The sequence below is a fragment of the Spirosoma luteum DSM 19990 genome, from assembly GCF_000374065.1.
Lineage (GTDB): Bacteria > Bacteroidota > Bacteroidia > Cytophagales > Spirosomataceae > Spirosoma > Spirosoma luteum.
On record NZ_KB893246.1, the window covers coordinates 403700 to 461370 of the forward strand.

General features: G+C 48.8%; 44 protein-coding genes (2 of these 44 running past the window's edge). 25 read left to right on the forward strand and 19 right to left on the reverse strand.

The window, feature by feature from the left end; all coding sequences use genetic code 11:
* The 4 genes from uvrA to B156_RS0106270 all read left to right on the forward strand — a co-directional run.
* On the forward strand, positions 1-2679 hold the 3' portion of the coding sequence (gene uvrA, locus B156_RS0106255; RefSeq protein WP_018618804.1) for an excinuclease ABC subunit UvrA. The gene continues 243 nt to the left of window position 1, outside the view; the window shows 2679 of its 2922 coding nt (coding positions 244-2922); its start codon lies off the left edge, out of view; its stop codon occupies positions 2677-2679.
* Between the two features lie 111 nt (positions 2680-2790).
* Positions 2791-5169 carry a DUF11 domain-containing protein gene (locus tag B156_RS0106260; protein ID WP_026260640.1) on the forward strand — a complete coding sequence of 793 codons (2379 nt, stop codon included), beginning with the start codon at positions 2791-2793 and terminating at the stop codon, positions 5167-5169.
* 144 nt (positions 5170-5313) lie between these two features.
* Positions 5314-8118, forward strand: coding sequence for a DUF1553 domain-containing protein (locus B156_RS0106265; protein ID WP_018618806.1), 2805 nt, complete (start codon positions 5314-5316; stop codon positions 8116-8118).
* Between the two features lie 12 nt (positions 8119-8130).
* Positions 8131-9633, forward strand: coding sequence for a DUF1501 domain-containing protein (locus B156_RS0106270; protein ID WP_018618807.1), 1503 nt, complete (start codon positions 8131-8133; stop codon positions 9631-9633).
* Here B156_RS0106270 and B156_RS0106275 read toward each other — a convergent pair.
* Positions 9630-11468, reverse strand: a complete 1839-nt coding sequence (locus tag B156_RS0106275; RefSeq protein WP_018618808.1) for a SulP family inorganic anion transporter — start codon at positions 11466-11468, stop codon at positions 9630-9632. The genes B156_RS0106270 and B156_RS0106275 overlap by 4 nt on opposite strands.
* A 259-nt stretch (positions 11469-11727) precedes the next feature.
* Here B156_RS0106275 and B156_RS0106280 point away from each other — a divergent pair, with 259 nt between their 5' ends.
* Positions 11728-12120, forward strand: a complete 393-nt coding sequence (locus tag B156_RS0106280) for a DMT family transporter (protein ID WP_018618809.1) — start codon at positions 11728-11730, stop codon at positions 12118-12120.
* 11 nt (positions 12121-12131) lie between these two features.
* Here the strand turns inward: B156_RS0106280 and gatC are convergent, their stop codons facing one another.
* From gatC to purH, 3 genes are all read right to left on the reverse strand, one after another.
* Positions 12132-12419 (reverse strand): Asp-tRNA(Asn)/Glu-tRNA(Gln) amidotransferase subunit GatC, encoded by a 288-nt coding sequence (gene gatC, locus B156_RS0106285; RefSeq protein ID WP_018618810.1) that lies wholly within the window; start codon positions 12417-12419, stop codon positions 12132-12134.
* Between the two features lie 20 nt (positions 12420-12439).
* Positions 12440-13165, reverse strand: a complete 726-nt coding sequence (locus B156_RS28855) for a lysophospholipid acyltransferase family protein (RefSeq protein WP_040585164.1) — start codon at positions 13163-13165, stop codon at positions 12440-12442.
* Between the two features lie 105 nt (positions 13166-13270).
* Positions 13271-14845 carry a bifunctional phosphoribosylaminoimidazolecarboxamide formyltransferase/IMP cyclohydrolase gene (gene purH, locus B156_RS0106295; RefSeq protein WP_018618812.1) on the reverse strand — a complete coding sequence of 525 codons (1575 nt, stop codon included), beginning with the start codon at positions 14843-14845 and terminating at the stop codon, positions 13271-13273.
* Positions 14846-15026: 181 nt separating this feature from the next.
* Here purH and B156_RS0106300 point away from each other — a divergent pair, with 181 nt between their 5' ends.
* On the forward strand, positions 15027-16565 hold the full coding sequence (locus tag B156_RS0106300) for a polysaccharide biosynthesis C-terminal domain-containing protein (protein ID WP_018618813.1): 1539 nt from the start codon (positions 15027-15029) through the stop codon (positions 16563-16565).
* Between the two features lie 69 nt (positions 16566-16634).
* Positions 16635-20186, forward strand: coding sequence for a CRTAC1 family protein (locus B156_RS0106305; protein WP_018618814.1), 3552 nt, complete (start codon positions 16635-16637; stop codon positions 20184-20186).
* Between the two features lie 2 nt (positions 20187-20188).
* Here B156_RS0106305 and B156_RS0106310 read toward each other — a convergent pair whose 3' ends face one another.
* The 4 genes from B156_RS0106310 to B156_RS0106325 all read right to left on the reverse strand — a co-directional run bounded on the left by B156_RS0106310 (position 20189) and on the right by B156_RS0106325 (position 25518).
* Entirely contained in the window at positions 20189-21091 is a 903-nt protein-coding gene (locus B156_RS0106310; RefSeq protein ID WP_018618815.1) for a DUF4249 domain-containing protein, read from the reverse strand.
* Between the two features lie 9 nt (positions 21092-21100).
* On the reverse strand, positions 21101-23578 hold the full coding sequence (locus tag B156_RS0106315; RefSeq protein WP_018618816.1) for a TonB-dependent receptor: 2478 nt from the start codon (positions 23576-23578) through the stop codon (positions 21101-21103).
* A gap of 168 nt (positions 23579-23746) precedes the next feature.
* Positions 23747-24622, reverse strand: coding sequence for a PPK2 family polyphosphate kinase (locus B156_RS0106320; protein WP_018618817.1), 876 nt, complete (start codon positions 24620-24622; stop codon positions 23747-23749).
* A gap of 14 nt (positions 24623-24636) precedes the next feature.
* Positions 24637-25518, reverse strand: coding sequence for a PPK2 family polyphosphate kinase (locus B156_RS0106325; RefSeq protein WP_018618818.1), 882 nt, complete (start codon positions 25516-25518; stop codon positions 24637-24639).
* Between the two features lie 117 nt (positions 25519-25635).
* Between B156_RS0106325 and msrA the strand changes: the two genes are divergently transcribed.
* Together msrA and B156_RS0106340 are read left to right on the forward strand one after the other, a co-directional pair.
* The gene (gene msrA, locus B156_RS0106330) at positions 25636-26202 is read left to right on the forward strand and encodes a peptide-methionine (S)-S-oxide reductase MsrA (RefSeq protein WP_018618819.1); all 567 of its coding nucleotides are present in this window, start codon (positions 25636-25638) and stop codon (positions 26200-26202) included.
* 286 nt (positions 26203-26488) lie between these two features.
* The gene (locus B156_RS0106340; protein ID WP_018618821.1) at positions 26489-27028 is read left to right on the forward strand and encodes a hypothetical protein; all 540 of its coding nucleotides are present in this window, start codon (positions 26489-26491) and stop codon (positions 27026-27028) included.
* 70 nt (positions 27029-27098) lie between these two features.
* Here the strand turns inward: B156_RS0106340 and B156_RS0106345 are convergent, their stop codons facing one another.
* The 4 genes from B156_RS0106345 to B156_RS0106365 all read right to left on the reverse strand — a co-directional run bounded on the left by B156_RS0106345 (position 27099) and on the right by B156_RS0106365 (position 32291).
* Positions 27099-29243: a prolyl oligopeptidase family serine peptidase gene (locus B156_RS0106345; protein ID WP_018618822.1), complete on the reverse strand. Its 2145-nt coding sequence runs from the start codon at positions 29241-29243 to the stop codon at positions 27099-27101.
* Between the two features lie 542 nt (positions 29244-29785).
* On the reverse strand, positions 29786-30313 hold the full coding sequence (locus B156_RS0106355; RefSeq protein ID WP_018618823.1) for a 3'-5' exonuclease: 528 nt from the start codon (positions 30311-30313) through the stop codon (positions 29786-29788).
* 71 nt (positions 30314-30384) lie between these two features.
* Positions 30385-31902, reverse strand: coding sequence for a S41 family peptidase (locus B156_RS0106360; RefSeq protein WP_018618824.1), 1518 nt, complete (start codon positions 31900-31902; stop codon positions 30385-30387).
* 179 nt (positions 31903-32081) lie between these two features.
* Positions 32082-32291, reverse strand: a complete 210-nt coding sequence (locus B156_RS0106365; RefSeq protein WP_018618825.1) for a hypothetical protein — start codon at positions 32289-32291, stop codon at positions 32082-32084.
* A gap of 214 nt (positions 32292-32505) precedes the next feature.
* Here B156_RS0106365 and B156_RS0106370 point away from each other — a divergent pair, with 214 nt between their 5' ends.
* From B156_RS0106370 to B156_RS0106415, 10 genes are all read left to right on the forward strand, one after another.
* On the forward strand, positions 32506-33039 hold the full coding sequence (locus B156_RS0106370) for a YceD family protein (protein ID WP_018618826.1): 534 nt from the start codon (positions 32506-32508) through the stop codon (positions 33037-33039).
* A gap of 118 nt (positions 33040-33157) precedes the next feature.
* Positions 33158-33352 (forward strand): 50S ribosomal protein L32, encoded by a 195-nt coding sequence (rpmF, locus tag B156_RS0106375; RefSeq protein ID WP_018618827.1) that lies wholly within the window; start codon positions 33158-33160, stop codon positions 33350-33352.
* Between the two features lie 146 nt (positions 33353-33498).
* Complete coding sequence (plsX, locus tag B156_RS0106380) at positions 33499-34440, forward strand: phosphate acyltransferase PlsX (RefSeq protein WP_018618828.1); 942 nt, start codon at positions 33499-33501, stop codon at positions 34438-34440.
* A gap of 69 nt (positions 34441-34509) precedes the next feature.
* A complete protein-coding gene (locus B156_RS0106385) occupies positions 34510-35493 on the forward strand; it encodes a beta-ketoacyl-ACP synthase III (RefSeq protein WP_018618829.1) in 984 nt (327 codons plus the stop codon).
* 82 nt (positions 35494-35575) lie between these two features.
* Positions 35576-36139: an elongation factor P gene (gene efp / locus B156_RS0106390; RefSeq protein WP_018618830.1), complete on the forward strand. Its 564-nt coding sequence runs from the start codon at positions 35576-35578 to the stop codon at positions 36137-36139.
* A 108-nt stretch (positions 36140-36247) separates the two neighbouring features.
* A complete protein-coding gene (gene accB, locus B156_RS0106395) occupies positions 36248-36727 on the forward strand; it encodes an acetyl-CoA carboxylase biotin carboxyl carrier protein (protein WP_018618831.1) in 480 nt (159 codons plus the stop codon).
* A gap of 86 nt (positions 36728-36813) precedes the next feature.
* Positions 36814-38157, forward strand: coding sequence for an acetyl-CoA carboxylase biotin carboxylase subunit (gene accC / locus B156_RS0106400; protein WP_018618832.1), 1344 nt, complete (start codon positions 36814-36816; stop codon positions 38155-38157).
* 94 nt (positions 38158-38251) lie between these two features.
* Positions 38252-39898, forward strand: coding sequence for a sodium/sugar symporter (locus tag B156_RS0106405; protein WP_018618833.1), 1647 nt, complete (start codon positions 38252-38254; stop codon positions 39896-39898).
* A gap of 90 nt (positions 39899-39988) precedes the next feature.
* The gene (locus tag B156_RS0106410) at positions 39989-40843 is read left to right on the forward strand and encodes an inositol oxygenase family protein (RefSeq protein ID WP_018618834.1); all 855 of its coding nucleotides are present in this window, start codon (positions 39989-39991) and stop codon (positions 40841-40843) included.
* Positions 40844-40927: 84 nt separating this feature from the next.
* Positions 40928-42316: a high affinity choline transporter 1 gene (locus B156_RS0106415; protein WP_018618835.1), complete on the forward strand. Its 1389-nt coding sequence runs from the start codon at positions 40928-40930 to the stop codon at positions 42314-42316.
* Here the strand turns inward: B156_RS0106415 and B156_RS0106420 are convergent.
* The 7 genes from B156_RS0106420 to msrB all read right to left on the reverse strand — a co-directional run bounded on the left by B156_RS0106420 (position 42285) and on the right by msrB (position 50693).
* A complete protein-coding gene (locus B156_RS0106420; RefSeq protein WP_018618836.1) occupies positions 42285-42731 on the reverse strand; it encodes a DinB family protein in 447 nt (148 codons plus the stop codon). The two genes, B156_RS0106415 and B156_RS0106420, sit on opposite strands and share 32 nt — an antisense overlap.
* Positions 42732-42777: 46 nt before the next feature.
* A complete protein-coding gene (locus B156_RS0106425; protein ID WP_026260643.1) occupies positions 42778-43230 on the reverse strand; it encodes an NUDIX domain-containing protein in 453 nt (150 codons plus the stop codon).
* A gap of 338 nt (positions 43231-43568) precedes the next feature.
* On the reverse strand, positions 43569-44765 hold the full coding sequence (gene lhgO / locus B156_RS0106435) for an L-2-hydroxyglutarate oxidase (protein WP_018618839.1): 1197 nt from the start codon (positions 44763-44765) through the stop codon (positions 43569-43571).
* A gap of 25 nt (positions 44766-44790) precedes the next feature.
* Positions 44791-46050, reverse strand: a complete 1260-nt coding sequence (locus B156_RS0106440) for an anthranilate phosphoribosyltransferase (protein ID WP_018618840.1) — start codon at positions 46048-46050, stop codon at positions 44791-44793.
* Positions 46051-46182: 132 nt separating this feature from the next.
* Positions 46183-47451: a D-alanyl-D-alanine carboxypeptidase/D-alanyl-D-alanine-endopeptidase gene (locus tag B156_RS0106445; protein WP_018618841.1), complete on the reverse strand. Its 1269-nt coding sequence runs from the start codon at positions 47449-47451 to the stop codon at positions 46183-46185.
* A 21-nt stretch (positions 47452-47472) separates the two neighbouring features.
* Positions 47473-50067, reverse strand: coding sequence for a T9SS type A sorting domain-containing protein (locus B156_RS0106450; RefSeq protein WP_018618842.1), 2595 nt, complete (start codon positions 50065-50067; stop codon positions 47473-47475).
* A gap of 227 nt (positions 50068-50294) precedes the next feature.
* Positions 50295-50693 (reverse strand): peptide-methionine (R)-S-oxide reductase MsrB, encoded by a 399-nt coding sequence (gene msrB / locus B156_RS0106455; protein ID WP_018618843.1) that lies wholly within the window; start codon positions 50691-50693, stop codon positions 50295-50297.
* Positions 50694-50850: 157 nt separating this feature from the next.
* On the opposite strand from msrB, the gene B156_RS0106460 reads away from it, so the two are divergent.
* The 6 genes from B156_RS0106460 to trpC form a co-directional block, all read left to right on the forward strand.
* Positions 50851-52764, forward strand: a complete 1914-nt coding sequence (locus B156_RS0106460) for a RecQ family ATP-dependent DNA helicase (protein ID WP_026260644.1) — start codon at positions 50851-50853, stop codon at positions 52762-52764.
* 120 nt (positions 52765-52884) lie between these two features.
* Positions 52885-53349, forward strand: a complete 465-nt coding sequence (locus B156_RS0106465; protein WP_018618845.1) for a DUF2141 domain-containing protein — start codon at positions 52885-52887, stop codon at positions 53347-53349.
* 279 nt (positions 53350-53628) lie between these two features.
* Positions 53629-55086 carry an anthranilate synthase component I family protein gene (locus B156_RS0106470; RefSeq protein ID WP_018618846.1) on the forward strand — a complete coding sequence of 486 codons (1458 nt, stop codon included), beginning with the start codon at positions 53629-53631 and terminating at the stop codon, positions 55084-55086.
* A 67-nt stretch (positions 55087-55153) separates the two neighbouring features.
* On the forward strand, positions 55154-55720 hold the full coding sequence (locus B156_RS0106475; RefSeq protein ID WP_018618847.1) for an anthranilate synthase component II: 567 nt from the start codon (positions 55154-55156) through the stop codon (positions 55718-55720).
* A gap of 94 nt (positions 55721-55814) precedes the next feature.
* Complete coding sequence (gene trpD / locus B156_RS0106480) at positions 55815-56801, forward strand: anthranilate phosphoribosyltransferase (protein WP_026260645.1); 987 nt, start codon at positions 55815-55817, stop codon at positions 56799-56801.
* Between the two features lie 88 nt (positions 56802-56889).
* On the forward strand, positions 56890-57671 hold the 5' portion of the coding sequence (gene trpC / locus B156_RS0106485) for an indole-3-glycerol phosphate synthase TrpC (protein WP_018618849.1). The gene runs 43 nt beyond the window's last position; only the first 782 of its 825 coding nucleotides appear in the window; the start codon lies at positions 56890-56892; its stop codon lies beyond the right edge, outside the window.

Here is a 57671-nt window from a genome sequence, read left to right on the forward strand (position 1 = left end):
GCCCGGCAGTTTTTGGGGCGCATGGAGAAGCCAGAGGTTGAATACATTAAAGGCGTATCGCCAGCCATTGCCATTGAGCAGAAAGTATCAACCCGCAATCCACGTTCTACGGTTGGTACCTCTACCGAAATTTACGACTACCTGAAATTGCTTTTTGGTCGGGTAGGAATCACCTACTCTCCCGTTTCAGGCCACGAAGTACGTAAGGATACCATTACCGATGTGGTCAACTTTATGTATGGTTTTGAGGCTGGGCAACGGGTAATGATTATGGCTCCTCTGCTTGTTCGGGAAGGGCGGACGCTGGCGTATGAGCTGAATATATTACTTCAGAAAGGCTACACGCGTATTGTGGCCGATGGTGGTCCCACGGGCAGGCAGGTACTTCAGATTGAAGACGTACTGGCGAACGGTGCCCAGATTGACAAAACGGGCGTTCATACCGATTCTCCCTACTCGCTGGAAATCCTTGTGGACCGGGGTACGGTGTTGTACGACGAAAACGGGCAGCCGGATGAAGACAACCAGTATCGTTTTTCCGACTCTGTACAAACAGCTTTTAGCGAAGGCGAGGGCTCCTGCCGAATTGATATTGTGGGCAAGGAGTCACGTATTTTCTCGGATCGGTTTGAGATGGATGGTATTGTTTTTGAAGAACCAAGTGTCAATCTGTTCACCTTCAACAATCCATACGGGGCCTGCCGCCGGTGCGATGGGTTTGGCAAAGTACTGGGCATTGACCCGGATTTGGTCATTCCCGACAAGAACTTATCCGTTTTTGAGGGTGCCATTGCGCCCTGGCGCAGCGAGAAAATGAGCGAGGAGTTTCTGAAGCCGCTGCTTAAAAACGGCATTCGGTTCGATTTCCCCATTCATCGCCCATACAAAGACCTGACCACTGCGGAACGGAACTTACTCTGGACTGGCAATAAATATTTCGACGGGTTGAATTCATTTTTCAACTTCGTCGAAAGTCAGACGTTCAAGGTGCAGTACCGGGTGATGCTCTCCCGCTACCGGGGCAAAACCACTTGCCCCGAGTGCCGGGGGTCGAGGCTTCGGAAGGATGCAGGCTACGTAAAAGTAGGCGGCAAGTCTATCACCGACCTGGTTCTGCTACCGATTACGCAGGTCACGGCTTTCTTCCACGATTTGGCATTACCCACTCAATTACAGCAGATTGCTAACCGTATAGTAGTAGAAATCAGAAATCGGCTGGATTATATGGAGCGGGTAGGGCTTGGTTACCTAACCCTCAACCGACTCACAAACTCACTATCGGGTGGTGAATATCAGCGCATTAAACTGGCGACATCGCTTGGTTCAGCCCTGGTTGGCTCAATGTATATTCTGGATGAACCCAGTATTGGTCTGCACCCGCGCGATACCAAACAGTTAGTGAGTGTACTGGAGTCGCTGCGCGACATGGGCAATACCGTTATTGTGGTTGAACACGAAGAAGAGGTTATGCGCTCCGCCGACCAGCTCATTGACATTGGACCCGATGCCGGTTCTTTGGGTGGCCACCTTGTTTTCCAGGGTACCTGGTCCGACATTGAAAAACTGGAAGGAGACCCTTCATCTGCCTATCAAACACTCTACCCATCGCATACCCTCGATTTTTTGACTGGAAGAGAAACGGTACCAGTGCCAGCTTTTCGGCGAAAGGGGACTAATTTCATTGAACTGAAAGGGGCGCGGGAAAATAACCTGAAAGATGTCGATGTCCGGTTTCCACTCAATACCCTGACTGTGGTGACGGGCGTTTCGGGTTCGGGGAAGAGTACACTCATTCGAAAAGTGTTATACCCGGCTCTGATGCGAAACCGGGGTGAAGCCGCCGAAGAAGCGGGGAAGTATGACTCGCTGGAAGGCTCGCTCAACCGGATTTCGGCTATTGAAATGATCGACCAGAATCCTATTGGAAAATCGAGTCGCTCGAATCCGGTTACGTACATTAAAGCGTATGACCACCTGCGTCAGGTTATGGCCGAGCAGCCCGTAGCAAAAGCAAGAGGCTATAAACCCAGCCATTTTTCGTTCAACGTGGATGGTGGCCGTTGCGAAGTATGTCAGGGCGAAGGCGAAGTGAAAATCGAAATGCAGTTTATGGCCGATATCTACCTCAAATGTGAGGGTTGTGGCGGTAAACGATTCAAGCAGGAAGTACTGGAAGTAACGCTGCACGATAAAAACGTCGCGGATGTGCTGGATATGACCGTTGATGAAGCAATAGCCTTCTTCCGCCCGGTAGAACCAAAAATGGCGGATAAATTACAGCCCTTGCAGGATGTAGGGCTGGGATACATAGGCCTGGGACAGTCGGCCAACACCTTATCGGGTGGGGAAGCTCAGCGGGTAAAACTAGCTTCGTTTCTGGGGAAGGGTAACCCGAACAAAGGTGGGACGCTATTTATTTTCGATGAACCGACCACGGGGCTGCACTTTCACGACATTCGTAAGCTGCTCTCCGCCATCAACGCGCTGGTCGACCAGGGTGATTCGGTCATTATTATCGAACACAATATGGAGGTTATCAAAAACGCCGACCATATCATCGACCTCGGCCCCGAAGGTGGCGAAACGGGTGGATATGTGACCTTTACAGGTACACCGGAAGAGATGGTAAAATTAACGGATGGTAATTACACGGCTGAGTATCTGAAGGGAAAGGTATAGCTGGTCAGGAAGGACCGTTGAAACAATAAAGGACATGGGAATGATTATTCCTTCATACTTCCAGTTAACTTCCCGCGTATTTTTGCCTGCATCACCGTATTTTGTTGTTTCATGTCCACCTCCATCAAATGGATTTTTCTTCTTCTTTGCTGGCCGGTTATGGCCACTGCCCAGCTCCAGATCTCGCATCCGGTAACCCGCTTTGTGATGCAGCGCGGTGCTAACGGAAACGGGCAGTTGTACGTATCCGGGCGATTTACGGGTTTGGTAGATCGGGTAGAGGCCCAACTGGTACCGGTCGCAGCGGGTCAGGGGACGGCTACGGGCTGGCAAGCGGTGCAGGTCAATCCAGCCAACAACGTTTTTCTGGGGTCCATTACCGGCGCTGGAGGCTGGTATGTACTGGAGGTTCGTACCCTACTGAACAATACGGTGGTGGAGCAAACAGCCGTTCAGCCAGTGGGCATCGGCGAAGTATTCGTCACCGCTGGACAGTCAAATTCGCGGGGCCTGGGTATTGGTGATAATGACCTGGGGACCAACACCGACCGGGTAAACGCAATAGACTCAATAAACCATTATTACCCACCGGGCAATACTCCACTCGTTTCATCCGGCGACCCTTCGCCCGTACCCCGTTTCGAAGCCTTAACCGCAACTAAGCGCGTGTTTCCGATGGCTGAAAGTTCGTGGGCATGGGGGGAATTGGGCGACTATATCGTTACCCGCTACAATGTCCCCGTCGCCTTCTACGTGACGGGCTGGGATGGATCCACCATAGAAAACTGGTTTAAGTCAGCTAACGGTCAGCCCACCTGTAACCGGTACAACTGTACGGCTGGAGACTGGCCTAATTTGCAACCATACACCAATCTCAAAAATGTAATGCACTATTACCTGTCAGTGGCCGGAGTTCGGTCCGTATTATGGCAGCAGGGTGAAGCCGAATATGAATTCAACGGTTTTAGTAGCATTACTCCCTACGCGGATCAACTGACAAACGTGATTCAAAAATCGCGGCAGGACTTTGGCGGACGAAACTTACCCTGGATGGTAGCCAGAGCCTCTTTCGACGGAAGTGTAACGCGTCAGGCCGTTATCGACAAACAGAATCAGGTGATAAACACACCCGGTTTAAACGTCTTTCCGGGACCGAACAACGATAATTTTACGCTTCGCAATGCGGGCTCCAATGATGTACACTTTCGAAATAGTAGCCGTCCCTCGCCAAATCCGCAATACTACCTGAATAATAATACTATTCCGCCAGATATGGGTTTGTCAATTTTAGCCCGTAGCTGGAACAACAGTCTGGACAATGCTTTTTTTCAGAATACCCAACCCATCACGCCCGCACAATTTGCCATAACGGGCAATCTGGCTAAGTACGTTTTACCCGGTTCGGCCCTCGCCGTGCCCTTTGCTACGGTTGGCTCATTCAATAGCGACAATCAGTGGCAGGTGCAGTTACTCGATTCGTTAGGGCAGTACTTAAGTGTTCTGGGGAGTGGCGCTACCAGCCCAATTCAGGTCACGCTGCCCGGTAATTTGCAAAGCGGCCGCTTTCAGATTCGGGTGGTGGCTTCATCGCCCGTTCTACCGGCCGTACCATCCAATCTTTTCCAGATAACGAACCAGGCAGATGTTAGTCTGGCAATGGCTATCGACCAGCGAATACCGGATATCAATACACCCGTTACTATTAGTCTTACCGTTCGGAATGATGGCATCGGTCAGGCAACAGGAGTAGTCGTTCGGGACCGGCTTCCGCCAAATCTGACGTTTGTTTCCTCAGCCGACTTCTCAGCGAATGAAGGGGTGCTGACCAGTTCGGCCATCACCATCAATGTCGGCGAAGCAAAAGTTCTGCGTTTTGTAGCGCAGCCAATGGCAGCGGGCATCTATCAAAATGCCGCTGAGGTAGCTCAGGAAACAAACACGGATAGTGATAGCCAGCCCAATTCCGGTACAGGCGATGGGCAGGACGATGCCGCTCAGGTAGATTTCCGAACCCGCCAGAGCGGTAATTCGCTGTTCGTATCGCCTAACCCTAATCAGGTACCGCTACCTGCCGTAGTTGGTAACCAGCCTGTTCCCGACCCTACCAAGGCGGATGTTAGCGTTAGTCTCGCCATCAACACCCGAACACCCAGGCCTAACGATGTAGTCACGTACACGCTCACCGTAAGAAATCAGGGTGGCCTGGCCGCGACGGGCTTATTCGTAACGGCTTACCTGCCTGCCGGTCAGGCGTTTGTGCCGGGCAATGACTTTGGCCTTTCGGGAGGTAACCCGGTTAGCGGCATAAGCAGCCTGGCGGCTGGCAGTAGTGTTTCGGTTCAATTCCGGGCTACTGTTACCACCGCTGGCTACAGTACCTGCAGTGCTCAGGTGACCGCCGTCAATGAAGCAGACCCCGATTCTACGCCCAATAATGGGACAACCAATGGGGAGGATGATACCGCACAGGTTGATTTAAGAGTGCAGTGACGGCTTTATAAGCCTGGTGGAACCCCGCTCATTATGAACAGTTTATGCTGAGCAAGCGTTAATTTTACGACAATCGTTACTTTTATTAGTACAAAACTCCGTTAACCTGCTTTTAGGTTTAGGAGATAGTTGTCGTTTAATCGTATGAAATCGCAGTGGCTTTTTGTTGGCGTAGCAGGAGTTTGCATTGCCCTGCTCTTATCATCGTTTCCCGGCATTTTCGAGAAACAGGTGAACTACAATACCCAGATAAAGCCGTTGCTGAACAAGAATTGCATCACCTGTCATGGTGGAGTAAAAAAAGCGGCTGGCTTTTCACTGCTCTTCAAACAGGAAGCCTTATCTCCCGCAAAATCAGGTAAACTGGCCATTGTTCCCGGTGATGCCGATGCCAGCGAGATGATTCGTCGGTTGACCCTGACGGACCCTGATGAACGAATGCCCCTCGACCATCCGGCCCTGAAACCCGATGAAATTGAGCTGCTTCGCCGGTGGATTGACCAGGGGGCCAAATGGGGCGACCATTGGGCTTATCAACCCGTTGAAAGGCCTGATGTTCCTGCCACGGGAAGCTTTTGGAGTCGCTTTACAACCTATATTCCTGGTCATGGTAAAGCCGGTTGGGCAACCAATGAAATTGACCACTTTATTCTTGACAAACTAGAGCAGGAAGGCTTAAAACCCTCCCCCGAAGCAGACCGGGCTACCCTAATCAGGCGGGTATCGCTCGATTTGACAGGTCTTCCCCCCACAGAAAAGGAAGCCGCTAATTTTATCAATGATACTTCTCCCGACGCCTACGAAAATGTAGTTGACCGCTTGCTTAAGTCCCCGGCTTATGGCGAACGATGGGCTGGAATGTGGCTTGATTTAGCCCGTTATGCCGACACAAAAGGGTATGAGCGGGACCCTGGCCGCAAAATATGGCGATACCGTGACTGGCTGATAAAGGCATTTAACGATGACAAGCCCTTCAATAAATTTACGGTGGAGCAACTGGCCGGTGATTTATTACCAGCCCGCGACAATGGACTGCCTACCGATGACCAGTTCATAGCAACCGGTTTTCACCGGAACACGATGAACAACGATGAAGGAGGTACGCAGGATGAAGAATTTCGGGTGGCGGCTGTCATTGATCGGGTAAACACCACCTGGGATGTGTGGCAGGGGACAACCTTCGCCTGTATTCAGTGCCATAGCCACCCCTATGACCCTTTTACGCATGATGAATATTATAAGTTTATGGCGTTTTTCAATAACGCCCGTGATGAAGATGTGACGAGTGATACGCCCACGCTCCGCTTCTATAAACCTGATGATTCGCTCAAAGTCATTTCCTTACAGCAATTTATTAAAACGACGGTTGCCAATCCTAAACAGGCGCAAAAAACGGTGAATCAGGTTACGAAACTCGTTCGAACGGTAGAACCTAAAATCAATTCGCACGATTTCGACCAACTGGTCAATGCTTCGTTGCTGGATGCCAAGTACGTTGGTTTTCAGGATAAGGGGTCTACCCGGATTAAAAACGTAACCCTCACCGGGCGGCCCCGGCTGTTGATAGCATGGGGGACAAAAGCCACTAACGCCACCGTCACCATTCGGCAGGACAAACTCGATGGACCGGTTTTGGCGCGTGTTCCTGTACCCAAAACCGGTAGCCAGGGAAACGACACCATTCAAATGATTCCGTTGCCAGAGGTCCAGGGGAAGCACAACCTCTATTTGTCCCTGAACAGCCCGACTTCGCCTAAAGATTGGGTACAGATAAAGTGGGTATCCTTTCAGCCCGTGCTACCCGGACAGCCTTTAGAAGCTATTGGCGAAAAAGACCAGCTTCTGCTGGACATTCTGAACGCCGATGCACCCCAGACACCCATCATGCTTGACGGTACCGACGATTTAGCCCGCGAAACGCACGTTTTCGAACGGGGAAACTGGCTGGTGAAAGGCAAAAAAGTATTACCTGATGTGCCGAAATCGTTTCCGGCGATGGCGCCTGGTTTACCTAAAAACCGGCTTGGGATGGCCCGGTGGCTGGTAGACCGGACTAATCCGCTCACAGCGCGTGTTGTAGTAAACCGCTTCTGGGAACAGTTATTCGGAACGGGGATTGTTGAAACCGTTGAGGACATGGGTACGCAGGGAATCCCACCTACCCATCGCGAACTGCTTGATTACTTAGCCGTTGAGTTCATGGAAACCGATCGGTGGAGCATGAAGAGACTGTTGAAAAAGATAGTCATGTCAGCCACTTACCGACAACAATCCAGTGCATCTCCCGAATTGGTAGCCAAAGACCCTTACAACAGGCTACTGGCCCGGGGGCCTCGTGTTCGTTTATCGGCCGAAGCGGTGCATGATCAGGCACTGGCAATAAGTAAGTTATTGAGTCAGAAAATGTATGGTCCCAGCGTGATGCCCAGTCAGCCGGATGGTATCTGGCAATCACCCTACGATGGCGAAACGTGGAAGCAGAGCACGGGCGAAGACCGATATCGCCGTGCTTTATACACCTACTGGAAACGCACGGCTCCTTACCCGTCAATGGTAACATTCGATAGCCCCAGCCGGGAGTTTTGCCAGCTTCGTCGGTTACGCACCAATACGCCATTACAGGCGCTGGTAACGCTCAACGACCCTGTCTATGTAGAAGCAGCCCAACATTTGGCCGACTATATGATTGCCCATGGCAAGTCGCCGGAAGGGCAAATCCAGGCCGGTTTCCGGCAGGTCATGCTGCGCGATCTACCCTCAAAAAAGCTGGCGGTTCTGGTTCGGCTTTATCGGACAACGGAGCAACATTATCGGGAGAGGCCGGGGGAAGCCGAAAATTTGCTGGATAGACCCGGCTTCGACTGTACGAAGGTTTCGCCCCAACTGGCAGCCTTGACCGTGACGGCCAATACCATGCTGAACCTGGATGAAGTGATTACGAAGGAATAGAAGTCAATAAGCATGAACAAACTCCTGCAAGAACTACAACAAGCTGCTGCCGAGCGTGAAACCCGGCGGCATTTTTTGCACACCTGCTCAACAGGTCTGGGCGCAATGGCATTTGGTTCGCTTTTGCAGGGATGTAACTTCCTGACTAACAATGAGCGGCAAAATAATACCGTGGGTTCTACAATTCAATCCGATGAACCAACGGCCCCGCATCCATCAGCTTACCTGCCTAAAGCGCAACGGGTCATTTACATACATATGGCTGGGTCGCCGAGTCAGTTGGAGTTGTTCGATTACAAGCCAGAACTGGCGAAATACGACGGTAAGGACTGCCCGCAGGAATTACTGACGGGTAAAAAGTTTGCGTTTATCCGGGGGGTTCCCAAAATGTTGGGGCCACAGGGTAAGTTTGCCCAGCATGGCAACTCAGGGGCATGGGTATCAGACTATTTACCTCATTTGCAGGGCGTAGTAGACGATATTACCTTTCTCAAAGCCATGCATACAGATCAGTTCAACCACGCCCCCGCGCAGTTGCTGATGCACACAGGCAGTGCCCGGCTGGGTCGACCCAGTATGGGGTCGTGGGTAACGTATGGACTGGGAACTGAAAATGATAACCTGCCGGGCTATATCGTTTTGGCATCGGGTGGCAAGCAACCCGACGCGGGAAAATCGGTTTGGGGTAGTGGCTTTCTACCCACTGTTTATCAGGGTGTGCAGTGCCGCACTGACGGTGACCCGGTCCTTTTCGCTTCGGACCCATCGGGTATGAACCGCGACATTCGGAAGCAAACCATCGACGCCATCAGCGAAATTAATCAACAGCAGTACGACGATGTGAAAGACCCCGAAATTCTGACCCGCATCGCCCAGTATGAACTGGCGTTTCGGATGCAGATGTCAGTGCCAGATGCCATGGCCATCAAAAACGAGCCCCAGTATATTTTGGATAGCTACGGTGTCGACCCAAATAAAGGATCCTTTGCCCGAAACTGCCTGCTGGCCCGCCGGCTGGTAGAACGCGGTGTGCGCTTCGTACAGCTTTTCGACTGGGGCTGGGATACCCACGGTACCAGTTCTGACGGGTCCATTGATATTGGACTGAAAGATAAATGCCGCGAATCGGACCAGGCCGTTGCTGCGTTGCTGAAAGACCTGAAACAGCGTGGTTTGCTGGATGATACGCTGGTAGTTTGGGGTGGTGAGTTTGGCCGTACACCCATGCAGGAAAATCGGGATGGGCAGGTATTACCCTTCATGGGCCGCGACCACCATCTCGAAGCCTTCACCGTCTGGATGGCGGGTGGTGGCGTCAAGAAAGGGTTTTCTTTCGGTGAGACCGATGATATTGGCTACTACGGCGTGAAAGATAAAGTGCATATCCACGATTTGCAGGCGACCATACTGCACCTGCTCGGCTTTGACCATACTAAGTTAACCTACCAGTTTCAGGGTCGCCCTTTCCGCCTAACCGATGTAGCGGGAAAGATTGTAAGGCCCATACTGGCCTAAGCGTGGTCCTGCACGTTTTCTTTAATCCAGATCAGGCACTCCCGAAAATTGGCAAAAACGTGCTCTTCGGGTACCAGGTTTGGGATTAGCTTTATTCGTTGAAGCATGAGTTTAGGCTGTTGCTGTATTCCCGCAATTAAAACGGTTTTACCACTATTTGCCAGACTGTTCAATACCTCTTCCATAGCATACAAACCTGATTGGTCCATGTAGGGTACCCGGTTCATCCGCACAATAACCCAGTGTGCCGTACCCGGAATTTGTTTGGCCAGTTGCTGGAAATCGGAGGTAGAGCCGAAAAACAACGGGCCGTTGATGTGTTTGATGAATACTTCCTCTTTCAGTTCTTCCGGAAAATCAAACTCATCGGTCCAGGTTTCGTCAGCAAGGGGAATAACATCCGATTCTTTGGCCGTAAGGTCGCCAATCTTTTTCATGAACATCAACGACGCGATTACCAGGCCAATACCAACGGCGTATACCAAATTCCAGAACGTCGACAAAATAAGGACAACCAGCATAATGATAACTTCACTCTTCGGCATATATGGAATGGCTCGTAGACCCCGATAATCCATAACCCCAATACCCACCGTTATCAAGATACCTGACAGTACAGCAGCGGGAATTTGTGAAGCCACCGGACTCAGAACCAACAAAATTAATAGCACGAGAACCGCCGATATCATACCCGACAGCCGGGTTTTACCACCTGAGTTTATATTGACTACCGTACGAATGGTAGCACCTGCTCCTGGCAAACCACCAAACATAGCGGCTACACTATTGCCAATACCCTGTCCTACCAATTCGCGGTTGGGGTTGTGCCTGGTTTTGGTCATGTTATCGGCTACTACAGAGGTGAGCAGGGAATCAATACTACCCAACAGTGCCAGCGAGAGAGCCGTAAAAACGTACGGACTTAGTGCTGTAAAACTAAACCCGGTAAAAATTTCAAATACTGGTTGTGGCAAGCCGGATGGAATGACCTCAATGGGTTTGTAGGGTAGCCCAAATCCATACGCAATACCAGACATAACCAGAAGGGCCACCAGCGTACTCGGTATCTTTGTCGTTATCCGTTTGAAACCGTATATAATGAGAATAGTGCCTGCAGTCAGCATCACCTCCAGCCAACTAATATTTTTGACAGCACGGGGTATCATTTTCACGGCACCAATAACCCCACTACTCGCTTTGGCCGCCAATGATTGCGATTCCTGACGTATCTGTTCCGGTGTTACCAGCCTGGCTTTGCGAATCGTTTCCCTGAAATCTTCAATTACGTTTATGTTTTCTCCAGCTTCTTCTTTCAGAATGTCGTCCACAATAACCTCTTCTGCCTTGGGTTTGAATTGACTGACAAAGGCAGCATCTTCCTTTGGGTAATAGCCCAGTGAGGGAACAATCTGGGTAATAATGATGATAACACCAATGGCTGTCATAAACCCCGATACGACGGGATAGGGTATATACTTGATGTATTGCCCCATGCCTATGCTCCCCAGCACTACCTGAATAAGGCCAGACAGCAGAAAAACACTCATTATAAGTGGTAATGCTCTGGCTACATCACCTTCGTTTGCCGCTACAATGTTGGTAATAACAACCATACTAATGGCAGTCATTGGGGCCGTTGGACCGGATATCTGGGTATTTGTGCCACCAAGCAAAGCCGCAAAAAAGCAGATAAAAATAGCCCCATAAAGACCGGCACTAGGCCCAAGTCCTGAGCTTACACCAAATGCCAAAGCAAGTGGCAACGCCACAATTCCAGCCGTAATACCGCCGAAAAAATCGCCCTTAACGTGGGTAAAATCGAACAATTTAGCCATTGAAATTAGTGGGTTTAGTTAATGAGGGCACTTTATTACTCGTCAAATCCAGATTAAAAAAGGATTAAAACAAGTCTCTCATTTTTAAACCCGAAAAGTGCAGTATCCGTTACAAATAAGACAAAATAGTGTAACGAAACAGAAATAGAAGGTGCGGGGCTGAATCAACATACTTTATTAATGCCATTCTGACGCTACCAATTCATAGTGGTATAACAGGAGTCATTTCCTTTGCCCCAATGGATTAACTTTACCTGCTATGACACCTCAGACTATACTTTCGTGGTTATACCTAATCGGGGCGGCTATCTCGCAGACGGCCTGGGCCTATTCAATCAAATATATCCGGTGGGAGGCTTTAAAAGCGCTGCGCTGGAGTACCTTTTACCAGCTAGGTGTTAGCCTGCCTGCCCTGCTACCCTGGATAGGTTACGTGGTTTTCGGCATTGTTAATACGGTGCTGCTGGCGGCTGCCATGCGTACCATTCCAACCACAACCGCCTTTGCGGTATGGATGGGGCTGTCGCTGATTTTCCTGAAAGCTGCGGATGTGATTTGGTTGAAACTTAGCTGGTCGTGGAGTGAGCTTTTTTTTATCCTGCTCATTACCATCAGTATCGTAGGCCTGAAACTATCCGGCCCGGCAGACTAGTACAACCCACGCTAGTCCATCACTTTGGGCACTTCAAAAAACTGACCATCGTGCTGGGGCGCATTAGCCAGTGCCTGTTCACGGGGTAATTGATTGGCTACAATGTCTTCCCTCAATACGTTCATTTCGTGAGAGATATGGGTTAACGGCTCAATACCCGTTGTATCTACTTCGTTCAGATGCTCCATCCAGGTTAGCACTTCGTTCAGGCTGTTCAGCAGGTCGGCTTCTTCCTCAGGTCGCACCTCCAGCCGGGCCAAATGAGCTATTTTATGTAATGCTTCCTTATCTACTTGCATGATTCAGTGAGGGAATAGGGTTAGAAAATTAGTTTCTTTTCGCCCATCAATTCATTATCAATTACTTTATACGTTTCGTGCTTCAGGGTTTCCAAGCTGGCCTGCGTCATACCTGCCGTTTCGATGGGTGGATGAACAACCGCCCGCAATGGGTGCCAGTGAAACCGAACCGGGCTTTTGTCGGGTAGTATCCGATAGTTATCCAAAAATGTGACAGGTACAATAGGCACCTGCTGCTGAATGGCCATGGTAAAAGCTCCGTCTTTAAACGGCATCATTTGCGGTGGCTCTTTGGTATGAATTCCCCCTTCGGGAAAAATCATGATACTCCGGCCTGATGCCAGGGTGCGTATGGACTTGGTCAGCGAGTAAGCCCTGCTGTTCGGTTGACTGCGGTCTACCTGAACGTGCAGTTTGGCAAACATGTAACCAAGCAGCGGAATATGCTTTACCTCACTTTTCCCGATAAAGGCGTAGTAGTTATCCACAACAACACCCATCGCGGCAATATCGAGGTACGAAAAGTGGTTCGCGCAGAAGACATAAACGCCTGTCGGATCAGGTCGAAACCGGTATTCTATCCGAACTGGCATTCCTGCACAGATAAAGAACAGCTTCCCCCAGATACGATTGACTTTGTGCGCCAACGGTTTCCAGCTAGCCCGCTGTAAGAACACGAACTGAACTGGAAACAACACTATGTATAGAATAACAAACCAAAGGGCACACCATATCGTGTAAAGCATAGTCAGAACCGGGATTTTACTACGATTTGAACGACTTGGCAAGAGGTGTTTACCATGTATTTTGTCCTGAAAATCGGTCAAAACCTACTAAAATCCCGATTAGGATTAATGTTTAAAATGCCTGATTCCCGTTGTTACCATTGCCAGACCATGCTTATTGCAATACTCAATTGAGTCTTTATCCCGAATAGAACCACCGGGCTGAACAACGGCCGTGATACCCGCATTTCCAGCTATTTCAACACAATCGGGAAAGGGGAAGAACGCATCCGACGCCATAACGGCTCCGGTCAGATCGAACCCGAATGCGTGGGCTTTCTCGATAGCCTGCCGGAGCGCATCGACCCGTGAGGTTTGCCCTACCCCACTAGCCAGCAGCTGTCCATACCCCTCACCAGCTTCCTTTGCCAGCACAATCGTGTTCGATTTAGTGTGTTTACACACCTTCAGTGCGAAGGCCAAAGCCCGGTTTTCACTATCGGTTGGTGCTTTTTCGGTAACGGTTTTAAACTGATCGACGCCTTCGGTCTCATTGTCTTTATCCTGTTCCAGCACACCATTCAAAATAGTTTTAAACATCACACCTGGCAACTCGGTGGCATTCCGTTTCAGCAAAATACGGTTCTTTTTCGACTGTAGCATTTCCAGCGCGGCTGGTTCATAATCAGGGGCGATTAAAATCTCCATGAACAGCTTGTTCAGTTCTTCAGCCGTTGCTATATCTACCGGCTTATTAGTAATAACAACACCACCAAAGGCCGAAACCGGGTCGCAGGCGAGTGCATTCAGATATGCTTCCTTGGCCGTTGGAGCCGTGGCAATACCACAGGCATTGGTATGCTTGATGATGGCAAACGCAGCAATATCTCCCTCCTGAAATTCGTCAATCAGATTCACGCAGGCATCCACATCAACCAGGTTGTTGTAGGACAGCTCCTTACCGTGGAGCTTGGTAAACATAGCATCCAGATTGCCGTAAAACGTGGCCTGCTGGTGCGGGTTCTCACCGTACCGAAGATGGTTGGCAGGCATGTCCCTGAAACCATATATTGGCCCGGAAAACTGGGTTTCCTGACTTTCTGTTTCGGCCCCTGCACCACCAAAGTAAGCCTGGATAGCCGTATCATACTGCGACGTTACAGCAAAGGCTTCCCCGGCATAACGCCGACGGTCACTTAGTTCAGTTTTCCCCTTTTGCTTGGTCAGCAGGTCAACCACACCAGCGTACTGACTTCTTGATGAAACGATGAGCACGTCATTGTAATTTTTGGCGGCTGCCCGAATCAGCGAAATACCGCCGATATCGATTTTTTCAATGATGTCCTCATCCGAGGCACCCGATGCTACTGTTTCCTCAAAGGGATATAAATCAACCACAACCAGATCAATAGGGGGAATGCGATGCCGCTCGGCCTGGGCAAGGTCTTCGGGCAGTCCACGCCGGTACAGAATACCACCCATAACGGCGGGGTGCAAAGTTTTTACACGGCCACCAAAAATGGATGGGTAGCCCGTGAGGTCCTCTACGGCCGTAACCGGAATGCCGAGTTGTTCGATGAATGACTGCGTACCACCCGTTGAATAGAGTTTAACGTTTTGCTCGTGCAATAGCCGGACTAATGGTTCGAGGCCGTCTTTATAAAAAACGGAGATTAATGCGGAGGAGATTGGTTGGCCCATGGAATATGCCGAAACAGGCGCCGACTGTTTCAGTCAATAGTTGACAAGTTACCCGAAACAGCCGACGCCTGTTTCGGCCTGAAGTGCAAAGATAGCCAAACGTCTTAACTTTGCGCTTCGGGCCGAAACCTGAAGCCAGAATCAGTCAAAATCAATTCTGGTTAGCCATTTTTACGAGTCGATGAGTACGTTTAAGAAACTAGCGGGCGACACAGCATTGTACGGGGTAAGTACTATTCTGGGTCGACTGCTGAATTACATCTTAGTACCAATTCAAACATATGCGTTCAGTCAGCCTAAAGAACTCTCTTCGAACGTTACATTTTACAGCTATATCGCGCTGCTGTTGGTTATTTACACCTTTGGGCTGGAAACGGCTTTTTTTCGTTTCGCTGCCCGCAAGCCTGAATCGCTGCCCAAAACATTTAGTGAAACGCTGAGTCTGGTGTTGCTGATTACGCTGCCATCAACGGCTCTATTGCTGTATTTAGCACCAGACATTGCGGTTTGGCTCAACTACCCCGGCCAAACAACCTTCATCCGGTGGTCGGCCCTGATTGTAGCGATTGATGCCATTACAGCTATACCCTTTGCCCGACTCCGGGTTCAAAACAGAGCCCGGCAATTTGTGAAAGTAAAAATGCTCAATGTGGGTCTGGTTGTGCTGTTCAACATCTTTTTTTTGGTCATCTGCCCCGATATCAGCGGGGGTAAATACTTAACAGGTTTACAGCCGTTTATTAATTTGGTTTATAATCCGGCAATTGGGCCCGGGTATATTTTCCTGGCCAATCTACTGGCCAATGCGGGCTATTTTCTGTTACTACGCAATACGTTCCGGGGATTCCGGTTTCGGTTCAACCGGGCCGAAGCGCGGGTGTTGCTCGTGTACGCCTACCCGATTATGCTGACGGGGTTAGCCAATGTTATCAATATCCTGACCGACCGTCTATTTTTACGCCATTACCTGCCCGAAGGTTTTTATACGAGTGCCAGCGGAGCCGCGCTTACAAACGAAGATGCCTTGGGCATTTATGGTAACTGCTTCAAATTATCGGTTTTCATGGCCCTAGCTACGCAGTCATTTCGGTTTGCTGCTGACCCGTTCTTTTTCTCCCGCGCCGATGACAAAAACTCCCCTGAGCTGCTGGCCCGCGTGACCAAGTGGTTCATCATCGTGTGCGTACTGATTTGGGTAGGGGTCAGCCTGAACGTCGATATAATTGGGGTAGCCATGCTGGCTCCCGCTTATCGGCAGGGGTTAGTTATCGTTCCTTTTCTGCTGCTAGGTAATCTGTTTCTGGGCGTTTATCAGAATATCGGCTTGTGGTTCAAACTGACCGATAAAACGAAATTTGGAACAATCTTCACCGTTGTCGGTGCTGCCATCACGATAACAGGCAATATCCTTCTGATTCCCATTATGGGCTACATGGGTTGCGTTATCGCTTTTCTGACGTCCAGTTTCGTAATGCTGGCGCTGTGTTACACTTTTGGCAACAGGTACTACCCCGTTCCCTATAATGTACGGTCAGCAACGCTTTACATTCTGGGAGGTGGCCTGCTCATTCTCGGCGTCTGGTTGTTCCCGATTTCGAACTTATGGCTAGCGGTACCGATTCACATGGCCCTTTTCGGCTTGTTTATCGTGCTGGTTTTACTCGCCGAACGGGACACGCTTCAGCCTGTGTTACTCAGGTTGCGGAAAAGACGGGGCTGAGACTAGCCTGCGTATTCTTTTATCGGTAAATTTGTAGATTATTCTCCGTAACGTGTACGTTCATTCTCTATGAAACTGTCTTTCCAAAACGGTGCGTGGCTGTGGCCTGTTGCGTTCTTGATCATACTGACTTCCTGCCGGGAGAAAACCCTGTTCGACCGGCTCGATTCCTCCGATACGGGTATCACTTTTGCTAATACCATCACCGATACCGACACACTCAACATCCTCAACTATCAGTACATCTACAACGGGGGTGGGGTTGGCATTGGTGATTTCAACGGCGACCAGAAACCCGATGTCTTTTTTACGGGCAATCAGGTTCCGAATCGGCTGTATATCAACGATACAGAGACTGGTAATAGAGACCTTCACTTCAACGACATCACCCAATCGGCCGGTGTTGGCGGGGGTGGGCGGTGGTGTTCCGGCGTGTCGGTCGTTGATATCAATGCCGACGGGAAGCAGGATATTTATGTATCGACAACCCTCAAAAAGAGCGCGGCTCAACGGGCCAATCTGTTATACGTCAATCAGGGAAACGGGGCTGATGGTCAACCGACGTTCCGCGAGATGGCTACCGACTACGGGATTGCTGACACAACCTACGCAACGCATTCCGCCTTTTTCGATTACGATAATGACGGCGATTTAGACCTTTTCGTACTGGTTGACCAAATTGATGACCCCAAAAATCCAACCAATCTACGCGCCCGGGTAAATGACGGTACTTCTCCCAATACTGACCGCCTTTACCGCAATGATTTCGACGCCAAACGAGGTCACGCCTACTTCACCGATGTAACGAAACAGGCGGGTACGCTGGCTGAAGGTTTTGGCCTGGGAGTAAATATCTGCGACATTAACCGTGATGGCTGGAAAGACATTTACGTGACCAATGATTTCGCCACGAGTGATGTACTCTACATCAATAATCATGACGGGACTTTTACCAATCACGCCCACGATGCGTTCAAGCACACCAGTTCATCGGCAATGGGCAATGATGTTGGTGATATCAATGGCGATGGTCTGGCCGATATTATCGCCATGGACATGCTGCCCGAAGATAATCTGCGGAAGAAGAGCCTGATGGGGCCAAGCAGCTATTTTGCCTACCAGGAATGGGATCGCCTGGGTTATGAACATCAGTACGCCCGCAATACCCTGCAACTAAACCAGGGAGTACACCCCATGGATACATCCCGTGTTGGTATGCCGATTTTCAGCGAAATTAGTATGCTGGCCGGGGTAGCAGAAACGGAGTGGAGCTGGTCTCCCCTGTTGGCGGATTTCGATCAGGATGGTTACCGTGATTTATTAGTGACCAATGGTTTTCCCCGCGATATTACTGACCGGGATTTCACGACCTATTACAGTTCCGTAAACACCTACCTGACGGATGCGCTTCGTAAAGAGTTGACCACCAAAATGCCGCAGGTCAAAGTAAGTAACTATGCTTACCGTAATAAAGGCAACGCCACTTTCGAGAACGCGACGGACCGCTGGGGGATGAGCGAGCCAAGTTTCTCTAACGGCGCTGCTTACGCCGATTTTGACGGGGATGGTGATCTGGATTACGTAGTCAATAATATCAATGACGAAGCCTTCGTCTACCGCAATAACCTAACCGACCTGAAATCGGAAACGGCCCATTCGCTACGGGTCAAGTTTGAGGGGGACGGCGCAAACTCGATGGGGCTGGGCGCAACTATTGAGTACGAGCTACCCGATGGCCGAAAGGAGTTTTACGAGCATACGCCCTACCGGGGCTTCCTCTCCAGTGTTGACCCAATCGCTCACTTCGGTCTTGGCAAATTCACTATGATTAAAAACCTGAAAATAACCTGGCCCGGTGGTCGGGTGCAGCTTCTGCCAACCGTTAATGCCGACCAAACCATTACTGTTAATGCAAAGAATGCCCGACCAGCTGTCGCGACTCCAGGTACGATAGCCTCTAATTCATTGTTTCAGGACGTAACCGCTGAGCTTGGCATCACGTATAAGCATGAAGAAACAGACATTATTGATTTTAATCTGCAAAAAACACTGTTACACAAACTAACAGAATATGGCCCGGCGCTGGCCGTGGGCGATGTCAATGGCGACGGGCTGACGGATATGGTTATTGGCGGTAGCTCGAAGTTTTCAACGGATATTCTATTGCAACAACCCTCCGGAAAATTCGTCGTAAAGGCAATGCCGACCAAATTCTCGGAAGATGCGGGTTTGCTGTTATTCGATGCCGACGCCGACGGTGACCTGGATTTGTATGCAACTAGTGGTAGCCCTGAGTTCAGCCAGACTGAGTTGACCGAAGCCCTTCGTCATCGCCTTTATGTGAATGATGGAAGAGGCAATTTCACGTTAGCAACCAATGCGCTGCCGAACTTTAGCCTGAATGGGTCGTGTGTGAAAGCGGCTGACTTTGATGGCGATGGCGACCTCGATTTATTTGTTGGAGGTCGGGTAGAACCGTACAAATATCCAATGGGTGTACCCAGTTACCTACTCCGAAATGACAGTAAAAAAGGGGAGCCACGTTTTAGCGATGTTACAGCGCAGATGGCACCCGTTCTGGTCAAAGGTGGACTTACCTGCGATGCCCTCTGGACGGACTTCGACAAGGATGGCGACGCTGATTTATTACTGGCCAGTGAGTGGGCACCGCTCATGATGCTGCGAAATGACAAAGGCCATTTGCAACCCGTAGAAAACAACGGGTTATCCGACAAAGCTGGATTCTGGAACTCCATCACACCCGGCGATTTCGATAATGATGGCGATATCGACTACCTGGCCGGTAACATTGGTCAGAACAACCTCCTCCGCGCCAGTACCGAGCGGCCCGTTCGCATTTACGCCGGCGACTTCGACAATAATGGCTTCTACGATGCATTCCCGTCTGTTTACTTCAAAAATGCCAAAGGGCAGTACGAGGAATATCCTTATTTCGGCTGGGATGACATGGTAAAGCAGATGATTGGCATTAAAAAACGCTACCTAGAATACGCCCCATTTGGTCAGGCGACCATGAGCCAGATTCTGACGGAGGAAGAACGGAAGCAGGCCCTGAAACTCTCGGCGAATTACCTGTCTAGCAGCTATATTGAAAATAAAGGGAATGGTCAATTCGAGGTAAAACCATTGCCGGTATTGGCCCAAACCGCGCCAATATTCGGGATGCTGGCGCAGGATATAGACGGCGATGGCAACCTGGATGCCGTGCTGGTAGGTAACGAACACGGTAGTGACATGGTAGGCGGCCGCATGGATGCCTTTGATGGGTTGGTATTGACGGGCGACGGGAAAGGCAATTTCACCCCATTAACCATTAGTCAGAGCGGTTTCTACGTTCCGGGAAATGCCAAAGCGCTAGTTAGCTGGCCCGATGTAAAAGGTAACTTAAAAATGGCCGTTACGCAAAACCGGGGGCCATTACGCGTGTTTGCTGTCCGCCAACCGCAAACTTTCACTCCTGTTACCCCTAAAACGACGGTCGTTACTGTTCGTCTGAAAAATGGCCGTACCCGGCGACAGGAAATCCCTTTTGGCACGTCGTTTTATAGCCAGTCGGCACGGGGTGTCTGGTTGTTACCCGGAGAGTCAATTTTGAAATAGATTTAGTCGGCCCGGACCCGGATATTGGCATCTGATACGCTGGCCGTTCGGCTGCTCACCGCGGAGGTGATGAAAAAGCCCGTTGCTGGTCGGCCGGTGGGGTTAATGTTGATAACATTGGTCGGCACGTTGGCAGGTGGGGTAGCAAACAGCCCCCCGTTTGTTACCTGTGTTCGGACCACCTGCCAGAACAGAAAAGCTTCGGCCGTCAGGGAGTGTACTTCTACCTTTACGATATCTTTCAGCGCATACAAGCTATCCGGGTTAATAGACCGACGGATAGGCACGATGAATGTCAGGCCATCGGCAACCGACGAATTCCCCCCAAATACGCCATCCTGCGACGTGACAATATTATTCGGTTTGTTCTGCAACGTTCCATTGCGAAAAAACCGAATCCGGTAATAGTCTACCTGCCTGGGTATGTCGACCGCATAAAACTCGGCCCGGTAGCCCTGTGTCGTAGATAATGGATTGAGTGCCCGTTTTACAAAAATGAGTGAATCGATAGGCGGTACCGGGTTTATTTTTGAGGTAGCCCGGAACGTATCTCCGTTGTGCAGAATCGTTAGCTGATACGTCCGGCCAATGTGCCCCAGCGTATCTTTCCCAGTCGGTTTCCAAACATAGTAGCCCGTATTCGTAGAATCGGCAAATCGATACATTTTTCCGGCATTGTCGGTAACGGTAACGGTGGCACCGGTAACGGCTGGTGGTGTGTTGCTATCGAAATAGCCCGCTGTGTTAGTGAGTCGTATCGTTTGCGGTCCGGGCTGGGTAGTAAGTAAGGCATCCACGGAAAGCTGGGTAGGGCCGGTGTCGAGTTTGGCATCAATAACGGTTGTGCAGCCATTTAGCCCAACAAATCCCCCAAGAATGCACAGTAAAAAGATGTGACGTTTCATGGCGTACGATTAAAATTTAAAGTTGTAAGTAACCGACGGAATAATTGTAGCAAAAACAGAGTACTTGATAGCTTCCGTTATGCGCGAACTGCCGGCATCACCTACGTTGTCTGTGTTGGGTTGAAAATAGACTGAAAAGGCGTTTTTTCGGGCATATACGTTATAGACAGAAAATACCCAATTATCGTCTTTACGCTTCCCCTGTCGTTTCCGACCCTGTAGCGTAGCCGCTAAATCGAGTCGGTGATAGGCAGGAATACGGTAATTGTTGCGTGTATTACCAAAGGTTTGCGGCACCACAATTCCATCGTATTCAAACCGGTTTGTGGGAAAAGTAGCCGGTGTACCGGTGGCAAGGGTGAACGTAGCCGAAAAATTCCAGCGTTTTGCCTCTCCGGCGCTACGGCTAGGTGGGTCAATTAACAGTACGGACGTTAGGACGTGCCGCTTGTCAAACCGGGTAGGATACCAGCTTCCGTTGTTGATGCCTACCACCTGCCGTTCTGTTTTTGCCAGTGTGTAGCTAACCCAACCGTTTACAACGCCGGTATTTCGTTTTACATAAAACTCGGCTCCGTAAGCCCGGCCTTTTCCCGGCAGCAAATCGCCTTCCAGGTATTTGTTTAGAATCAGGCGTGCCCCGTCGATGTAGTCAATCTGATTCTGTAGCCACTTGTAATAGACCTCCACTGATGCTTCAAATTCACTGCCGGTTCCGGTAGAACGACCAAAGTTTTTAAAATAGCCACCGGCAATCTGGTCAGCAAGCTGCGGTTTGATGTTGTTCGTTGATGGGGTCCAGATATCCAGGGGCGTTGAAGCCGACGTATTGGAAATTAAATGAATGTACTGCGCAAGCCGGTTATAACTGGCTTTAAATGAACTGGTATTGTTCAGTTCATATTTGGCCGAAAAACGGGGTTCCCAATTACCATAGGTGGTGATAATCTGGTTGCGTTTGTATGTGCTGGTCGATGTTATTGCCCGTGATTGCCCCACAGGGCCATCGGTTGCAAATGTGTAGGCTTCTCCGGGACCGATGTAATTGAACAGGGAGTAGCGCAGTCCATACTGTACTTGCAGCCCGGGCGTTAACTGTTGTTCATTTCCTACATAAAGAGCATTTTCGAGCGAATACTTGTTTTCCAGCCCGAACGTACGAACGCTTCCCGAGCTAGCCGCCGTAGCCGTGCCGGGCTGGAAATTATGGAAAATCGCCTGACCACCGAAGGTAATAGTGCTTTTGCCCAGGAAGAGCGAAAAATCCGGTTTCAAGCTATAATCAACAATCCGGGAGTCGGTACGAAAATAGTCATTCGGCGTCTTCTGTTTCAGGTCAGTGTTGAGCGAGTAATCGTAGTTGCTGTAGTAAGCCGTTGTATTCAGAAATAGTCTGTTACTGAATACGTGGTTCCAGCGGGTTGAAACGGTGGTGCTACCCCAGTTAAACCCAAAATCAGCTCCGAACACATCGCGCCCCAGGTAGCCGGATATAAACACCGTATTTTTATCGTTGATTCGATAGTTTGCTTTAGCCGTTAAATCGTAGAAATAGAATTTTGAGCCTTTAAGGTCATTTTTAAGAAAAGGCTGGGCCAGAATATCCGCGTACGAGCGACGGGCGGCAACAATGAATGAGCCCTTACCCTTAAACAGGGGCCGCTCATACGATAGTCGACTAAAAATAAGTCCGATGCCCCCGTTTAGTTCGGGCTTTTTGGCATTGCCCTCTTTCAATCGAACGTCTAAAATAGAGGCAATCCGTCCGCCGTAGTTAGCCGGTATGCCGCCCTTAATCAGTTTTACGTCCTTAACGGCATCGGGGTTGAATACGGAAAAGAACCCAAACAGGTGCGATGAATTATAAACCGGTGCTTCATCCAGCAGCACCAGATTTTGGTCGATACTACCACCCCGAACGTTAAATCCCGTAGCCCCTTCACCCACGGTCGAAACGCCGGGCAAAAGCTGAATGCTTCTGATTACATCTACCTCACCCAGCAGGGCCGGAATTCGTTTCAACGTTTTCACATCGATCTGGTTGACGCTCATCTCGATATTTTTGACGTTATCGTCTTCCCTTTTGGTCGATACAATTACTTCCTGGAGCTGCTCACCTTCCTGTTTCAAATCCAGATCAAGGTGCACGTTTTCTCCGTTCAACTCAACGGATTTCGTTCGTCTGGCATAACCCACATAGCTAATAACCAGATTATAGCTGCCGGCAGGCAGTGTAACGGCGTAAAACCCGTAGCTATTAGTCACGGCACCAGTACCCGTTTCTTTGACGTAGACCGAAACACCAATCAAGCCCTCACCATTGGCGGCATCTTTGATATAGCCACTAATAGTAAGGGCAGCTACACGCTGGCTGGCATTAATTACCTTTTCAGAAACGTTGTTCTGGAGTCCCTGGGCCCAGCTATCGGCGGGGCGTATTACAACAATAAAAAGGCAGTAAAGCCCAAAGAGTATACTATGCTTCATTACGTATCAGGCACGTCAGTTAACAGACGGTCATGCAGGTTGTTCTACCGATAACGTAAAAGTAAGCCGATGCGGTTTTAGCTTATACCAAATTTAGATAAACCAACTATTTATAAGGCTGGATGGTACGTGAGGTTGGATAAAACCAATAACGGTTCGCTTAGGTACTCAGGCTTTATCTTGTTCTTCAATCTGTTTAATCAACGCGGAAGCCTTTCTGGCATTAGCCTGAGGAAAGCGGGTTGGCAGGGACTCCAGCAACTCAACAATAATATGACTGATCATAATTTGCTGGTTCAGCCGGTCGTCGCTTGGAATAACGTACCAGGGATTATTTTTGGTGGCCGTTGCATTGATGGTATCCTCATAAGCCTGCATGTAAGCAGGCCAGAACGCACGTTCTTCAAGATCGCTTTCCGAAAACTTCCACCGCTTTTCCGGGTCCTGCAAGCGGGCAATCAACCGCTTGCCCTGTTCTTCCTTTGAAACGTGCAGGTAGAATTTCAGCGTCGGGAAACCATTCCGAAATAAATAATCTTCAAAATGCACTATATCGCCAAAACGCTGCTTCCAGAGAACATCATCATTTTCAGGCAGCAGGTGAGCCGGAATATGCCCTTCGCGCAGCCGTTCAGGATGAACACGCATAGCCAGCACTTCTTCATAATACGAACGATTAAATACACCTATGTAACCCCTTTCGGGCAGTTCCTGCCAGAAACGCCACAAAAAATCATGATTGATACTTTCTTTTTCGGGCTTTTTGAACGGCTGAATCATAAACCGCGACGGGTTTACGCCCCGTAATACCCGGCGGATGCTACTGTCTTTGCCAGCGGCATCCATAGCCTGAAGTACAACGAGCAATCCAAACTGCTCGTCGGCATGCATTCTGTTCTGGGCCTGATCCATGCGCTCGGCCAGGTCTGCTAACTGCTTATTGCGGTCGGCTTCGCTGGTGTATAACGGCTCACTTTTTGTGGATGTATCGTCAATCGAAAATCGCTTCCGGCCATTGTAGCGGTACTGGTTGGCTTTAAACATGGAACCTTTAAGGTTTACTGCGCCCTGATAATAGGAGTGAGTTTCTGTAGTGCTACAAAACGATCCACATCTGGTTTTTCTTTCGAAATAGGTAGTTTTTTCAGCACGTCTACCAATATCTTACCCACCAATAGACGCATATTTTTCTTATCGTCAGCCGGAATTACATACCAGGGAGCGTGCTCAGTAGCGGTTTCGTTGATAGCATCTTCATACGCTTTCTGATAGTCATCCCAGAACTCGCGTTCTTTCACGTCACCCTCCTCAAATTTCCAGTTTTTGTCAGCTTCTTCGATTCGATCAATCAGCCGATCTGCCTGTTCTTCTTTGGATACGTGCAGATAAAATTTCACTACAGGAAAGCCATTTCGGTGCAGAAACTTTTCCATGTCCCGAATGGCCTCATAACGGTCTTTGAAGAGCTGATCCAAATCGTCGGTGACATTTTCGGGCAGCCGCTGACTTTCGGTCAGAATTTCGGGGTGAACTTTAGTGACGATTACCTCCTCATAATACGAACGGTTAAAGATACCAATGGTCCCCCGCTCGGGTAGTTCGCGCCAGCCCCGCCAAAGCCAGTCGTGCCGAAGTTCCTGGTCAGTAGGGCGTTTGAATGAGTATCCCTGTACACCTACTGGGTTCGTACCTGTAAATACATGCTGGATAGTGCTGTCTTTTCCAGCCGCGTCCATAGCCTGAAATATTACCAACAGACCGTAGCGGTTGTGAGCATACATCTTTTCCTGTAGATTGTCAATTTCGGCAGCATGATCGCTTAGCAGCTCCGAATACTCGTCTTTATCCTTATAGAAATCATCGACCTTGGTAGGCTGTTTTTTGAGTTTAACCTTATTATCACCGTCGTAACGGAATTGCTTTGTATCGAAGTCTTTCATAGTATAATGACGCAAACTTTACGCGGATTAGTAATGTTCCTGCAGTGATAGTTTATAACCACAAACACAACGAATGGTTGCCAATACCTGCGGCAACTCATTATTGTTTCAACAACTATGATAACAAATCAATCAGCCAATACGGCCAAAGCAACCTTAGGTACGGGTTGTTTCTGGTGCACGGAAGCGGTTTACCAATCGCTCGATGGGGTAATTTCAGTTGTATCGGGTTACGAAGGCGGTCATAAAGCAAATCCAACCTATGGCGAAGTATGCACGGGTAATACCGGTCACGCCGAGTGTGTGGAAATTACGTATGATCCTACCAAAATAACGTACCAGGATTTACTCGAAGCCTTTTTCCGGAGTCATGACCCAACCACGCTGAATCGTCAGGGAAACGATGTCGGTACGCAGTATAGGTCCGTCATTTTTTATCACAACGACGAACAGAAACAACTCGCCGAAACGGCCATAAAAGAACTGGATAAGTCCGGGGCTTATAACGACCCCATTGTAACGGAAGTTACCCCTGCCGAAACATTCTTTGAAGCTGAAGCCTACCACCAAAACTACTTTATCAATAATCCGAATCAAGGCTATTGCGCCTTTGTCGTTGCCCCCAAAGTAGACAAGTTCAGGAAGGTATTCAAAGACAAACTGAAGCCGGAACTAGCTCACTAACATCAACATCCTGTATAATCTGGTCACAAAAAAATCCCCGAGTCTGGGGATTTTTTTGTGACCAGGGGCCAGCCAGAATAATATATTCCACGGGAATAATATATTAATAACGATGAGTTTGTTAGCACTAAATTTCTGCAGGCGCGTCAGTCGTATAAGTCGGCTTGTTATGTTTGTCCCGCAATCCATAAGTTGACCGATTAATAAGACATAATGGTGAAGGTTTGCTACGCCCATTGTTTCATATTTACTTTGTTTCAAATTCAAACGCAAATCTGTATATCAAATGAAAAAAATCAACTTCTCTGTCTTGCTGGTACTTGGTCTGTTAGCCAGCACCCAATCGTTTGCCCAATATGTTCCGGATAAAGGCACTAAACTGCTTAACGCTGGGGTTGGTATTGGTGGCTATGGTATTGGATTGGGATACAATTCTGGCGTGGCGCTGGGAGCTTCTCTGGAATTTGGCATCATGAAGAACCTCACAGTGGGTGGGTTTGTCGACTATCGCCGACTGAGTTACAGTGGCATCACAGGCATCAGTGGTGATGGTATATCTTATTTCTACGTTGGTGCACGTGGATCCTATCACTTTAACGAACTGTTAAATCTCTCAACAGATAAGGCGGACTTGTATGTTGGTCTTGGTCTAGGCTATCTGGGTGTTTCTGGTAGTTATTATACGGGGTACTCGGGTGGTGCAGGGGGCATCATTTTACCACTTCATCTGGGAGGACGTTACTTCTTTAACGAAACGGTAGGGGGTTTTGCCGAATTAGGCTCCGGTGTTGCTCCCCTGAAGCTGGGGGTTACCTTCAAACTGTAGTAATCAATACATTTCTCAATAAAAAAGGCCAATCCTGAATCAGGGCTGGCCTTTTTGTTGAGAAATGAGTTTATTTACTTGCCACTTCCTTCAGGCTTTTTACGCCCATATTCCAGAGAATAAAGGAATAGATATCAGCCGCCGTTTCGATGTTTTTCTTTGTGTTACTCGCTCCGTGCCCTGAGTTCGTATCTATCCGAATCAGGACGGGGTTGCCTCCTTTATACACCTCCTGCAACGTGGCCGCGTATTTGAACGAGTGTGCGGGCACAACCCTATCATCATGGTCGGCAGTAGTGATAAGTGTGGCTGGGTAATTCAATCCGGGCTTGATGTTCTGAATTGGCGAATAGGCGTAGATGGTCTTGAACTCCTCCGGATTATCGCTGCTACCGTAATCGGCGATCCAGTTCCAGCCAATTGTGAATTTGTGAAAGCGCAGCATATCCATAACACCCACCTGCGGAATAGCTACCCGAAACAGGTCGGGCCGCTGATTCATCACCGCACCTACCAGTAATCCACCATTTGAGCCGCCCTGTATCGCCAGTTTGGGCGTACTCGTATAGTTCTGCGCGATCAGGTACTCGGCAGCAGCAATGAAATCATCGAACACGTTCTGCTTTTTAAGTTTCATCCCCTGTTCATGCCATTTTTCGCCGTACTCGCTACCACCCCGCAAATTGGCCTGTGCATATACGCCCCCCTGCTCCAGAAAAGGAATCCTGAAGGGGCTAAACGCGGGTGGCAAACTGATGTTGAAGCCTCCGTATCCGTAAAGCAGCGTGGGATTTGTTCCATCCAGTTTCAATCCTTTCCGGTATGTCAGGAACATAGGGACTTTTGTACCGTCTTTGCTGGTGTAGAAAACCTGCTTCGTTTCGTACTCATCCGGCTTAAAATCTACTTCAGGAGCACGAAAGACGCTGCTCTTTCCGCTGGCAATGTCGTAGCGGTAAATGGTAGGCGGAAACGTGAATGAGGTGAATGTGTAAAATACAAACTTATCGTCTTTTTCGCCACCAAACCCACCGGCAGATCCTATTGCTGGCAGTTGAACCTCACTTTCTTTTTTTCCCTGGTAATCGAACACCTCTATTTTTGAGGTGACATCTTTCGAGTACTCAACAAATAGTCTTTTGCCAGCGGCACTAACGCTGCTCTCTGCAATGGGTTCGGGTTTTTCGGGAATAAGTGTTGAGACTGTTCCCTTCTTCGTATCGTAAGCAATTACTTTGCTGTTGGGTGCCTTTTCGTTGGTTAGAATGAGCAATCGTGCACCGTCGTTGTCCACTACGTTATAGCTAAAATCTGTCACCTCAGCCACAATGGGCTTAAACGGAGTATTAGCCGACGCCGATTGAGTATCCATGAAAAAGAGGGCATTTCCGTCTTTTCCCTGCCCCCGGTCGCTCACCGTTAGTAACACAAATCGCTCATCATCGGTCGTACCAACCGTGTTGAATCGTTGCGGGTGTTTGGCATCTTCAAATACCAGTCGGTCGGCCGATTGGGGGGTGTTGAGCTGGTGGTAATACACCTGGTGGTTTTCGTTCTTGGCTGCGAGTGCGCTTCCTTCGGGTTTGGGATAACGACTATAGTAAAACCCATTCCCCTGCCATGCAGCACCCGATACTTTTACCCATTCAATCCTTTCGGGAAGGTAGTTTTTTGTTGCCAAATCCATTATCTGGTACTCCTGCCAGTCGGAACCACCCTTCGACAAACCAACCACGGCGTACTTGCCATCTTTTGAGAGGGAGAAAGCCCCCAGACGGGTGGTGCCGTCCGTCGATAATTTATTCGGGTCAATGACTACTTCGGGCTTTGCGTCAAGGCCTTTTTGCCGGTACAACACCGCCTGATTCTGGAGGCCATCGTTTTTCGAGTAATAATACCAGTCCCCCCTCCGGCTCGGTGCCGAGTATTTGGGGTAATTGTATACCTGCTCCAGCCGGTCCTGCATCTGCTTCCGGTACGGAATCTGTGCCAGATACTCGAACGTAACGTTGTTTTCGGCTTTAACCCAGTCGGCCGTTTCTGCCGAACGGTCATCTTCGAGCCAGCGATAGGGATCTGCGACCTGCGTACCGTGATAAGTATCAACCTGGTCTGTTTTACGCGCATTGGGATAGGAAAGAGGCTGGGTATTCTGACCCACAGCCACCGTTGTACTGACCATAAAAATCAATTGAAATGACGAAAAATAACGCATAGTTTATCAATGAGTATACGTGAACTGTATTTCTGTTACGAATTACGCTCCAAAGCCGCAAAAACCCAATTCCAGGGCATAACTAGCTGGAGATGACAGGTATGAAAGCGTGCTTGTAGCCGATGCACCTGGATGTTCACTAAATAGATGGCTCATTTACAACAACTTCCTATAGCGCTATGCCAATGCCCCGGCTTTGTTGTCTATGTCTGTATCTACTCTTCCAGAGCATTATATCTCCAGTTGGGTGGGCACAGCCAGGCATGGCACCTTGGTTTCGGATAGACCACTTCGGCGTTAGCAACGGGTTGACCCAGGGTCAGGGTTCGGTCTATTACATGTTAAAGGATAGTTGCGGCTTCTTGCGGTTTGGGTGTTGGCAACATAGAATCCCAGGTAGGCTTTTGAATAACCGAATCTCGTGGCACAGTAAACTGAAACAGGGTATTCAGACGGTCATTGAAATTACAGTCACTGAGCTTAGCAGGTCAATGCTAACTAAAGTGCCAACCAATCTTCCTCAGTCAAGTCAGGGAGGATGATTAGTGCGCGTTTACCAGTGGAATCAATCCCTGAGAATCGTGCCGAAGCAACATCTCAAACAAAAGCACGGTAGCCGCAGCATCGCCCTGAGCACGGTGCCGTCCGTTGAGCGGGATACCCAGCGAATAGCAAAGCTTTCCCAAACTGTAGGACGGATGTCCCGGAATAAGTTTCCGACTCGTTCGGACGGTGCAGAGGGTACGCCGAAAAAAATCGTGTCCCAGCCAGTTCAGTTCCTTCTGGATGAAAGCAAAGTCGAAACTAACGTTATGTGCCACAAAAACGGCCCCTTCCGTAATAGAAAGAACATCGGCAGCTACTTCGGCAAAAGTGGGTGCGCTCTGCACCATTTCATCGGAAATACCCGTGAGGTGGCGAATAAAGGGGGGAATAGGGCAACAGGGATTTAACAGCGAATGAAAGGAGTCGACAACCTGTTTTCCATCATGGCGGAAGATAGCGATTTCTGTAAGGCGGCCGGGACCTTTCACATTCCCGGTTGTTTCAACATCAACGATACAATACACAACTGGTGATTTAGCAGTACCCTATAAACATTTCTTGAGGGGTAATGAGTTCGATATAATAAGAGGTAAACTTATTCCTGGATTCTGTTTAAAGATATAGAAACGTGTACTACGGGGGTGTGAACTGACTGTCGGACCACGATGCCCTCACGAATCAGGCGAAGTGCATACGCCAATACATAGTCTCGATTAGTCATCAGGTCGTCGTAACTGCGGGTGATGGCGAAATCCGGCTCAACGGTAAATCCATTGGCCCGATCGGCCACGACGGCATGGGTCATCTTTTTCAGTGGAATTCGAACCTGAAGTTTAGAGTATGGCAGGGTTACCGTTTTGAAATGGCCCGCAAAATCGCCCCAATATGCGCTGCCACTGGCCTCACCAATGAATGTACCCATCCCTGCATCCAGCGTTTTAGCTAATACCGTTGTTGTTGCTGAAAAGGAGGCACCATTCATCAGGAAATACAGATTTCCCGTAAATGCGTTTTTGTGGCGCGGGTGAAAACGCTTGTGCGACAATCGACTGGAAAACCCACCAGTCTTGTCGGCTTTGTATTGCAGACTGAAATTCAGTGCCGACAGGGGATTCCACCGGTTTACTAATTCGGCGCGGGCACCCCTTTTCATGGCTTCCTGCTCCATAAGCCTAAACGGCTTAGGCATCCAGTAACGGAGTAACCGGCCAGAGTTGAGCACTACTCCTCCCCCATTTCCCTGCATATCGACAATGAGGTTTTGTACATTTTGATGGTGTATCTGTTTGAAAGCGCGTTTCAGGTGCCGGTTAAATGCCCACTGAAAGGGGTCTTTCTTTTTTAATCCCATGAATGACGATACCCGTAACACAGCCGTACGGGTCAGTGTATCAACCGTGCTGACCGATAAGTTTGCCGGCTGATTCAGTTCGGTACCATACCGCTTTCGAATAGTCTGCCTGAAAACACTGAGCGTTGGGCAGGGCAGGTAGGCTTCTCGAACCAGCGTATCACCAGATAGCCGATAGGTAATCGTAACCATGTTGGATGAGCCGTACCAGGCCGCGTAGTAATCAGCGAACTGCACCAGGCTCCACTGTCGGCGACCGGTGAGATTATCGCCATCAGAGCCAGAGTGATCGATACGCATCAACTCACGATGTAAATCACCAACGGTACGGTTATTAATAGTCAGCAACTCTGTACCCCTTACCAGACTCGTATCGGCCGAGACATTATGACTGATAAAGTATTGGTCATCCACTGGCCGGATATAAAAGGGAAGGAAGTGCGTCTGCCTCCCAATGTAACTTTTCCGATGATTGAGGTTTGTGTGGCCGTCTTTTACAGCAGCCACCAAGGGGCTGATATGGCGGAAGAACGTGAGATAGTTCATCGGCCCGGTCAGGCCGTTATATAACGAGTCGTAGAGTTGCTCCATCCGCGCCTGGGGGGTATAATAACCCATTCCTGGGTGCAGTAGGTCAAGTTTTCGCTTCAGGAAAGTGAGGTCAGTACGAGTCTGTGCATCGGTTAATACCTGAGCAGAAGCCGTCAGGCATATAATTCCCGTTAGCAGACCCGTTAAGAATAGGTTTCGGCCAGTCTTCATCGATACAAGTTACGGTAGTGGTCCACTTTTTTGGATGGGACACTTTTTGTACGGTGAATATAAAATCTGGCGTAACTATAGTCAAGTTAAATTGTTCAAATATGAAATAAAATTTTGAATAAGGCACAAAAGTCAGCCTATTGGCGCACCAAAAGGCAATTATGCATCATCAGTCTCTACTAGCGATCCTTACGATGAGGAATTATAGTCCAGTGTTTAATACCCGGCCAATGCTCCGCTACAATAGCAGTCGCTACATCTTCCAGGTTTTCTTCATTCGTAACGAAAAATAGACTTTCTACGTCTTGCTCATTTTGTGTACTACGTACCTCAAAATATTCATTGTGGTGCTCAATAGCGTGTTTTTCGACAAGTTGGTACTGGGCCATAATTTTAGCGATAGATGAGTAGGAATAACTCTTTTCAGCACAGTTGGTTTAGTTTGCCTTGTTGATAGAAGGTTGAGAGGCTAAGGGATCACCTCCCGGTGTGTCACTGATATAGCGCATAAACTGTAAAAGCTAAAAACCTTTTTTACTTCACTTTCCTGATTGACAAACATTTCGTACCTTTGCGGTCTTAATTTTTGACAGCAGACAAGAGGTGACTCCCTTACGCGCATACGACATCCATATTGCTGGATTAGACACTAAACAATACGAGTACGACTTTACGTCGGACAACTCGTTTTTTGCGTCGCTGGATCAGGAACTGATTGAAAAAGGCAACGTTCAAACGCATCTGATTCTGGATAAGTCGGAAACAATGATTCGGCTGGATTTTCACATTACGGGTTTCGTTGAACAGACTTGTGACCGATGCCTTGATGCCTATGAGGAGCCAGTTGATACCAGACAGACGATGTTGTTGAAATTTGGCGACCATAATGAAGAGTTGAGTGATGAAATTGAACTCATTGAGCGGAACACAACGACCATTAATGTAGCCCGTTATATTTTTGAGTTCATCAGTTTGTCTTTACCCATGAAACGGCTTCATCCCCGTTTCCGGGACGAAGAAGAGGGCGACGACGAGAATGGTAAGATAATTTACCGGTCCGACCCGGATGAAAACGAAGATGATACGTCGGGTGTTGATCCCCGGTGGGCCGCTTTGAGAAAATTGAGTGATAATTAGGACAATTAATTAGTTCGTGCCGGGCACCGGTGCGATTTGACGCTTGTAGTGGCTGCTACGGCTTCTACAGTGAACTATAAACCGCGCCGGCGAACCGGCTTAAACTACAAATTGAACAATGGCACATCCAAAACGACGCCACTCCAGCACCCGGCGCGATAAGCGCAGAACTCATTACAAAGCGACACCGGTAGCACTATCTACGGATGCTCAGACGGGTGAAGTACATCAGCGCCACCACGCCCATGTTTTTGAAGGAAATCTGTTTTACAAAGGGCAGATGATTGTCGAGAATTACGCCAAAACGGCCTAAATTTGATTGCTTTTTGAAAAGTATTTCGTTGACGTCTCTCCCAAGATGAACGCGAAATACTTTTTTATTGCCTGTCACCTCCCTATTTTTACGCATATTTAGTATACCATTCAACCTACCTGGGAGGTATTGAACAAACCGAGTCGATGAAAATTGCAGTGGATGCAATGGGTGGTGATTTTGCCCCCGAAGCAATTGTAGAAGGAGTACTGCTGGCCGCTGCTGAATTGCCGGAACACGTGACCATTGTACTTATCGGCAAACAGTCTTCTGTAGCACCCCTGCTTCAAAACCGCAATACTGAATCAGTTGCCCGTATTGAACTGGTTGACGCCGACGATGTGATTGAAATGAGTGAACATCCTACTAGGGCGCTCTCTCAGAAGCCCAATTCCAGCATCGGAGTTGGGTTTAGGCTTTTGAAGGATAAGCAGGTTGATGCCTTTTGTAGTGCCGGAAATACAGGGGCCATGCACGTTGGTGCTCTGTTCAGCGTCAAAGCAATCGAAGGTATTCTGCGCCCTTGCATTGCAGGCTTTGTCCCTCAGATTACGGGCGGTTATGCTATTATGCTGGATATTGGGGCCAACGCCGACTGTAAACCGGAAGTACTTGAGCAATTTGGCCACATAGGGTCAATTTATGCTAAAAATGTATTCGGTATCAGCCGGCCCCGGGTAGCTCTGATGAACATTGGGTCCGAAGAACAGAAAGGCTCCCTCATCGCGCAGGCAACTCATCAGTTACTAAAAGATAATCAACATATTAACTTCGTTGGCAACATAGAAGGCGGAGACTTCTTCGATGGAAAGGCCGACGTTATTGTAACGGATGGATTTACGGGCAACGTTCTGTTTAAACTGGGAGAATCCTTTTACCAGGTAGCTAACAGGCGCGGTATACAGGATGAGTTCCTAGCTAAGACTAACTACGAATCGGTCGGTGGCAGTCCGATTCTGGGTGTCAATGGTAACGTGATTATTGCTCACGGCATTTCCTCCCCGCTGGCTATAAAAAATATGATTGGCCTGGCCATCCGGCAGGTGGAGTCCGATTCATATGTCAAAATTGCCCAGGCATTGAGTTAATTTATGCTTTACGGTTAATGGCAGATTATTGACCCATACTTCATTAAGCGTAACTTTGTACCCCAACTTATGAGTAAAGCTGCCATAACAGGAATTCACGGCTACGTTCCCGACTACATACTGACCAATGCAGAGTTGGAACGTATGGTGGATACAAATGACGAATGGATTACGAGTCGCACCGGTATTAAAGAACGGCATATCCTGAAGGGCGAAGGTATGGGCTCCTCGCACATGGGGTCAAAAGCAGTGGCAGGCTTGCTCGAAAAGATGAACATTAAGCCTGAAGAGGTTGATTTGCTCATTTGTGCCACAACAACTCCCGATTACGTTTTTCCCTGTACCGCTAATCTCATTTGCGATATGGTGGGTATTCGGAATATTGGAAGCTTCGACATTCAGGCGGCCTGTTCCGGTTTTTTGTACGCCCTTACCATCGGAACGCAGTTTATTGAAACAGGAAAATGTAAGAAAGTAATTGTTGTAGGTGCCGATAAAATGTCGGCCATTACTGATTACACAGACCGTACTACCTGCGTTTTATTCGGCGATGGGGCCGGAGCCGTAATGCTCGAACCGAATGATGAGGGCGTAGGTGTTCTCGACTCCATTATTAAATCGGATGGCAGTGGCCAAAATCACCTGTTGCAGAAAGCGGGGGGTAGCCGCTATCCGCCTTCGCACGAAACAGTAGAGAAACGCTGGCATTACGTTTATCAGGATGGACCGTCCGTATTCAAATTCGCGGTTAAAAACATGGCTGATGTATCCGCAGAAATCATGGAACGTAATCATCTGTCAGGCCCCGATGTAGCCTGGTTAGTGCCTCATCAGGCTAACAAACGCATCATCGACGCTACCGCACATCGGATGGGTATCGAATCGGACCGGGTAATGCTTAATATTCACAAGTATGGCAACACTACAGCGGCAACTATTCCTTTGTGTCTGTTTGATTACGAGTCGCAGTTGAAAAAAGGAGACAACCTGATTATGGCTGCTTTTGGGGGTGGCTTCACCTGGGGAGCTGCTTATATAAAGTGGGCCTATTAGAACTTTATGTATGGTATATACTATAGGAGAAAACACTTTCCCTTGACGTACACCATCCATCTTACATCATACATCTTTAACAATGGCAACAACTGCAGATATTCGAAATGGATTGGTCCTGGATTATAACAACGACCTTTTCCAAATCACAGAATTCCAACACGTTAAGCCCGGTAAAGGGGCTGCTTTCGTACGAACAAAGTTAAAAAGCCTCACGACAGGTCGTGTCATTGACAACACCTTCAATTCGGGTGCTACAATTTTTCCGGTCCGTGTTGAACGTCGAAAATTCCAATACCTTTACAAAGACGAAGCCGGGTTTAACTTCATGGATCAGGAAACGTTTGATCAGATCAATCTGGATGAAAAAATCATTGACGGCGCAGATCTGATGAAGGAAGGTCAGGAGGTTGAGATTCTTATCAACGCTGAAAGTGATACGCCCCTTTCCTGCGAATTACCCCCGTTTGTTGAACTGGAGGTAACCTATGCAGAGCCGGGCATTAAAGGTGATACAGCTAACAGCCCCAAAAAGCGGGTTGAGGTGGAGTCGGGTGCCAAGATTATGGTTCCGCTTTTTATTGAGTCAGGAGAAAAAATTAAGGTTGACACCCGCACACGCGATTACGTAGAACGAGTGAAATAAGTCTTTGAATGATCTATTATAAATGATGAATGATGGATTAATAGCCACTTCGGTTATAATTGGTGTGTTTTCAAGAATACATCATTCATCATTTATGGTACAAGCACTATGAGTACACAAGATATACAGCAACTTATTGATTTCATCTCGCAATCAGGCCTAGATGAGGTCAACATCGAGACAACCGACCTAAAAATCAGCGTTAAGCGGTACGGTCAAATTCCTCCACCGGCTCCCGTTGCCATAGTTGCACCAGCAGCCCCTGCCTTGCAGCCGCACGTGCCGATACCGGTCCCGGCGGCTTCGACGCAGGTAGCTCCTTCAACACCACAGGTTGATACATCGAACTACATTACGATCAAGTCACCGATGATTGGTACGTTCTATCGGTCAGTCAACCCTGAGTCACCAATGTTTGTAGAAGTTGGTGACAGTATTAGTGAGGGCAAAGTGGTGTGCATCATTGAAGCCATGAAATTGTTCAATGAAATCGAATCTGAGGTTTCGGGACGTATTGTGAAAATACTTGTCGAAAATGCAACGCCCGTCGAATACGACCAGCCGTTGTTTTTGGTAGAACCTATTTAACTGAAAGAATGAAAGAGCGAAAGAGCGAAAGGGTGTCTATACCATTTTTCGCTCTTTCGCTCTTTCATTCTTTCGCTCTTTAGATCATGTTTAAAAAAATTCTTATCGCCAATCGGGGCGAAATCGCGTTACGTATTATCCGTACCTGTCGCGAGATGGGTATCAAAACGGTTGCTGTTTACTCGACAGCTGACCGCGATAGCTTGCACGTGCGTTTCGCTGATGAAGCCGTCTGCATTGGACCTCCTGCAAGTCGCTTATCGTACCTGAGTATTCCCAATATCATTTCAGCGGCCGAAGTAACCGGAGCCGATGCTATTCATCCTGGCTACGGTTTCCTGTCGGAGAACGCTGAGTTTTCCCAGATATGTGCTGACTACGGCATCAAATTTATTGGAGCAACTGCCGAGCAAATCAACGGTATGGGCGACAAGGCTACGGCTAAAGCGACCATGAAACTGGCGGGGGTGCCGGTTATTCCTGGCTCAGAAGGCCTGCTGGAGTCCGTTGAGCAGGGCCAGAAATTATCCGCCGGTATGGGTTATCCGGTCATTGTGAAGGCAACTGCCGGTGGCGGTGGTCGCGGAATGCGGATTGTTAGGTCGGAAGGAGAATTTGAGAAAGCCTGGAACGATGCCCGTACCGAAGCCGGAGCGGCTTTCGGCAACGATGGTCTGTACCTTGAGAAATACGTTGAAGAGCCGCGCCATATCGAAATTCAGATTATTGGTGATCAGTTTGGTAAAGTATGCCATTTGTCGGAACGGGACTGTTCCATTCAGCGTAGGCATCAGAAATTGATTGAAGAGACGCCATCGCCCATCGTATCTGATGAACTTCGGCAGCGAATGGGCGAAGCTGCCATCAAAGGCGCACAGGCCATCGGCTACGAGGGGGCGGGAACCGTTGAGTTCCTGGTGGATAAGCATGGAGATTTTTACTTCATGGAGATGAATACCCGGATTCAGGTAGAGCACCCGATTACGGAGGAAGTAACTGACTTTGATTTAATAAAAGAGCAAATTAAAGTGGCAGCGGGGTCTGAAATTTCAGGGCGCAATTACACCCCGAAACTCTTTGCCATGGAGTGTCGCATCAATGCCGAAGACCCGGCTAATGGGTTTCGGCCATCACCGGGAAAAATTACGAACCTGCATTTCCCGGGCGGTCATGGTATTCGGATTGATAGCCACGTGTATAGCGGCTATACCATTCCGCCAAACTATGACTCGATGATTGCCAAACTGATTGTATCAGGTCAATCACGGGAAGAAGTGATTACACGAATGAAAAGGGCTTTGCAGGAGTTCGTTATTGAGGGTATAAAAACGACAATTCCGTTTCATATCCGGTTGATGGACGATGCTAAGTTCCGGTCCGGGCAGTTTACAACCTCCTTTCTGGAAACATTCGATTTCAGTAAGCTATAGGTTGTTAAAGACTTTGGTTCGTGGTACCTCATTAGAAAATACGAGGTGATCTGCTTTACTGGCAGGCATCTCGTATTTTCTTTATTCCCACTACATGAATCACCTCGCTACCGCCGATTACCTCGTATTTTTCGTTTACTTCATCATTGTTGTTGGTTACGGTTACTGGATCTACCAGCGAAAACGCTCATCCCAAATGAGCACGACCGACTTTTTTCTAGCTGAAGGGTCGCTAACCTGGTGGGCAATTGGTGCGTCCCTTATTGCGTCTAATATTTCGGCAGAGCATTTTATTGGCATGGCCGGTTCGGGGTTTGCCATGGGGTTGGCCATATCTTCTTACGAATGGTTCGCTGCGGCTACGCTCATTATTGTAGCGGTATTTTTTATTCCCATTTACCTTCGCAACCATATTTATACCATGCCCCAGTTTCTGGCGCAACGGTATAGTGATACGGTTAGTACGATTTTAGCCATATTCTGGCTGGTAGTTTATGTGCTGGTTAACCTCAGCTCCATTTTATACTTGGGCGCTATTGCCATTGAGTCACTGGTTGGCATTTCGTTTACTGCCTGCACAATTGGACTGGCGATATTTGCTATTTTTATTACGCTCGGTGGCATGAAAGTTATTGGCTATACCGATGTAATTCAGGTAGTTGTGCTAATATTTGGTGGACTGGTTGTTACCTATCTGGCATTGCAACTGGTAGCACAGGATACCAGCGGTTCAGCCACAGCCAGCGTTTGGGATGGGTTACTCTCGCTCAGACAGAAGGCTGACAGCCATTTTCATATGTTTTTCCCGAAAGGTAATCCAAACTATGAGGTGCTTCCGGGAATGGCACTGGTAACAGGCGGCATGTGGTTAAATAACCTATACTATTGGGGGTGCAACCAATACATTGTGCAACGGGCGCTGGGAGCCGATCTGAAAACGGCTCGTACCGGCATCCTGTTTGCGGCCTTTCTGAAATTACTGATTCCCCTCATTGTGGTTATTCCAGGCATTGCCGCTTACGTATTGTACCAGAGCGGACCTTTCCGCGAAGCTATGACTGACGCTTCGGGCGTGGTTAAGCCCGATCAGGCCTATCCGGTATTGATGAATCTGTTGCCAGTAGGGATGAAAGGACTTGCCTTTGCAGCCCTGACAGCGGCAATTGTTGCTTCCCTGGCTAGTAAATGCAATTCAATTTCAACCATTTTCACCCTTGACCTCTACAAGAAGTACGTGGACAAAAATGCGTCGGACCGAAAGTTGGTTAAGGTGGGTCGTTGGGCTGTTGTGGTTTCTTTCCTGATAGCTATTGCCATAGCTCCTATGTTACGGTCACTCGACCAGGTGTATCAATACATTCAGGAGTACACTAACTTTGTTACGCCTGGCATCTTTGCCATATTTCTGCTTGGGTTCTTCTGGAAACGGGCCACCAATCGGGCCGCCCTAACCGTGGCTATTTTAACGCTTCCCCTGTCCACATTGCTCAAATTCTGGCCAGAAGTAACGGACCTGTTTGGCGTTCAGTCCGATTCCATTCCTTTTCTGCATCGTACTACCTGGGTATTTTGCATCGACATCCTACTAATGGTGGTTATCTCACTGACTGATCCGGCCGGTTATGCTAATAACAAAGAAATCATTGTTGATAAGCAGATGTTCCGGGTAACCCCTTCGTTTGTGATTGGCTCGGTTAGTATTTTCGGTATTTTGGCCGTGTTATACACGGTATTCTGGTAGTTCAAAGCGTAATTTTTCTCCGCCAGAATACGTTACTCTACTGATTAACAGGAAAAAAGTCTAGATTTGTCTTCTAATTTTTTAGCCGTCATGATTAGCGAAACAGCCCCCCTTACCAGTCTGGATCAATGGGAAGACGACATACTGAGTCGTTATCCTGAACCCGAGCATAAGTCGAAAGAAGATTACCGGAATTATGATACCCCGGAACGCGATACGGTCCGGGAATTTTACCGGCTCAACCATACCTACCAGACGTATGATTTTGTGCGCGAAAAAGAACGGGAGTTTCTGGCCTTCAGTAAAAAGGAACTACCTGTATGGGGGGCAATGGAATTTCTGAACACCCTTGTTGATGATTCAGACCCGGATACAGACCTAGACCAGCTTCAACATCTTCTCCAGACCGCCGAAGCCATCCGTGCCGACGGGCACCCTGATTGGTTTGTACTGACCGGATTTCTTCACGATATGGGCAAAGTATTGTGTCTTTTTGGTGAACCGCAGTGGGCCGTTGTGGGCGATACCTTCCCGGTTGGCTGCCAGCATTCGGACAAAATTGTTTACTCCGAGTTTTTCGCCAATAACCCCGACAGTCAGGATGAGCGGTACAATACCAAATATGGTGTATATACCCCTAACTGCGGCTTACGCAACGTACATATGTCGTGGGGCCACGACGAATATTTGTATCAGATCATGAAGGATTACATGCCCGAACCGGCTCTTTACATGATGCGTTATCACTCGTTTTATTCGCAACACCGCGAGGAGGCTTACAATCACCTGATGGATGAGCACGACCACGAGATGTTTAAATGGGTAAACAAGTTTAATCCCTATGACTTGTACTCAAAAAGCCCAAAACCACCCGTAGTAAGTGAGTTAAGGCCTTATTATGAGGAGTTGATTGCTAAATATTTACCGGCTACGCTGAAACTGTAACAAGTCGACGCGCCATCAATCATACGAATTCCGGCAGGGAGCGAATTAATTCGCTCCCTGCCGGAATTTTTTGGCTATGCCATTATGCTCCTTTTCTTCATTTCACTTTATCTGCTCTCCAACGTCGCTGTTGGCGTCTGGGCAGCCCGGCGCGTAACGACTTCGCAGGATTTTGTGCTGGCGGGTCGGCGGTTGCCCTTATTGCTGGCGGCTTCTGTAACCTTCGCTACCTGGTTTGGGTCAGAAACCATCCTGGGTGCTCCGGCTATGTTCGTGGATGGGGGGTTTCTGGCGGTTATCGAAGAGCCTTTTGGGTCCGCTTTATGCCTGTTCCTGGTCGGCGCTTTTTTCGCCCGTCCCCTGTACCGACTCAATATCATTACCTTCTGTGATTATTTCCGTATCCGGTACGGACGCTCGGCGGAGTTACTCTCCGCACTGATGGTTATACCTTCTTATTTTAGCTGGATTGCGGCCCAACTAGTAGCCATCGGTATTATACTAAGTGTGGTAACAGACATTCCCCGAGCCTATTGCATTATTGGCAGCGCAGGCGTTGTTATGGTTTACACTTTACTAGGGGGTATGTGGTCCATTTCCATCACTGATTTCTTTCATAACCTAATTATCATTCTAGCGCTGGCCGTCTTGGGCGTACTTTTATGGAATGAATTAGGTGGTTGGGAAGCAATTGACAGGCAGACCCCACCGGGTTTTTTTCGTTTTCTGCCGAAATCGACGGGAAAAGCCTGGCTGGCTTATGGTGCCGCCTGGATTACGATTGGATTGGGATCTATTCCGCAGCAGGATGTTTTTCAGCGCGTAATGGCTGCTAAAACTGAAAACACAGCTGTTCGGGCTTCATTCCTGGCATCGGCCCTATACGTCACGATTGCGATGTTGCCTCTATTCATTGCTCTCAGTGCAAAACTACTTCACCCGGATTTACCAAAAGATAATCAGCTCATTATTCCGAATATGGTAATGCGACATGGTAACCTTCCTTTACAGGTGTTATTTTTTGGTGCGGTAACATCGGCTATTCTGAGCGTATCGAGTGGGGCAATTCTAGCCCCGGCAACTGTCTTTGGGGAGAACGTGATGAAATTTTTTCGGCCAGGTATTACCGATAAAACATTGCTAAAATCAATTCGCTGGGCAGTAGTTATCATCACCCTCATTTGTGTTTTGATGAGCACCACCCGAGACACGAATATCTTTGATCTGGTTGGTGAATCATCGGCCTTTAGTCTGGTTTCTTTATTTATTCCCTTAACAGCTGGCATTTACTGGAAACGAGCTAACCTGACAGGATGCCTTTTTTCTATGGTCGTTGGGTTCACCGTATGGCTATTTTGCTTATGGCGACAAACCGAAATTTCGCCGATGCTTTGGGGATTGCTGGCAAGTGTGATTGGAATGGTAGTAGGGAGTCTGATTATCAGGCGTCCAGCAACCGCCGGTGATAATTGATCTGGCCCAGATGATACATTAGGTGCGAGGACAAATGCATTAGAAAGTATTCCGTCGTCATTGGTTTACCAAATACCTGTTGTGGGTATTCAGCCTCCAGTTGTTTGCTAGTCAGATTTTCTAACGCACGCTCAACAACGGTAATTGTTTCGTCTATTTTAGCTGACAATTCACTGCGAGGAACATTTTTTAGCGAGAACTCCAGGTCACGATGGCGTACGTAGCCCGTTTTCCCAAGTTCAGCTCCGACAAACGCATTCAGGTTACCTACCAGATGCAGACATAGATTTCCGGCTGAATTGCTGATGCCTCTTTCGGTATACCAAATCACTTTTTCATCCTGATACAATTCCACCTCCCGCTTAAGTTGTTCGAGGTCACGACGGAAGAGGGATTTTAGTGTTTGGGTAAGCATAGGTAGTGAATATTTTCGGAGCAGCCTGGTATCTTTTGCGTTTCTACTACTCAAAATACTGCTGCTCAATCCGACCAATGTAACCCAGATAACTGGCACTATCGAACCAGGGCTGGAGTTTAGCGCCGATGTTTGGGTAAAGATTAAGGTTGCCCAACTCGTTAATCGGTTTCCAGACGATATCGAGGGCGGTAGTTTCATCGGAGTTGAGAACTGGAGTACCGGTAAATGTCCGGACGGCGAAAACGACATGTAGCACGTCATCATTACGCTGAGTGAGCAGCATTTCACCTGCCAGAATCATTTCGCCCACTTCAATTGAAATTCCCAACTCTTCCCGGACTTCACGGATGATGGTTTCGGGTAAAATTTCTCCCCGTTCAGGGCTACCACCGGGCAAAGCAAACACATCCTGCCCTCCGTATGAGTAACGCATGAACAAAACTTCTATCTGATTATTATTTTTTTGCCAGATAAGGGCGGACGGACGAACTTTCATACCGGAAACATACAACAGCGCAATTGCTTTCCCAACCTATTGCCTGAAAAACTCGTGTGCTAGCAAAATTATTAATCCTAGCTGGCCTTAATTCAGGGCCTGTGTGGTATCGGCCAGTAACCAGGTATTCCATTTGGTTTCATCGATGTGTTCTTTTGATAAGACACCCGTTACCACATCATCTACGTATCACGCGTTCTGTTTGCTATTTTCCTGCCTTCGTAAAAAGAAATTCCTTCAATGTACCTTTTGCCGCTACAAAATTCTCGCCCCTACTTTCTCCCGTTTTAACTAGGCCCAAGAACATAGCATCCCGCGAGCAGTTTGTCATACTCCCCTTAAAAGCGGGTCAATGCTTTTTCTGACACCGTTTTGCCAATGGATAGCGATGATGTAGCGGCTGGAGATGGCGCGTTGAGTACATTGATGGCTTTGTCGGTCTCTACAATAGCGAAATCATCGAGCAGACCACCCGTCCGGTCACAGGCCTGCGCACGAACTCCGGCGCCCCCAGGCTCCAAATCAGCTTCCTGAATTTCTGGAATTAATGCCTGTAACGCTTTGGTAAAGGCTGATTTGGAAAAAGACCGGTACATTTCGCCAAGACCCGTTTCCCAGTATTTAGCCGCCACTTTCTGAAAGCCGGGCCAGGCAAGTGTTTGCGCCAGTTCTTTCAGATTGATATCTGATTTTCTATAGCCTTCCCGCTGGAAAGCGAGTACTGCGTTGGGGCCAGCCTCTACACCGCCGTGAACCATACGGGTAAAGTGAACACCCAGAAAAGGGAAATTAGGATCTGGAACGGGGTAAACCAGATTTTTAACCAGGTATTCTTTCTGGGGCTTAAGCTTGAAATATTCGCCCCGAAAGGGTACGATACGAACATCAATGGCTTCCCGCTGCGTCAGTTGGGCAATTCTGTCGGAGTATAAACCGGCGCAGTTAATAACCAGCCTTGTTTCGTACCGATTTTTGTCGGTCACGACAATACTAAGGCTCGTGCCGGTAGTTACCTGCTCAACTCGTTCGCCAAGGTGGATAGCGCCCCCAAGTTCCTTAAATTTCTCAGCGTACTTGTCAGCCACCTGCTTGTAATCGATTATTCCCGTTTGTGGCACAAACATCCCGGCAACCCCGTTGACATGCGGCTCAATGTCACGCATTTCGGCCACCGACAATTTTTTCAGACCGCCAAGACCATTTTGTAATCCGCGCTGGTAGAGGGTTTCCAACTGGGGTGTCTCTTCCTGTTTTGTCGCTACCACAATTTTGCCGCACAAGTCATACGGAATAGCTTCGGCGTTACAGAAATCGAGTAGCATCCGATACCCCCGAATGCAGTTTGTGGCTTTCAGGCTGCCGGGTTTATAATAGAGCCCGGAGTGAATAACGCCACTATTATGGCCGGTTTGGTGCTGCGCTACGGCCAACTCTTTTTCCAGCAGAACGACCTTAAGAGCCGGCCGCTGCTGTTTCAATTGCAGGGCGGTGGCGAGTCCAACAATGCCACCACCAATAATTACTACATCTGTCATTTGCGGCCAAAGATACGCATTCTGTTCACTGCAACTGGCCTTCAATCCAGGTTAGGCCCCGGCCATAAAGCGCGTGAGCAAACTGTACCCGATTATCGAATTCGGCGTTCTCTGTATGCCCATCGGTCATGAATCTCCGCACCAGTCGGGCGTTATCAGCGGCCTGAGGCTGTTCTATTTCCGATTCCGTTTCTGTTCGGAAGGCCGAAAACGCCGGAGCGTCGCCCTCAAAATGCTGAAAAAACAAATGACCTTTAGGCGTACGGACAGCACACAAAATCCCACTCGACCGACTCGTTGATGGTGCCAGGCTCCCTTCCAGCCCCCGCTTTAGTACGATGACTCCATCGAAACCAGCCAGCATGGCCAGTTCTGCCATTTTCATCTGATACGTGATGTGAAATACGGATGTCACCAGTATTCGGGCATGGCAGGGATTGAGGACTTTCTCCAGTGTGGCCAGAAATGGCCGCTTAATAATGACTGTACGCCGATCTACCCACCTGTTGAGTGCGGGCGACAATGCTTTCTGGTCCAGTACCCAGCCGAATGAATGTAAGGGCGTATCGAGTTCGTGGTTGCTTTGCAGAAACTGGCAGCCCAGGTTCATATAAAGGTCAAGGGCATTAAGCGTAAACTTAGGTCCTCCGGACCGGCCAACCATGGATATTGCCCCGTAGCCCCATTTCTGGAAAAATTGCCCCAATAGCGGAGTAATTAGGTAACTATGCTCAACACCATCAAACGGTTCGGCCAATTGAACCAACGGCCGGTCGGCACAGCTTATTGGGCCGAAACCGGGCGAGTACGTTCGTTCAACGGCCCGCATAAGTCCCTGATACTCTTCGTTGGTTTCGTGCCGGACCCGCATGATACTGGCAGCCAGCCCCCGAAACGTCTCGCATACGCCGTTGCCGAACAGGTAATCGCCCAGTTGCTCCGCTTCACTTACCTGCAGATTTGCCCCACGAACAAGTTTGGTGGCTATCGGATGCAGCCCTTCGGGTAAATCGGGGCAAATTTTGTTGATGAAATAGGTAGGATGGTCAAAAGCGCCTTTACCAATTACAGCTTCCAGCGTTTTCTCTTCGGGCGTCATTCCTTTGGCCAGCAACGCGCCCAGAAAGGCACCACGTTGCAGCGGATGGGAGGATGGGTCAGTCAGGGCAACCCGGCAGTCGGTTAACAGTTCGGGGGTAAGGGGTTTGCTACCGTACTTACCAATGCCAATATGTTTGATACCACGCCCGAGCGGGGTGCTGGTGGCTGGTGTATCCGAAACCATAAGAACAATGCGTTTAACTGAGCAATAGGGAGTAAGTAAATGTAAACAAAAAAGACCTATTCAATGCTGAACGTACCCGATACTTTTGGCGTGCAGCCCCCTTTAACCACTTGATCGTAAAAGCACTATATTTCAAAATTGGGTGTGTATCTCTTTCAATAACTCACCCGTCAGTCGGCGCATTTCACTTACCGGCTGGGTGAAATTATTGTGCATAATACTGAAATATAGCAACTTACCCCGCTTGGTTATTACATAACCACTCAAATTATAAACGCCCGTCATTGAACCAGACTTGGCAAATACATAGGGCTTACCATCTACACCAATACTTCGCAATGTACCCGACTGCCCGGCGGCCGGGAGTAAGGCAAACAGTCGCTGTTGGGGTACTTTTGCCGCTATTTTCCCGAGTAAATCAATCAATGCATTGGGTGTAAAAGCGTTATAACGCGATAACCCAGATCCATCTACCCATCTGGCAGAACCTGCCGATACGTGTAGAACAGAATCGGTCATTCGATGTATCTCTGCCACCGGGTCGAGTTTTCTTTTATTCCGTTCAGCGGAGATCATGAACAGCGTCTGTTCGGCAAATTGGTTATCACTCACGTGAAGCATTCGCTTGTAGAGCGAGTCGGCAGGTACCCCACGTACGACCAATGTCGTTGCGGGTACGGGAATCGCAACAACATTCACCTCCCGGTGCAATGTATCGGCCAGTAGTTTGGCAACCAGGTCAGGCGACCATTGAAATGGCACATCCTGTCGAACAGACGGACTGGAATTACCGGGTCGGGTAAATTTATTGGAGGACTCACTCCTGCGTATCCCGCCGGTCATAACCCCGGCAGCTATGTAAACGCTATCGGCCAACGACCGGGGGCTTATCGTCCCATTCCGAAAGCGAACAACGTTACCGTATATGGGCAACGGAGCCAATTCGGCCGAGTAATCATCATTATAATCGTCCCAGGCCCAGCCCGGTCCAAAACGAGGTCCCGTGTAGTTGGCAGCAGAAAAAAACAGCCGTTCCGGACGATTTCTCAGAAAAGCAAGCACGGTGGTATCAGGCAGATCGGGGTGGAGTAGAAGAGGATTTCCTGTGCCCCAGAAAATTAGCGAATCCGGCCGAACTGTGTATCGTAACACCGGGAGCGAATCCGGCAAGTACAATAGTCCCGCATAAAAACTAAACAACTTTGTGTTTGAAGCCGGTACGAAGGGCTTGTTGGCATTGTATTGTATTAATGCCCGATTCCGAACCGGGTCATACAGGGCGACACCCGTAAAATGATCCGTATAGACTGGTTTTGTCTTCAGTTCACGACTGATATGCCGGGCTGGAGAGCAGGCAAAAACCAGCAAAAGAAGCAGGAGAAAGCTGTAAACGGTTTTCATACATGAACCACCAGAGCAGGATTATTTCACAATAATAACCTTCTGCGTCAGGAGTAGGTCATCGGCTTTCAACTGTATAAAATACATTCCTTCGGGTAATTGACTCAAATCGAGTTGTTCATTGATTTTCGAGCCACTTACCTTTAGGGTATATTGCCGCATGAGTTGGCCGGTTGGCTGAGCAATAGTCACTATAATTTCAGCCCGTTGCCTGGGCAACTCAGCTTCTATTTTCATTAACCCACTGCTAACCGGATTAGGATATACCCTGAATACCCCGGCAGAAACGGGATCAGTTGCCAGCACCGGTGGTGGTGGACCCGCCTGAATTCGAAGGTTGTCAATAGACCAACCCCAGCCGTATGATAATTGATCGGCAAACAACCGGAACCGAATCAAAACCTGATCCCCAGCCTTAAAAGCTGCTCCTGGTCTCAGAAGGGGTATTTCCCGCTTTCGGTACATGGCCGGGAAGCCGCCCGCTTTTGAGTTTCGCTCACCATACAGACCAGGTACAAGGTCGCTGTTGTAGGCGGTTACCCACTCTCCCCTATCGCTGGAGGTGTAGGCATCAATCAGCGGCTTCCAGGTACGACCGCTGTCACTGGACCCTTCCACAATAACATAATCGTAGAAGTTCGCGTCGCCGGGTCGGCTGCTGGCATCACCCGACTCGACCAGTACCACTTCGTCAAAACGAACGTAAGCACTATCTGGGTTCGCTTTTATCCGAATGGGGGTCAACAGTACTATGCCGGTAGTAGCCTGCGATTTAAAGTCATCTCCGTTTCGGTACGGATGCTCGGAATGAATAGCCGGGTCCCCAAAGCTAGCGGGAGTCATAATAGAAAACCCATTTCCCACAAAGTCACTGGCTACACCAGTATCGTTGAATGTTGTTGTGTATTGATCACGTACTGCCCGAAGCCCCACTACCGTCAATTGATAAAAACCGTTGACTGGATTAGCGCGCTGGTTTTTTGTTCGCGCGTTGTCCTGCGCTACAATCCGATAGGTGACTTTATCGCCAACTTTCAGCGAATTAGCGGGAAAAACAACCCGATTCACATAAATGGAGTCATAGCTGAAATTACCAATAGTCAGGCGATTATAGGTCAAAGGCAGGTTTGGTTGTGCTACCCCGTTAATTTGGTAGTCAACATACGCCAAAGCGACCCCACTTCTGTCGTCGGAAATACGAGCATAGATTGGCAGACTATCAATGGTAGTTGTTGAGAATAAGGCCTGTTTGGCAGGACCAAACTGAATGGTGGGTGGCGTTGTGTCTGGCCCTACCTGGATATGATACCAGGTTTTTGCCCCATTCAACTGCCTGCCGGGATTTACGAACGATTTCCCCGTTACATCCTGCGCCTGAAAGTAATACCAGATATCGCCTTTGGCCTGGGCAGCGGGCAGCGTATACCGGTATTCATTGGTTGTATCTATCCGAATAAGAGGGATGGCCGTAAAGGCAGTATCACCGGCTGTGGGCGCACTTTTCCGGTAGAATAACTGGCCAGATGCCGGAATAATCGTGGTGTCGCTAACGATTCGGGCACTAAACAGCAGATCTTTAGCCTCCTCGCTATTGGCTAAAGGTGTATGCAGAACGGATGTTGTCTTCCATTCCATATCAGAGAAGAAGGTCGTTACCAGCGGTCCGGGGGAGTGAATGGATTCAGCCTGTTTTAATGTGGGTGTCATCAGTGAATTTACGTCTCCGGCAGGATACGTGTCTTCATCCAGGTGATAGATACTGGTTGACCGGGAAAAGTGCGATTTGGCATGAAGTCGGAGTTTCTGGATCGTGGTCTGCCGTAGTATCGCTCCGTTAAGAAACAGATCATTGCCCGTCAATTGCTGGTTTAACTCAGGGGAGTTATTCGGAAATTCTTTTAGGGACGTCACTAACCGTCTTACCGGGCCGCCAGCCCCACCCGTCTCAATAAAGCTATCGTAAACCGACGGTAAAGCCGCCAAGTATTGTCCAACAATCTGACCAGAAGGCGTAGGGGTCGTGTTGAAAAAACCAATGAAACCCAGGCCATGCGTTAGTTCATGAAGTACAGCCGTTACCATGTCGGTCTGCCCCTTAGGCGTGAGGCCGTCGGTACCGAAGTACCATTCGTTATTTCGGTTGAAGTCGGCTATAATATCCGCTTCGCCAGGGGTATTCAACTCGCGATGGGCAATTTTTTCGGCCAGCGCGATGGGGTAAAAGGCCGTTGCTTTTTGTGCCCCATCAACTCTATACCGATACGACGTTGGCCCCGCTGAACCCAATAAGCCTGGCGTGTCGGAAATCCAGTTGGCCTGTATTCGAATCGGAACGGAGGACGTGATTAATGTTGACCAGATATCGACGGCGTACTGAAAAGCTCGTTTTGCTTCGGGGGTAAAGTTGGTATAGGTAACAACAAACTGCGCTTTGGGGGCAGCCAGACGACCCGACGTGCTCTTCCGCTGGAGAAAAACGGCGGGCGGGGGTACCTGTGTAAACGCGTCCCGGTTGTCGCTGTAATAGTATATTTTGGCCCCTGACGCCGATAAGCTTACTGGAGGTGAAGGGAGGGAAGACCCAATTTTTTGGGCAACCATTGGATTTACCAGCATGAACACACTGCATAAAGCCCCTACAATCCTACCGTATATCATATTGACATTCATCTTTCAGACAATGTAAATTTCGCGTCTAAATAACCAGTAACAATGGCTTGCATGCTCAGAATGATACTATTGCTAAAATAAATGGATGAACGCAGTAAAAGTAGGACTGCCTGTTTTATGAATTACAGCATAAAACAGGCAGCCCCATTTTTCACCTCCGGTTTTCAGGTCGGTTAGGCGGGTCTTTTCAGCACGAGCGACACAGAGTTTAGACAGTACCGCATGCCGGTTGGTTTCGGTCCATCGTTAAAAACATGGCCAAGGTGGGCATCACACACATTACAAAGTACTTCTACCCGGCGCATGCCATAACTATCGTCTTTTTCCAGACGAACACGCTCTTCATCAATAGGTTCGGTAAAACTGGGCCAGCCCGTGCCCGATTCAAACTTGGTTGTCGACTCGAATAATTCCGTATCACAACACACACAGGCGTAAACCCCGGGATCATGCGCTTCGCAATATTCTCCCGAGAAAGCCCGCTCGGTTCCTTTACCACGCGCCACCCGATATTGTTCGGGTGTTAGTAGTTGCTTCCACTCTTCCTCGGATTTGATAACTTTTTGAATCATGATAGTTTCGTTTGACGTTATGAAGACGCGAATATTTCCCCCTGATCAAACAACTCTCTGATAACGATTTGGGTTTTGATGCCGTATTTTTGTTTGTCGTTGTGTCGGCCAACAAGACGGCACCGCCTAACGTCGAACACCAAACATCAAACGAGAATTGACCATCCGGCAACTGTTACAACAATTTTGGGGATATGATCACTTCCGGCCCATGCAGGAAGATGTGATCAATCGGGTTCTGGACCGTCAGGATGTGCTTGTACTAATGCCAACGGGGGGTGGAAAATCCATTTGTTTCCAGGTACCAACACTGGCCATGAAAGGTGTTTGCATTGTGGTGACCCCCCTTATTGCGTTGATGAAGGACCAGGTCGAGCAGCTACGGAAGCGGGGCATTCCGGCTGCGGCTATCTACTCCGGTATGCACTACCGGGAAATTGACACGACGCTGGACAACTGCATTTACGGTAATTTAAAGTTTCTGTACGTTTCTCCCGAGCGGTTACGAACTGAGCTTGTTATCGAACGGGTAAAACAAATGACCGTTTGCCTGCTGGCAGTCGATGAAGCCCACTGCATTTCGGCCTGGGGCTACGACTTCCGCCCCCCGTATCTGCAAATTGCTGACTTTCGTCAACTTATTCCCGACACCCCCGTTATTGCCCTCACGGCTTCGGCCACGCCGGATGTTCAGACCGATATTGTTGATAAACTGACGCTGCGGGAGCCCGTTATCTTCCGGCAAAGCTTTGCCCGGCCTAATCTCTCATATTCCGCCGTGCTGGAAGAGGACAAGGAAAATCGCCTGTTACGGGTGTTACAAAATGTGCCGGGCTGTGGAATTGTGTACGTTCGGAGCCGTCGGCAAACGCAGCAGATTACCCAATGGCTTTCAAAACAGGAAATTTCTGCCGATTTCTACCACGCTGGCCTCACCACTCAGCAACGGTCCGATAAACAGGACAGCTGGATGAAAGGGGAAACGCGGGTTATGGTAGCCACGAACGCGTTTGGTATGGGTATCGACAAGCCCGATGTGCGCACGGTAGTTCACCTGGACGTTCCTGATTCCCTCGAAGCCTATTATCAGGAAGCGGGTCGGGCGGGGCGCGATGGGCAGAAATCCTACGCGGTCATGCTGTACACCCCCGGCGATTTGGAAAACCTGCGTTTCCGGACTGAGCAGTTGTATCAGCCAGTAGCTATGTTGCGCCGGGTATACCAGGCACTGGCCAATTATACCGCTGTGCCACTTGGTGGGGGCGAGTTTAGTAGTTACGACTTCGATTTGGGCGCTTTCACCGCTACATTCACACTGCCCCCGCAGGAAACACACTACGCCCTAAAACAGCTACAATTGGAAGGGTTAATTCAACTAAGTGAAAATTACTTTCACCCATCCCGGCTAACCTTTGTGCTGGACAACCGGCAGCTTTATGAGTTTCAGGTGCTGAATCCCCGTCTCGACCCGTTCCTGAAACTACTACTCCGGTTGTACGGGGGCGAACTATTCACCGACTTCATTACCATCTCGGAATCTACGCTGGCCCGGACCTATTTAATCAACCAGTCAGAAATTGAGCAGTTACTAACGCAGTTGCACCAGCGGAATGTAGTCATTTATGAAAAACAGAAAGACAAACCTCAGTTAACATTCCTGACACCCCGCTACGATGCGCCGTCGTTGCCGGTCAACACGCAGGAGCTAAACCGGCGCAAGGAGCTGGCGATGCGAAAGGTACAGGCCGCCACCTTATATACCGAACACCCAACCCAATGCCGGACCCGACTATTGCAGGCCTATTTTGGGGAAAAACCGGGAGACCGATGCGGCATCTGCGACAACTGCCTCAAGAAAAAGAAGAAAGCAGAACAAAGCCAGTCTGCCGTACGGGAGCAGGTGCGCGAATACGTTGCGCTGGCAAACGGGCCAGGGGTATCGCCCAAACAACTCGCCCATTATTTCGCCCAAACTGATGCAGATTCCCTCACCCAGACCCTGAGGCAGATGCTGGCTGAAGAGGAAATCCGGTATACGAAGAGTGGAAACCTGACACTGAATGTAGGATGACGGTCAGCCTATCTTACCGTTTGTCCCAGGCAGGTGTGATTAGCCCCTTTCTTTGACCGGTAACCGCACGATACTGCTATTTTTGTGTTGTCTAGCAATCAATTGTCAATAACCAACATCATGAAAACAACATTTGTTGCCCCCTTTTTTGCCGCTTTGGTCCTACTTTCCCTGCTGACTAAACCCGGAGTTTCCCAACAGGTAACTAAACCCGCTGTTACAACGGCAACTTATAAGCTGACCGTTGTTGTACCCGATGTAGGGGTCCGAAATGGAAAAATGCACATTGGGTTGGCCAATGACCAGGCCAGTTTTGATGGAAAATCTATCCAGACTAAGGTAGTAGAGGTGCCTGCCATGGGATCCATTACCGTCATTTTCGATGGTTTGGCAACAGGCCGCTACGCCGTGCGTATGTTTCAGGATTTGAATGACAATGGAAAAATAGACTTTTCAGGACAGATGCCCACTGAACCGTTCGGATTTTCTAATTTGAAAAGGCTTATGGCACCCCCAACCTTCGACCAGGCCTCCTTCGAACTATCAGGTAACAAAAACATGGACGTCTCGCTGATGAGCCTGTAGCGGAAACTATTGTATCGAAACAAAAAACGTTTTCGTATTGACTAAACCAAAACAAACGTTTTATCTTTGTACGCTCAATCGGTCTAGAGCGGTTCGAATCCTGCCAATCTAAAACAAAATATACTAATGAATAACTCAGTAAGCATGATTTGGTGGTGGCACTCTTCTCAACCGAGATGAGGGTTGCCCCTATTGTTGTTTACAAGCGAACGATATAAAGGCTCACCGTCATCCCGGTGAGCCTTATTTTTTTTCCTTTTCAGCAAAAATTAACAGGAAATGACTACTGAGATCCCTATTACCTACCGCGTTATCAGCCGCCACAAGCGGATGCTGGCTGACATTATCACACCGGTTAGCATCTACCTCCGCATCCGGGACCGCTTTCTGAACAGTATTCTGCTCGAAAGCTCAGACTATCATGGCAATGAAAACTCGTTTTCGTACATCGCCTTCGACCCCGTTGCCCAATTCTCGTACGAGGCTGGCAAGCTGACAGTTAAAATGCCGGAAGCACCGGAGCAAACCCGTGAATTGCCCATTCAGGAGATGAAGGGTGCTCTTCAGCAGTTTAAAGACAGCTTTCAACACGAGAAATCTCCGTTTTCGTTTATAACAAACGGGCTGTTCGGGTATTTTGGGTATCCGGCGGTGCAGAGCTTTGAAGATATCACGCTTCATGCCGCGGTACCTGCTGAGAACCAGATTCCAGCCGCCGTTTTTATGGTGTATCGCTACGTACTGGCTATCAACCATTTTAAGGATGAATTGTATCTATTTGAACACAGCTACATTCAGGAAGGAGAAACTGGAGACCCCGCATTTGTTGACGCACCAGAGCAGGACCGGCTCGACCACATCAGTGACCTGATTACCGGTCGAAACTATCCTACCTATACCTTCAGCACGGCCGGACCCGAACAGTCGAACTTTACGGACGACGAATTCAGGCGTGTTATTCAGAAGGGTATTGACCATTGCCACCGGGGTGATGTATTCCAGATTGTGCTGTCACGTCGGTTTTCGACTCCGTTTGTCGGCGATGAATTCAATGTATACCGGACTTTGCGGTCGCTGAACCCATCCCCCTACCTGTTCTATTTTGATTACGGCAGTTACAAGCTATTTGGCTCTTCGCCCGAATCGCAGATTGTGGTTAAAGACCGGAAAGCCACCATTTACCCCATTGCGGGCACGTTCCGGCGTACGGGCGACGACATCCGTGATGCCGAACTTGCCCAGAAGCTATATGATGACCCCAAAGAGTCGGCCGAGCACGTTATGCTGGTAGACCTTGCCCGTAATGACTTGAGCCGTAATTGCGATGTGGTTAACGTTGAGACCTTCAAAGAGGTGCAGTATTACTCGCACGTCATTCACCTGGTCTCTAAAGTGGTGGGGAACCTGACCGAAAACGCCGTCCCCTTACAGATTGTGGCCGAAACATTCCCGGCTGGCACCCTCTCGGGCGCGCCCAAGCACATGGCTATGACGTTAATCGACCGGTATGAGAATCTGAGCCGTAGTTTTTACTCCGGCAGTATCGGTTATATGGGTTTCGACGGTGAGTTCAATCATGCCATCATGATTCGGACATTCATGAGCAAGGATAACACATTGTACTATCAGGCAGGTGCGGGCGTGGTAGCTAAATCGGTCGTTGAAAGCGAACTACAGGAAGTTCATAATAAACTGGCTGCTCTACGAGTGGCCATCGAGCAAGCTAAGTCATTGTAATGGACAATGTGCAATGGCGTATTGCAGACATTATTCATTTTACATCAATCATTATCTATTTGTACTAATGAAACTCCTTGTTTTAGATAATTACGATTCCTTCACCTATAACCTCGTGTATATTCTGCGGGAGTTAGGAGAACAACCCGATGTAATCAGGAACGACAAAATCGGGCTGGACGCCGTCGAGCAGTATGATAAAATTATGCTCTCGCCGGGGCCGGGAATCCCTTCAGAAGCGGGTATTATGCAGGACTTGGTTCGTGAATATGGCCCTACTAAAAGCATTTTGGGCATCTGCCTCGGCCATCAGGGCATCGGTGAAGTATACGGTGCCACGCTGGAAAACCTGGGCGATGTGTTGCACGGTGTAGCGCATCGGACCACCATTACCGACCGCGCTGAATTCCTCTTTCAGGATATTCCCGATGAGTTAACGGTGGGCCGATATCATTCCTGGACGGTTGTGCCTGATTCATTACCGGCAGAACTCCGCGTAACGGCTATGGATGATAAAGGGCGTATAATGGGCCTGATGCATTCACGGTATGATGTGCGGGGATTACAATTCCACCCGGAGTCGATTTTGACCGAGAATGGCGTGCGGATGATTCAAAACTGGTTATCCATGTAGAGACGCGATACATCGTGTCTCATTAGCGTAAGTAAAAATTCTATACAAAACCATCCGGCGATGAGACGCAACTATGCATCTCTACATGAATCAAATGAAAGAAATCCTCAATCACTTGTTTGAATATAAACACTTAACCAAAGACCAGGCGCGCGAAGTGCTGCTGGGCATTGGGCGGGGAGAGTACAACCCGGCGCAGATAGCCTCCTTTCTGACCGTTTATATGATGCGCAGCCTGCGACTCGAAGAACTGGAAGGCTTCCGCGATGCGATGCTTGACCTTTGTCTGCCCGTTGATTTGGCCGATTATGACCCAATGGACCTATGCGGTACCGGGGGCGATGGAAAAGATACCTTCAATATCTCAACGCTGTCCTCCTTTGTGGTTGCCGGAGCGGGGCAGCGGGTCGCCAAGCATGGGAACCACGGGGTGTCGTCGCTGGTCGGTTCATCGACGGTTATGGAGTATTTAGGCTATCGATTCACTAATGATGTAGGTGAACTAAAGCGTAAGATGGAAACGGCGGGCATTTGTTTCCTGCACGCGCCCCTCTTCCACCCGGCCATGAAAAATGTTGCTCCCATTCGGAAAGACCTGGGCGTAAAAACTTTTTTCAATGTACTGGGTCCAATGATAAATCCGGCAAGGCCCGCCAAACAGCTCGTTGGGGTGTTCAGCCTTGAATTGGCGCGATTATATGCGTACCTTTATCAGCAGACAGACAAGCAATTTATGATTCTGCATACCCTGGATGGCTATGACGAAATTTCGCTGACCGGCGCCTTTAAAGTCATCACTAGTCAAACAGAACAGGTGCTGGAACCGAAGCAATTAGGATTGGACGTGTTAATGCCCGAATCACTGGCAGGGGGGCAAACACTGGACGAATCGGCGCAGATATTTATGAATGTGCTGAACGATGAAGCAACCTCATCCCAGAAGCAAGCCGTACTGGCTAATTCAGCTATGGCATTGCTGGCCGCCGGGAAAGCCAACAGCCGGGATGATGCGGTTGCAATGGCACGGGAATCATTAGATAGTGGTAAGGCGTTGACCTGTTTTAAGAAGTTAATTGCGTAGAACCAGCCACTAGTTGTCATTTTTAGTCATTTTTTTGTTTTGCGATGAATGACAGTCAATGACCACTACTGACAAGTAATGACAACGAATGACAATTCTTGATGAGATTATTGCGCAAAAGCGAATCGAAGTAGCCCAGCGAAGAGAACTAACTCCAGTATCAGAGCTGGAACAAATGCCCAACTTCAAACGGATGTGCCTGTCGACACGGGATGCCGTTCAGGAATTTCGCTCAACGGGCATCATTGCGGAGTTCAAACGCAAGTCCCCCTCAAAAGGTATTATCAACGCGCAGGCTGATGTAACAGAAACCACGCAGGGGTACGTTCGGGCGGGGGCAGCTGTCCTGTCCATACTGACCGATGAGCCCTTTTTTGGTGGAACACCCGCCGACTTACAGGCTGCGCGGCTGGCAAATCCCGAAACGCCGATTTTGCGCAAAGACTTCGTTATTGACCGCTATCAGCTACTGGAAGCCAAGGCCTGGGGCGCTGATGTTATCCTACTGATTGCCGCCTGTCTGACGCCGGAAGAAGTAAACGAGCTTAGCATGCAGGCCCACGACCTGAGTATGCAAGTGTTACTTGAAGTGCATGACGAAGATGAACTGAACCGCTGTCTTACGCACAATGTTGATCTGGTAGGCGTTAATAATCGTAACCTGAAGACGTTCAAAACCGACATCGAAACGTCGCTTCGGCTAATTGAGCAGATTCCAGACACGTTTGCTAAAATTACCGAAAGTGGTTTGACCGATGCGGCCACCATGATAACTCTATTCAAAGCTGGTTTCGACGGATTTCTCATCGGCGAAGCGTTCATGAAAACGGCTGACCCAGCCGCAGCGCTGCAAGCATTAGTAACAGACTT

Coding starts and splice junctions, on each gene's coding strand:
- B156_RS0106260 (WP_026260640.1), top strand. CDS start 2,791: ATGTCCACCTCCATCAAATGGATTTTTCTTCTTCTTTGCTGGCCGGTT.
- B156_RS0106265 (WP_018618806.1), top strand. CDS start 5,314: ATGAAATCGCAGTGGCTTTTTGTTGGCGTAGCAGGAGTTTGCATTGCC.
- B156_RS0106270 (WP_018618807.1), top strand. CDS start 8,131: ATGAACAAACTCCTGCAAGAACTACAACAAGCTGCTGCCGAGCGTGAA.
- B156_RS0106275 (WP_018618808.1), bottom strand. CDS start 11,468: ATGGCTAAATTGTTCGATTTTACCCACGTTAAGGGCGATTTTTTCGGC.
- B156_RS0106280 (WP_018618809.1), top strand. CDS start 11,728: ATGACACCTCAGACTATACTTTCGTGGTTATACCTAATCGGGGCGGCT.
- gatC (WP_018618810.1), bottom strand. CDS start 12,419: ATGCAAGTAGATAAGGAAGCATTACATAAAATAGCTCATTTGGCCCGG.
- B156_RS28855 (WP_040585164.1), bottom strand. CDS start 13,165: ATGCTTTACACGATATGGTGTGCCCTTTGGTTTGTTATTCTATACATA.
- purH (WP_018618812.1), bottom strand. CDS start 14,845: ATGGGCCAACCAATCTCCTCCGCATTAATCTCCGTTTTTTATAAAGAC.
- B156_RS0106300 (WP_018618813.1), top strand. CDS start 15,027: ATGAGTACGTTTAAGAAACTAGCGGGCGACACAGCATTGTACGGGGTA.
- B156_RS0106305 (WP_018618814.1), top strand. CDS start 16,635: ATGAAACTGTCTTTCCAAAACGGTGCGTGGCTGTGGCCTGTTGCGTTC.
- B156_RS0106310 (WP_018618815.1), bottom strand. CDS start 21,091: ATGAAACGTCACATCTTTTTACTGTGCATTCTTGGGGGATTTGTTGGG.
- B156_RS0106315 (WP_018618816.1), bottom strand. CDS start 23,578: ATGAAGCATAGTATACTCTTTGGGCTTTACTGCCTTTTTATTGTTGTA.
- B156_RS0106320 (WP_018618817.1), bottom strand. CDS start 24,622: ATGTTTAAAGCCAACCAGTACCGCTACAATGGCCGGAAGCGATTTTCG.
- B156_RS0106325 (WP_018618818.1), bottom strand. CDS start 25,518: ATGAAAGACTTCGATACAAAGCAATTCCGTTACGACGGTGATAATAAG.
- msrA (WP_018618819.1), top strand. CDS start 25,636: ATGATAACAAATCAATCAGCCAATACGGCCAAAGCAACCTTAGGTACG.
- B156_RS0106340 (WP_018618821.1), top strand. CDS start 26,489: ATGAAAAAAATCAACTTCTCTGTCTTGCTGGTACTTGGTCTGTTAGCC.
- B156_RS0106345 (WP_018618822.1), bottom strand. CDS start 29,243: ATGCGTTATTTTTCGTCATTTCAATTGATTTTTATGGTCAGTACAACG.
- B156_RS0106360 (WP_018618824.1), bottom strand. CDS start 31,902: ATGAAGACTGGCCGAAACCTATTCTTAACGGGTCTGCTAACGGGAATT.
- B156_RS0106365 (WP_018618825.1), bottom strand. CDS start 32,291: ATGGCCCAGTACCAACTTGTCGAAAAACACGCTATTGAGCACCACAAT.
- rpmF (WP_018618827.1), top strand. CDS start 33,158: ATGGCACATCCAAAACGACGCCACTCCAGCACCCGGCGCGATAAGCGC.
- plsX (WP_018618828.1), top strand. CDS start 33,499: ATGAAAATTGCAGTGGATGCAATGGGTGGTGATTTTGCCCCCGAAGCA.
- B156_RS0106385 (WP_018618829.1), top strand. CDS start 34,510: ATGAGTAAAGCTGCCATAACAGGAATTCACGGCTACGTTCCCGACTAC.
- efp (WP_018618830.1), top strand. CDS start 35,576: ATGGCAACAACTGCAGATATTCGAAATGGATTGGTCCTGGATTATAAC.
- accB (WP_018618831.1), top strand. CDS start 36,248: ATGAGTACACAAGATATACAGCAACTTATTGATTTCATCTCGCAATCA.
- accC (WP_018618832.1), top strand. CDS start 36,814: ATGTTTAAAAAAATTCTTATCGCCAATCGGGGCGAAATCGCGTTACGT.
- B156_RS0106405 (WP_018618833.1), top strand. CDS start 38,252: ATGAATCACCTCGCTACCGCCGATTACCTCGTATTTTTCGTTTACTTC.
- B156_RS0106410 (WP_018618834.1), top strand. CDS start 39,989: ATGATTAGCGAAACAGCCCCCCTTACCAGTCTGGATCAATGGGAAGAC.
- B156_RS0106415 (WP_018618835.1), top strand. CDS start 40,928: ATGCTCCTTTTCTTCATTTCACTTTATCTGCTCTCCAACGTCGCTGTT.
- B156_RS0106420 (WP_018618836.1), bottom strand. CDS start 42,731: ATGCTTACCCAAACACTAAAATCCCTCTTCCGTCGTGACCTCGAACAA.
- B156_RS0106425 (WP_026260643.1), bottom strand. CDS start 43,230: ATGAAAGTTCGTCCGTCCGCCCTTATCTGGCAAAAAAATAATAATCAG.
- lhgO (WP_018618839.1), bottom strand. CDS start 44,765: ATGACAGATGTAGTAATTATTGGTGGTGGCATTGTTGGACTCGCCACC.
- B156_RS0106440 (WP_018618840.1), bottom strand. CDS start 46,050: ATGGTTTCGGATACACCAGCCACCAGCACCCCGCTCGGGCGTGGTATC.
- B156_RS0106445 (WP_018618841.1), bottom strand. CDS start 47,451: ATGAAAACCGTTTACAGCTTTCTCCTGCTTCTTTTGCTGGTTTTTGCC.
- B156_RS0106450 (WP_018618842.1), bottom strand. CDS start 50,067: ATGCTGGTAAATCCAATGGTTGCCCAAAAAATTGGGTCTTCCCTCCCT.
- msrB (WP_018618843.1), bottom strand. CDS start 50,693: ATGATTCAAAAAGTTATCAAATCCGAGGAAGAGTGGAAGCAACTACTA.
- B156_RS0106465 (WP_018618845.1), top strand. CDS start 52,885: ATGAAAACAACATTTGTTGCCCCCTTTTTTGCCGCTTTGGTCCTACTT.
- B156_RS0106470 (WP_018618846.1), top strand. CDS start 53,629: ATGACTACTGAGATCCCTATTACCTACCGCGTTATCAGCCGCCACAAG.
- B156_RS0106475 (WP_018618847.1), top strand. CDS start 55,154: ATGAAACTCCTTGTTTTAGATAATTACGATTCCTTCACCTATAACCTC.
- trpD (WP_026260645.1), top strand. CDS start 55,815: ATGAAAGAAATCCTCAATCACTTGTTTGAATATAAACACTTAACCAAA.